Source organism: Nocardia sp. NPDC102475 (genome assembly GCF_055584605.1).
This window is the reverse complement of the sequence record NZ_JBVJLS010000031.1, coordinates 1-57,169: the sequence shown is the minus strand read 5'-3', so window position 1 is coordinate 57,169 and position 57,169 is coordinate 1. Positions and strand designations below refer to the sequence as shown.

Annotated in this window: 54 protein-coding genes and 3 pseudogenes (1 of these 57 cut by a window edge); 32 read left to right on the top strand and 25 right to left on the bottom strand. The window is 64.8% G+C overall.

Annotated elements, in window-relative coordinates; translation table 11 throughout:
• A protein-coding gene (locus ACZ60G_RS38080) for an NAD(P)H-dependent flavin oxidoreductase (RefSeq protein WP_465816677.1) crosses the window boundary here: on the bottom strand, positions 1-699 show its 5' portion. 273 nt of this gene lie to the left of the window's left edge; the window shows 699 of its 972 coding nt (coding positions 1-699); it begins with the start codon at positions 697-699; the stop codon falls past the left edge of the window.
• Between the two features lie 433 nt (positions 700-1,132).
• Between ACZ60G_RS38080 and ACZ60G_RS38075 the strand changes: the two genes are divergently transcribed.
• A complete protein-coding gene (locus ACZ60G_RS38075) occupies positions 1,133-2,134 on the top strand; it encodes an NADP-dependent oxidoreductase (protein WP_465816675.1) in 1,002 nt (333 codons plus the stop codon).
• A gap of 635 nt (positions 2,135-2,769) precedes the next feature.
• Positions 2,770-3,405: a TetR/AcrR family transcriptional regulator gene (locus ACZ60G_RS38070; protein WP_465816674.1), complete on the top strand. Its 636-nt coding sequence runs from the start codon at positions 2,770-2,772 to the stop codon at positions 3,403-3,405.
• Positions 3,406-3,555: 150 nt separating this feature from the next.
• Here the strand turns inward: ACZ60G_RS38070 and ACZ60G_RS38065 are convergent, their stop codons facing one another.
• From ACZ60G_RS38065 to ACZ60G_RS38040, 6 genes are all read right to left on the bottom strand, one after another.
• Positions 3,556-3,738: a hypothetical protein gene (locus ACZ60G_RS38065; protein WP_465816672.1), complete on the bottom strand. Its 183-nt coding sequence runs from the start codon at positions 3,736-3,738 to the stop codon at positions 3,556-3,558.
• A gap of 38 nt (positions 3,739-3,776) precedes the next feature.
• Positions 3,777-4,058 (bottom strand): hypothetical protein, encoded by a 282-nt coding sequence (locus ACZ60G_RS38060; RefSeq protein ID WP_465816671.1) that lies wholly within the window; start codon positions 4,056-4,058, stop codon positions 3,777-3,779.
• Between the two features lie 403 nt (positions 4,059-4,461).
• Positions 4,462-5,931: an amidase gene (locus tag ACZ60G_RS38055; protein WP_465816669.1), complete on the bottom strand. Its 1,470-nt coding sequence runs from the start codon at positions 5,929-5,931 to the stop codon at positions 4,462-4,464.
• A 267-nt stretch (positions 5,932-6,198) separates the two neighbouring features.
• A complete protein-coding gene (locus ACZ60G_RS38050) occupies positions 6,199-7,032 on the bottom strand; it encodes an alpha/beta fold hydrolase (RefSeq protein ID WP_465816667.1) in 834 nt (277 codons plus the stop codon).
• Positions 7,033-7,083: 51 nt separating this feature from the next.
• On the bottom strand, positions 7,084-7,944 hold the full coding sequence (locus ACZ60G_RS38045; RefSeq protein ID WP_465816666.1) for an SDR family NAD(P)-dependent oxidoreductase: 861 nt from the start codon (positions 7,942-7,944) through the stop codon (positions 7,084-7,086).
• A gap of 166 nt (positions 7,945-8,110) precedes the next feature.
• Entirely contained in the window at positions 8,111-9,355 is a 1,245-nt protein-coding gene (locus ACZ60G_RS38040; RefSeq protein ID WP_465816664.1) for an NADH:flavin oxidoreductase/NADH oxidase family protein, read from the bottom strand.
• Positions 9,356-9,639: 284 nt separating this feature from the next.
• On the opposite strand from ACZ60G_RS38040, the gene ACZ60G_RS38035 reads away from it, so the two are divergent.
• Complete coding sequence (locus ACZ60G_RS38035) at positions 9,640-10,224, top strand: TetR/AcrR family transcriptional regulator (protein WP_465816662.1); 585 nt, start codon at positions 9,640-9,642, stop codon at positions 10,222-10,224.
• Positions 10,225-10,282: 58 nt separating this feature from the next.
• On the opposite strand, the gene ACZ60G_RS38030 is transcribed toward ACZ60G_RS38035, so the two are convergent.
• From ACZ60G_RS38030 to ACZ60G_RS38020, 3 genes are read right to left on the bottom strand one after another with little or no spacing between them, the layout of a single operon-like run.
• Positions 10,283-11,806, bottom strand: coding sequence for a class I adenylate-forming enzyme family protein (locus ACZ60G_RS38030; protein ID WP_465816660.1), 1,524 nt, complete (start codon positions 11,804-11,806; stop codon positions 10,283-10,285).
• Positions 11,807-11,817: 11 nt separating this feature from the next.
• Positions 11,818-12,777, bottom strand: a complete 960-nt coding sequence (locus tag ACZ60G_RS38025; RefSeq protein ID WP_465816658.1) for an alpha/beta hydrolase — start codon at positions 12,775-12,777, stop codon at positions 11,818-11,820.
• Complete coding sequence (locus ACZ60G_RS38020) at positions 12,774-13,739, bottom strand: enoyl-CoA hydratase/isomerase family protein (RefSeq protein WP_465816656.1); 966 nt, start codon at positions 13,737-13,739, stop codon at positions 12,774-12,776. Before ACZ60G_RS38020 ends, ACZ60G_RS38025 begins: the two co-directional genes overlap by 4 nt.
• Positions 13,740-13,901: 162 nt before the next feature.
• On the opposite strand from ACZ60G_RS38020, the gene ACZ60G_RS38015 reads away from it, so the two are divergent.
• Positions 13,902-14,591: a TetR/AcrR family transcriptional regulator gene (locus tag ACZ60G_RS38015; RefSeq protein ID WP_465816654.1), complete on the top strand. Its 690-nt coding sequence runs from the start codon at positions 13,902-13,904 to the stop codon at positions 14,589-14,591.
• On the opposite strand, the gene ACZ60G_RS38010 is transcribed toward ACZ60G_RS38015, so the two are convergent.
• The 5 genes from ACZ60G_RS38010 to ACZ60G_RS37990 form a co-directional block, all read right to left on the bottom strand.
• Positions 14,578-14,733 (bottom strand): hypothetical protein, encoded by a 156-nt coding sequence (locus ACZ60G_RS38010; RefSeq protein WP_465816652.1) that lies wholly within the window; start codon positions 14,731-14,733, stop codon positions 14,578-14,580. The genes ACZ60G_RS38015 and ACZ60G_RS38010 overlap by 14 nt on opposite strands.
• Before the next feature lie 217 nt (positions 14,734-14,950).
• Positions 14,951-15,202, bottom strand: coding sequence for a hypothetical protein (locus ACZ60G_RS38005; protein ID WP_465816650.1), 252 nt, complete (start codon positions 15,200-15,202; stop codon positions 14,951-14,953).
• Between the two features lie 14 nt (positions 15,203-15,216).
• Entirely contained in the window at positions 15,217-16,167 is a 951-nt protein-coding gene (locus ACZ60G_RS38000; protein ID WP_465816648.1) for an NADP-dependent oxidoreductase, read from the bottom strand.
• Positions 16,168-16,242: 75 nt separating this feature from the next.
• Positions 16,243-17,145 (bottom strand): SDR family oxidoreductase, encoded by a 903-nt coding sequence (locus tag ACZ60G_RS37995; RefSeq protein WP_465816647.1) that lies wholly within the window; start codon positions 17,143-17,145, stop codon positions 16,243-16,245.
• A gap of 97 nt (positions 17,146-17,242) precedes the next feature.
• On the bottom strand, positions 17,243-17,944 hold the full coding sequence (locus ACZ60G_RS37990) for a TetR/AcrR family transcriptional regulator (protein ID WP_465816645.1): 702 nt from the start codon (positions 17,942-17,944) through the stop codon (positions 17,243-17,245).
• A gap of 243 nt (positions 17,945-18,187) precedes the next feature.
• Here ACZ60G_RS37990 and ACZ60G_RS37985 point away from each other — a divergent pair, with 243 nt between their 5' ends.
• From ACZ60G_RS37985 to ACZ60G_RS37875, 23 genes and pseudogenes are all read left to right on the top strand, one after another.
• Positions 18,188-19,162 carry an enoyl-CoA hydratase/isomerase family protein gene (locus tag ACZ60G_RS37985; protein ID WP_465816643.1) on the top strand — a complete coding sequence of 325 codons (975 nt, stop codon included), beginning with the start codon at positions 18,188-18,190 and terminating at the stop codon, positions 19,160-19,162.
• Positions 19,163-19,167: 5 nt separating this feature from the next.
• The gene (locus ACZ60G_RS37980; RefSeq protein ID WP_465816641.1) at positions 19,168-20,106 is read left to right on the top strand and encodes an alpha/beta hydrolase; all 939 of its coding nucleotides are present in this window, start codon (positions 19,168-19,170) and stop codon (positions 20,104-20,106) included.
• 3 nt (positions 20,107-20,109) lie between these two features.
• Positions 20,110-20,676 carry a hypothetical protein gene (locus ACZ60G_RS37975; RefSeq protein ID WP_465816639.1) on the top strand — a complete coding sequence of 189 codons (567 nt, stop codon included), beginning with the start codon at positions 20,110-20,112 and terminating at the stop codon, positions 20,674-20,676.
• 1 nt (position 20,677) lies between these two features.
• A complete protein-coding gene (locus ACZ60G_RS37970; RefSeq protein WP_465816637.1) occupies positions 20,678-22,258 on the top strand; it encodes a linalool dehydratase/isomerase domain-containing protein in 1,581 nt (526 codons plus the stop codon).
• Positions 22,259-22,284: 26 nt separating this feature from the next.
• Positions 22,285-22,962 carry a DUF169 domain-containing protein gene (locus ACZ60G_RS37965; protein WP_465816635.1) on the top strand — a complete coding sequence of 226 codons (678 nt, stop codon included), beginning with the start codon at positions 22,285-22,287 and terminating at the stop codon, positions 22,960-22,962.
• Between the two features lie 97 nt (positions 22,963-23,059).
• Positions 23,060-23,812, top strand: coding sequence for an MlaE family ABC transporter permease (locus tag ACZ60G_RS37960; RefSeq protein WP_465816752.1), 753 nt, complete (start codon positions 23,060-23,062; stop codon positions 23,810-23,812).
• Between the two features lie 8 nt (positions 23,813-23,820).
• The gene (locus ACZ60G_RS37955; protein ID WP_465816750.1) at positions 23,821-24,711 is read left to right on the top strand and encodes an MlaE family ABC transporter permease; all 891 of its coding nucleotides are present in this window, start codon (positions 23,821-23,823) and stop codon (positions 24,709-24,711) included.
• On the top strand, positions 24,708-25,874 hold the full coding sequence (locus tag ACZ60G_RS37950; protein ID WP_465816633.1) for an MCE family protein: 1,167 nt from the start codon (positions 24,708-24,710) through the stop codon (positions 25,872-25,874). Before ACZ60G_RS37955 ends, ACZ60G_RS37950 begins: the two co-directional genes overlap by 4 nt.
• Positions 25,871-26,500: an MlaD family protein gene (locus ACZ60G_RS37945; protein WP_465816632.1), complete on the top strand. Its 630-nt coding sequence runs from the start codon at positions 25,871-25,873 to the stop codon at positions 26,498-26,500. Before ACZ60G_RS37950 ends, ACZ60G_RS37945 begins: the two co-directional genes overlap by 4 nt.
• A 24-nt stretch (positions 26,501-26,524) precedes the next feature.
• Entirely contained in the window at positions 26,525-26,890 is a 366-nt protein-coding gene (locus tag ACZ60G_RS37940; RefSeq protein ID WP_465816630.1) for a hypothetical protein, read from the top strand.
• A gap of 7 nt (positions 26,891-26,897) precedes the next feature.
• On the top strand, positions 26,898-27,887 hold the full coding sequence (locus ACZ60G_RS37935) for an MCE family protein (RefSeq protein ID WP_465816628.1): 990 nt from the start codon (positions 26,898-26,900) through the stop codon (positions 27,885-27,887).
• The gene (locus ACZ60G_RS37930) at positions 27,887-29,077 is read left to right on the top strand and encodes an MCE family protein (RefSeq protein ID WP_465816627.1); all 1,191 of its coding nucleotides are present in this window, start codon (positions 27,887-27,889) and stop codon (positions 29,075-29,077) included. Before ACZ60G_RS37935 ends, ACZ60G_RS37930 begins: the two co-directional genes overlap by 1 nt.
• Positions 29,074-30,192 (top strand): MCE family protein, encoded by a 1,119-nt coding sequence (locus ACZ60G_RS37925; RefSeq protein ID WP_465816625.1) that lies wholly within the window; start codon positions 29,074-29,076, stop codon positions 30,190-30,192. The genes ACZ60G_RS37930 and ACZ60G_RS37925 overlap by 4 nt, the downstream gene beginning before the upstream one ends.
• Positions 30,189-31,658, top strand: coding sequence for an MCE family protein (locus ACZ60G_RS37920; RefSeq protein ID WP_465816623.1), 1,470 nt, complete (start codon positions 30,189-30,191; stop codon positions 31,656-31,658). The genes ACZ60G_RS37925 and ACZ60G_RS37920 overlap by 4 nt, the downstream gene beginning before the upstream one ends.
• Positions 31,634-32,209: a hypothetical protein gene (locus ACZ60G_RS37915; protein WP_465816621.1), complete on the top strand. Its 576-nt coding sequence runs from the start codon at positions 31,634-31,636 to the stop codon at positions 32,207-32,209. Before ACZ60G_RS37920 ends, ACZ60G_RS37915 begins: the two co-directional genes overlap by 25 nt.
• Positions 32,206-32,736: a hypothetical protein gene (locus tag ACZ60G_RS37910; protein WP_465816619.1), complete on the top strand. Its 531-nt coding sequence runs from the start codon at positions 32,206-32,208 to the stop codon at positions 32,734-32,736. Before ACZ60G_RS37915 ends, ACZ60G_RS37910 begins: the two co-directional genes overlap by 4 nt.
• Before the next feature lie 435 nt (positions 32,737-33,171).
• Entirely contained in the window at positions 33,172-34,683 is a 1,512-nt protein-coding gene (locus ACZ60G_RS37905; RefSeq protein ID WP_465816617.1) for a long-chain-fatty-acid--CoA ligase, read from the top strand.
• 50 nt (positions 34,684-34,733) lie between these two features.
• Positions 34,734-35,162 carry a tautomerase family protein gene (locus ACZ60G_RS37900; RefSeq protein ID WP_465816615.1) on the top strand — a complete coding sequence of 143 codons (429 nt, stop codon included), beginning with the start codon at positions 34,734-34,736 and terminating at the stop codon, positions 35,160-35,162.
• 223 nt (positions 35,163-35,385) lie between these two features.
• A complete protein-coding gene (locus ACZ60G_RS37895) occupies positions 35,386-35,718 on the top strand; it encodes a helix-turn-helix domain-containing protein (protein ID WP_465816613.1) in 333 nt (110 codons plus the stop codon).
• Positions 35,719-35,822: 104 nt separating this feature from the next.
• Positions 35,823-36,824, top strand: coding sequence for an NADP-dependent oxidoreductase (locus ACZ60G_RS37890; RefSeq protein WP_465816612.1), 1,002 nt, complete (start codon positions 35,823-35,825; stop codon positions 36,822-36,824).
• 211 nt (positions 36,825-37,035) lie between these two features.
• Complete coding sequence (locus ACZ60G_RS37885; protein WP_465816610.1) at positions 37,036-40,491, top strand: protein kinase domain-containing protein; 3,456 nt, start codon at positions 37,036-37,038, stop codon at positions 40,489-40,491.
• Positions 40,492-40,613: 122 nt separating this feature from the next.
• Positions 40,614-41,660 carry an adenylate/guanylate cyclase domain-containing protein gene (locus ACZ60G_RS37880; protein ID WP_465816608.1) on the top strand — a complete coding sequence of 349 codons (1,047 nt, stop codon included), beginning with the start codon at positions 40,614-40,616 and terminating at the stop codon, positions 41,658-41,660.
• Between the two features lie 17 nt (positions 41,661-41,677).
• Positions 41,678-41,997 (top strand): annotated as a pseudogene (locus ACZ60G_RS37875) (winged helix-turn-helix transcriptional regulator).
• 101 nt (positions 41,998-42,098) lie between these two features.
• On the opposite strand, the pseudogene ACZ60G_RS37870 reads toward ACZ60G_RS37875, so the two are convergent.
• From ACZ60G_RS37870 to ACZ60G_RS37860, 3 genes and pseudogenes are all read right to left on the bottom strand, one after another.
• Positions 42,099-42,557, bottom strand: a pseudogene (locus ACZ60G_RS37870) (SDR family oxidoreductase); the annotation flags it as partial.
• Positions 42,558-42,795: 238 nt separating this feature from the next.
• Positions 42,796-43,737, bottom strand: coding sequence for an alpha/beta hydrolase (locus ACZ60G_RS37865; protein WP_465816606.1), 942 nt, complete (start codon positions 43,735-43,737; stop codon positions 42,796-42,798).
• Between the two features lie 6 nt (positions 43,738-43,743).
• Complete coding sequence (locus ACZ60G_RS37860; protein ID WP_465816604.1) at positions 43,744-45,273, bottom strand: flavin-containing monooxygenase; 1,530 nt, start codon at positions 45,271-45,273, stop codon at positions 43,744-43,746.
• A gap of 139 nt (positions 45,274-45,412) precedes the next feature.
• On the opposite strand from ACZ60G_RS37860, the gene ACZ60G_RS37855 reads away from it, so the two are divergent.
• Complete coding sequence (locus tag ACZ60G_RS37855; protein WP_465816602.1) at positions 45,413-46,660, top strand: PucR family transcriptional regulator; 1,248 nt, start codon at positions 45,413-45,415, stop codon at positions 46,658-46,660.
• 25 nt (positions 46,661-46,685) lie between these two features.
• Here ACZ60G_RS37855 and ACZ60G_RS37850 read toward each other — a convergent pair whose 3' ends face one another.
• Together ACZ60G_RS37850 and ACZ60G_RS37845 are read right to left on the bottom strand one after the other, a co-directional pair.
• Positions 46,686-48,260, bottom strand: coding sequence for a GMC family oxidoreductase (locus ACZ60G_RS37850; protein WP_465816600.1), 1,575 nt, complete (start codon positions 48,258-48,260; stop codon positions 46,686-46,688).
• A 16-nt stretch (positions 48,261-48,276) separates the two neighbouring features.
• Positions 48,277-50,004 carry an aldehyde dehydrogenase family protein gene (locus ACZ60G_RS37845; protein ID WP_465816598.1) on the bottom strand — a complete coding sequence of 576 codons (1,728 nt, stop codon included), beginning with the start codon at positions 50,002-50,004 and terminating at the stop codon, positions 48,277-48,279.
• Positions 50,005-50,114: 110 nt separating this feature from the next.
• Here ACZ60G_RS37845 and ACZ60G_RS37840 point away from each other — a divergent pair, with 110 nt between their 5' ends.
• The gene (locus ACZ60G_RS37840; protein WP_465816596.1) at positions 50,115-51,296 is read left to right on the top strand and encodes a PucR family transcriptional regulator; all 1,182 of its coding nucleotides are present in this window, start codon (positions 50,115-50,117) and stop codon (positions 51,294-51,296) included.
• Between the two features lie 173 nt (positions 51,297-51,469).
• Here ACZ60G_RS37840 and ACZ60G_RS37835 read toward each other — a convergent pair whose 3' ends face one another.
• Entirely contained in the window at positions 51,470-51,754 is a 285-nt protein-coding gene (locus ACZ60G_RS37835; protein ID WP_465816594.1) for an oxidoreductase C-terminal domain-containing protein, read from the bottom strand.
• Positions 51,755-51,924: 170 nt separating this feature from the next.
• On the opposite strand from ACZ60G_RS37835, the gene ACZ60G_RS37830 reads away from it, so the two are divergent.
• Positions 51,925-52,782 carry an oxidoreductase gene (locus ACZ60G_RS37830; RefSeq protein ID WP_465816592.1) on the top strand — a complete coding sequence of 286 codons (858 nt, stop codon included), beginning with the start codon at positions 51,925-51,927 and terminating at the stop codon, positions 52,780-52,782.
• Here the strand turns inward: ACZ60G_RS37830 and ACZ60G_RS37825 are convergent.
• Positions 52,779-53,189, bottom strand: a complete 411-nt coding sequence (locus ACZ60G_RS37825; protein ID WP_465816591.1) for an alpha/beta fold hydrolase — start codon at positions 53,187-53,189, stop codon at positions 52,779-52,781. The genes ACZ60G_RS37830 and ACZ60G_RS37825 overlap by 4 nt on opposite strands.
• 269 nt (positions 53,190-53,458) lie before the next feature.
• On the opposite strand from ACZ60G_RS37825, the gene ACZ60G_RS37820 reads away from it, so the two are divergent.
• Positions 53,459-53,701, top strand: coding sequence for a hypothetical protein (locus tag ACZ60G_RS37820; RefSeq protein WP_465816589.1), 243 nt, complete (start codon positions 53,459-53,461; stop codon positions 53,699-53,701).
• Here ACZ60G_RS37820 and ACZ60G_RS37815 read toward each other — a convergent pair.
• Entirely contained in the window at positions 53,691-54,584 is an 894-nt protein-coding gene (locus ACZ60G_RS37815; RefSeq protein ID WP_465816587.1) for a TIGR03620 family F420-dependent LLM class oxidoreductase, read from the bottom strand. The two genes, ACZ60G_RS37820 and ACZ60G_RS37815, sit on opposite strands and share 11 nt — an antisense overlap.
• Positions 54,585-54,869: 285 nt before the next feature.
• Positions 54,870-55,388, bottom strand: a pseudogene (locus ACZ60G_RS37810) (flavin-containing monooxygenase); the annotation flags it as partial.
• 109 nt (positions 55,389-55,497) lie between these two features.
• On the opposite strand from ACZ60G_RS37810, the gene ACZ60G_RS37805 reads away from it, so the two are divergent.
• Positions 55,498-56,526: an AraC family transcriptional regulator gene (locus ACZ60G_RS37805; protein ID WP_465816585.1), complete on the top strand. Its 1,029-nt coding sequence runs from the start codon at positions 55,498-55,500 to the stop codon at positions 56,524-56,526.
• Between the two features lie 229 nt (positions 56,527-56,755).
• Here ACZ60G_RS37805 and ACZ60G_RS37800 read toward each other — a convergent pair whose 3' ends face one another.
• Complete coding sequence (locus tag ACZ60G_RS37800; RefSeq protein WP_465816749.1) at positions 56,756-57,160, bottom strand: DUF3237 domain-containing protein; 405 nt, start codon at positions 57,158-57,160, stop codon at positions 56,756-56,758.
• Between the last annotated feature and the right edge of the window lie 9 nt (positions 57,161-57,169).

Genomic DNA, 57,169 nt, shown 5'->3' with positions numbered 1-57,169 from the left:
GACGACGTCGGCGGCGCCGGAGTCGACGATCATCTGCTTGTAGCCGGGGGCAGCGTTGGCCTCGTCGGTGGCGATGAAGGCCGATCCGATATAGGCCAGGTCCGCACCCGCCGCCTGCGCGGCGAGGATATTGCGGCCGTGGGCGATCGCGCCCGAGAGCAGCAGCGGCCCGTCGAACCATTCGCGGATCTCTGACAGCAGGGCGAAGGGGGACTGGGCCCCTGCGTGGCCACCCGCGCCTGCGGCGACCGCGATCAGGCCGTCAGCGCCGCGCTCAACGGCCTTGTGCGCGAACACTCCATTGATGATGTCGTGTAGCACGATGCCGCCGTAGGAGTGCACCGCGTCGTTCACATCCGGCCGCGCACCCAGCGAGGTGATGACAATCGGCACCTGATGCTCGACGACCGTGGCCAGATCCTCCTCCAGCCGGTCATTGCTCTTGTGCACAATGAGATTCACCGCATACGGGGCAGATGGCTGCTCGGGATTGTCGGCGTCGTGCTTGGCCAGCTCCTCGTTGATCCGCGCCAGCCATTCCCGCAACTGTGACTGCGGCCGCGCGTTGAGCGACGGAAAGGAGCCCGCGATCCCCGCCCGCGATTGCGCGATCACCAGATCGGGTCCGGAGACGAGGAACATCGGGGACGCGACCGCGGGCAGGCGCAGGCGTTCGGACAGGATGGGCGGCAGGGTCATGGAACAGGTCCTTCGGTGAGCGGGGGAACTTCGCGCATGTCTCGCGAGCGGTAGAGATCGACTCCGCCGCACGAGCCGAGGATAACTTCGTTATAGAGTCGGTGGCAAGAGTGGCTTCCCGGCGCATTCCGGATCGGCCATCTGGTGGTTGCGGCCGACACCGGCAAGGTCACGCTGCTGTTGTTCCTCAATCGGGAAACCACCAGCACCAAATACCAGGGACCACGCGTGGACGGTAGCCGGGTGCGGGTCACCATGACGCATGCCGGTGGGCAATGCTCATCTCCGACATCACGCCCGTCTGACGGTTTCCGAGGTCATCGAGGGCCGGCAAACGCCCTGGCCCACGTGATGGAGGCCGCCTTGCGCATGGTCCAATAACGAAGTTACAGTTATTCGGGCCTGCAACCGAGTCTCCGAGGAAAGGGCAGACATGAAGGCATTCGTCGTCGCGAAGTACGGCAAAGACGGGCTCCGCGCCGCCGAGGTAGCCGAGCCGAAGGTTGGCAAGAACGACGTCCTGGTCCGGGTGCGGGCTGCCAGTATCAACCCGCTGGACAAGATGGTCCGCAACGGTGAGTTCAAACAGCTGCTGAAGTACAAGACCCCCTTCGTGCTCGGCCACGACGTCGCCGGTGTGGTGACCGAGGTCGGTGCGGGCGTCCGCGACTTCAAGGTCGGCGACGAGGTGTACGCACGCCCCCGCGACCTGCGCATCGGGACCTTTGCCGAGTACATCGCGATCGACGAGAGCGATGTCGCGCCCAAACCGGCCTCACTCAGTGTGCAAGAAGCCGCCGCCGTTCCCCTGGTCGCACTCGCCGCCTGGCAGATCCTGGTCGAAAAGGCTCAGGTCAAGCCCGGGCAGAAGGTCCTCATCCACGCGGGTGCCGGAGGCCTCGGATCCACCGTGATCCAACTCGCCAAGCACCTCGGGGCGTACGTGGCGACCACCGCCACCGGCGCCAGCGAGAAACTCGTCCGCGATCTTGGCGCCGACGTCGTCATCGACTTCACCAAGCAGGACTTCTCGCAGGTCCTCTCCGGCTACGATCTCGTGCTGGATTCGCTCGGCGGCGAGAACCTGTCGAAGTCGCTCACCGTGCTGAAGCCCGGCGGCCTGGCGATCGGAGTCGCGGGCCCTCCCGATTCCGGATTCGCCAAGCAGCTCGGCGCCCCCGCGCCCTTCAAGCTCGTGATGTCGTTCCTGAGCCGCAAGGTCCGTGGGGCCGCGAAGAAGCTCGGTGTGCGCTACTCGTTCTTTTTCATGCGGGCCAGTGGTGCGCAGCTCCGTGAGCTCGGCGCCCTCTATGACGCGGGTCATCTCCGTCCGGTCCTCGACTCGACCTTTGCGTTCGATAAGACCCTCGACGCGCTCGCCTATGTCGAGAGCGGCAAAGTCAAAGCCGGCAAGGTCGTCGTCACGCTCGACTGATGCTGGAGGGACCTTCACGACGTCAATCCTGAAAGGCCGCCTCGACCGGCCGGTACCGCCGGCGGTTGGGGCGGTTGTGCATGTGCTGGCCATCGCCCCCCAGGAGGCCCGGAGTCAACAGCCCCACTGTCGGCTGGCCTGATGGGGCCGACCTCACTGGCCATGCTCGCACTTTTCTTTGCTCTGAATGGCTACTCGATCGGCTGATTGATCGCGGCGTCGATCAGGCTGGCGAGAACATCATCGGTCGTGTACGTGCTGATCCACAGCCCGGGCGACTCGGTGCGGTTGAGCATAGCGATGCCATGTAATGCGACGGACAGTCCTGCGGCGATGACTCCGGATTGTGGAGTCGCGTCGCCGCCTCGGCAGCGAACGAGTCCCCGCGTAAGGACGTTCAGGGAGTGCGGCCTGCACCGATATGTGAAAAGCCATCGTGATTCCTCTCGAATCCCGACGGCATCCCCGCCGGTATCGTCCATTAAAGGAACGACAAAGTTCCTTTGCCAAGGGGTAGCTGATTTCGGAAAACGGGCATTATGGAAGGGTTCATTCCTGTGACATCGAAGAATCCAGCCGACCCGGCGCGGCCGCGGCCCCGCGGGGTGAGCCCTGGCCGCCCACCCAACTCGGCCGTGGCTGCGCGTCTTCGCCACATCCTCGGCGTGGCCGCCGCGGAGTTCGTCAACCGGGGGTACGCCGAAGCCAGTATGTCCCGCATAGCCGCCGACGCCGGTGTCTCCAAGAAGACGATCTACGCCCGATATCCGAACAAGGACGCGTTGCTCATGGCTGTCGCCGGTGATCTCGCGACACGGTCGTACGAAGGCGTCCTGACGGCGATCACCGATTCCGATGCAAAGCCGGAGCATGTGCTGACCGGTTTCGCAACGCAGGTGGCGAAGACCTGGGCTACTCCCGAGGCGATCGGGGTCTATCGGCTGATCGTCTCCGAGGCTGCCCGGTTTCCGCAGCTGGCTGCGATTTACCGGGACACCATGAATCGCTTTCGTAGCACCCTGGCCGACTATCTGCAGAAGCAGTGTGACGCCGGCACGCTGACGATCGCCGACGTCGACGCGGCCTCGCATCAGTTCGGCATGCTGGCCTACGGCGAGGTCCGCGAAAAAGGTCTGCTCGGCGAAACTGTGACCGACGACGACATCGCCGCAGTGGTGCGTCGCACGGTCGAGGTTTTCCTGCGGGGCTACGCAACGAGTGCTCGCGAATCGGACTCGAACTCGACTGGGCATCCGAACATATCTCGATAGCTCTGCGTGGATCGGGCCTCTTTCCCAACTGCGGTCACTGGATCCAGCAGGAGCATCCTGACGCGGCCAACAGTGAGCTATTGACCTCTCTGACGATCGACTATCTCATCGCCAACCGAGACCGCCGCGGCCGAGCTCGTGAGTCGGCCGTCAGGATTCGGCGATGCGATCGAGCCAGTCCCGCATCAGCGCCTTTTCGTGGGTGGTCAGGGCGGTGGTCTGTTCGAGAACTGCGTGCATGGTGATGGCGGCGGCGGCCGGGCCGGGGGCTGTGACGATGGGAGCTTCCGAGGTGACAACGGCGATAATGGCCTCGCGGGCCGCGTGTGACACCGCCCGGTCGCGACATTGCTCGGGCAGCTGGATCAGTGTCAGTGTCGTGCCGGTCGCGGCGGCGTAAACCAGTTGAGTGGCTCGATCTTCGCTGGCACGGAGCCGTCCCGTCGCGGCGATTCGGCGGATATGTCCGGCGAGAGCTTCGGTTGCGACGACGGTTGCGGATGGTGGAGTGCCGGGGCGTCGCTGTAGGCAAGCAGATAGAGCGCGGGCTCGGTGAGTCCGAAGTTGATGTGCTTATCCCAACTGGTGCGCAAATCCTCGAGCGGGTCGGCGCGGGATGTGTTGTCGCCGTTGCTGTTCAGATGTGTCGCCATCCCGTGTGCTGCCACCGCATCGAGGAGGCCATGCTTGTCGCCGAAGAGTCGGTAGATGGCCGGTGGTTGTACGCCCGCCGCAGCACTGATCGCTCGGGTCAGGACGGCTTCGCGACCGCCTGCGGTGAGCAGTTCCGCGACTGCGGAGACGATGCGGTCGCGGGGGTGCCGGTGACGGCGGAATGGTCCGCGTTCATGCGCTCATCGAATCATAACTTCGTTACAACCGGAACACTGTCAGTGCTCGCACGGTAACGACCCGGATAGGCGAGCGGGCTGCTCATGTCGACGGTACAGATCGGACCGAACGGCGAAATCCCCTGGTGCACTGCGGTATTGCCGAAGTTGGACGCGGTGTTGACCGCACTCGGCATGGCTGCCTTCGGGCGCACCTGCGGCGAGGCTAGACGAATGCGGGCGGCGGCAGGTAACCGTCCAGTTCCCGACCCAGCAGTGCGGCGAACTCGATCGTGGTCAGGTCGCCGCCACTGGGTCCCATCGCCTGAAGGCCGACGGGCAGTCCGCCCTTGCTCTTGCGCACCGGGATCGTCGTGGCCGGACCGCCGGCGATATTGGCGATTGCGCTCCATTTGACCTGATCCCAGTAGGGTCGATGCGCACCGTCGACGTCGATGTGTCTACCGAATCGGTCGATCGGCTTGTTGTGATGGACGGGTGCGGCCGTCGGGGCGACCGGCATCAGCACGACATCGAAGTCTCGATAGAACTCGAGCCAGCGTTGCCGGATCTCATGGCGTGCGGCATCGGCCTGCAGCCAGTGGTAGTGAGACTGGAAGGTTCCGTGGAGTGCATGGCCCGCTTCGCCGCGCGGATCCCGAGCCAGGCGCGCGAGCAGGGCGGCGTTGGAAGCGAAGGTGAGGCCGGAGCGATCGTAGGAGAACGCTCCGTACACCAGTGGCCGGAAAACACGGTGCGATTCCGTGATATCGACCGGGATCGTCGCGGGCTGCACCTCGACCCTGGCACCTGCGGCCCGCAGTACCGCGAGTGCGTCATCGACCGCGGCGGCGACGTCGTTGTCCACCGGGCAGGATGGATCCTCGCTCCACACGGCGACGCGGAAGTCGGCGAGCTTCCTCGCCCGTGGCGGCGCGAGGGTGTAGCTGAACCCGCCGTCGCGCTCCGGCGGCCCGACCGTCGCCCGCAGGATCGGGACGAGGTCACGCGCGTCGCGGACTTGCGCTCCGGCGCAGGCAAGATCCATATCCGCCCAGCGTCCGACGCCGGGGCCGCCGGGAACATGGCCGATCAGGGGGATGGAACGCCACGTCGCCTTGTGTCCGTACAAGCCGGTGAAGTGGGATGGAATCCTGGTCGACCCGCCGATTTCCGAGCCGAAGTCGAAGACCGACAGGCCGGCCGCGGTCGCGACCGCGCCGCCTCCTGCGGACCCTCCCGAGGTTCGGGTGGTATCCCACGGATTCGACGAAGGTCCGAAGACCGGGTTGTCCGCCTGGACGTCCTGATTCCCCGCAGGCATGTTCGTCTTCCCCATGATCACGGCACCGGCCGACCGCAACCGCTTGACCGCTTCGGCATCCCCATCCGGAACATGGCCTTCGAGGTCTCGACGCCCGCAGACCGTGCGCATGCCAGCGGTCTCGTAACTGTCTTTCAGCGTGATCGGCAAGCCGTGCAGCGGGCCTAGTTCCTTGCCTGCGTCCCGGGCGGCGTCGGCCGCTCTCGCCTCGCGCCGGGCACGCTCGGCGTCGAGTGTTACCACCGCATTCAGTTCTGCATTGTGGGTGGCGATTCGCGCTAGGTAGAGCTCTACGAGTTCCTGGGAAGTGATCTCACCCGAGGCCACCGCGTGCGCCTGGTTTACGGCTGCCTGGAACACAACATCATGCACTGCAAGCCTCGCATTCGGCCGCTGACGGCCTGATTGTCGCCATAGTGGGTGCCGCGTCCAGCTAGCTTCTGCGGTAATCGAGATCCGTCGAGTGCCGTCATATGCGGTGCCGCCGGGCGTGTGGTGCCGCGTTTCTGCGCTCGGCGAGCGAACCGGACCTGGCAACCTGCCTGGACGCGGCGCTAACCGCTGATCACGGCGGGCTCGGCGATCCGCTTTGCCGAATCGCAACGAAATCCTGTACTGCGCCTGTGCAGGCACCGGAATTCAAGATTCGAGGAAGTTCAGAACCTCGTCGACGAATTCCTTGTGATATTGGAAGATGCCGCCGTGTCCGGCGTCGGCATAGATTCTGAGTTTGGCGTTCGGTAGACGTTGGGCCAAGTCGAAGGAATTGCGGGTGGGTACCATCCGGTCGTCTTCGCCATTCACCACCAGCACAGGCTGCTGGATGCCCGCCAAGTTGGCGGGTTCCTGCGTCCCCCAGGCATGGATGGCCTTCAGTTGGGTGCGGAAGGCGCCGAGGGAAATCGCTTTATCGCGATCGTCGGTCCGTTCCTTCAATCGATTCACGAACTGTCGCGCCGCCGCCTTGCCGTTCGCTGTCCTGGTGAAGAACAGGTACTCCTTCGGATCTTTGAAGGTCAGCGTGGCTTTGATCATGTCGCGGATGGTGACAGCGGTGACTTTGTCAATGCCTTCCCCACCGGCCGGACCGGTGCCCGCGAGCACGATCTTTCGAACGAGCTGTGGATCTTCCTGCAGGATCGCCTGCGTGACGAAGCCGCCCAAAGAGAATCCGAGGATATCGACCTGATCGAAGCCCAGCGCCCGGATAAAGGTGATGGCGTCGTGCGCCATCGCGGCTACTGAATTCGGCGTCTTACCTTCTGATGCGCCGATACCTCGGTTGTCGAAGGTGATCACCGGATATTCGGCGGCTATGCCGTCGACAACCCTGGGGTCCCAATTGTCCAATACCGCGCCCAAATGGTTGAGAAAGATGACTGGCACGCCATTGTTCGCGCCCAGCTGTCGGTATGCGAAACGTGTTCCGCCGATATCGATAGTTCTGGTCGGTGCGTCTTTGTATGTGGTCATAGGTCACTCCTCACTGGTGGCCGTCGATGGCTACCTCTCGTGTGCTGCCGATCAGGTCGTCAAGCGATCCTGGCCGTGTCGGACATCCAGCTCCCGCACGATGCTCTGGGTGCCCGCATGTCGAGACATGTGCGCGTCCATGGCAGGGCCGAGCACGCCGCGCAGCGAGGAGAACGCCGCCCACCGGCGTGGGCGGACCACACGACCATTGCGGCGGGCAATACCTGCGACGATCGCCCTTGCGGCCTGCTCGGTGGTGATGCGTTTGTGCAGAACACGCGGCAAGGTGCCGAGCAGCGCCGTAGCCGCGGGGTCGGCATCGACGCTGCGCCGGATCATGTCCGTGTCGATCATCGCGAAATACGCCGTCGTCACGCTGACGTCATAGGCCGACAGTTCGACGCGCAGTCCGCGGCCCAACTGCTCGATCGCCGCCTTACTCATGGCGTAGGGAATCGTTCCGACGCCATTGAGGTAGGCGAAGACCGAGGACAGCAGCACAACGTGTCCGCTGTTGTCGATGACGCTGGGCAAACACGCGTGCACGGTATTGAGCGCGCCGCGGATATTGACGTCGAGCAGCCGGTCGACGACTCCGGGCGATGATGCGCGGAGGGTCGCTCCGCGCGCTGCGACGCCCGCGTTGGCGATGACGATGTCGATCCGGCCGAAGTGGTCGAGAACCTTGTCGGCGGCTTCGGTCATATCGGAAAGCCGCGTGACATCGCCGGACAGCGTGATCATGCGCGGCTCTTCCGATCGCGCCGCCCGGGCTTCCGGCAGATCGACGATGGCCACGGCTGCGCCACTATCGATCAGGCGCCGCGCGGTCGCGGCGCCCACGCCTTTCGCGCCGCCGGTGATGACGGCGACTTTCCCGACGAGTGACGACCTGCTCTGTCTACCGAGCACAGCAACTCCTTTGTCGCAGCGATGGTTTCGACTTCTTCGGTGCTGGTGTCAGCCTGCCGACTGCGGGTATTGCGTCGCGATGTCCCCGGCAAGCCCTGTCTGGAGATGACATCGGCCAGTACTTCGTCTGCTTCGGCATCGCTGTCGGCGAGTGCGAGCGCGCTGGCTAGAGGCCGCGCTTGCTTCCGAAAGACGCCCGGCCGTTCCGGCGCAGCAGCGCGAGAGCGGTGGCGATGCGTCCCCGATTCAGATCCGGCGCCAGACCGGCGCCCACACGATGCAACTGGTCGGTGTGCCAGCCGAGATCGAGGAATCCGTCGAGCCCCTTGAGATCGGTGATCTTGCCCAGGACGCCGCGCATGCCGGCTTGCACCCGATGCGCGGTGAGGGCTGGTGCTCGCCCCGCGAGGATTACGTCGGCGGCGTCGGTCGTCGTCGCGGTCGGTCGGCCGATGCCGACCACATCGCACTCTCCGGAGTGGACCGCATCGTCCATCGCGGCGCGGGACCGGAAACCGCCTGTGACAGCCAGCGGGATGTCGCCGACGAGGGCACGGACCGTGCGGGCGTACTCCAGGAAGTAGGCCTCCCGAGCCCGGGTACTGGCCGCGGCCGTGCCCATCATGGCCGGTTCCTCGTAGCTTCCGCCGCTGACCTCGATCAGATCGAGGCCCTCGCGTGCCAATGCCGCTATGACGTCGCGGGACTCTTCCTCGATGAACCCGCCGCGCTGGAAGTCGGCCGAGTTGAGCTTGATGCCCACAGCGAAACCCGGTGACACCCGCGCGCGGATGCGGCGGACGACCTCGAGTGCGAAGCGCATGCGTCGTTCGGGGTCACCGCCCCAGTCATCGTCGCGTTGGTTCGACAACGGCGAAAGGAACTGTGCTACAAGGTATCCGTGCGCGCCGTGCACCTGCACGCCGTCGAAACCCGCGGTCTCGCACACAACTGCCGCGGCCGCGAAACGCTCGATGATGTCCTCGATCTCCGCGGGCGTCAGCTCGCGGGGTGTGGTTGCGCCGGGCATGTTGAGGGGAATCGGGCTGGGGGCGACGGGGGTGTGCCCGAGCGCGAGCGGGTTCGACTGCCGTCCCGGGTGGTTGAGCTGCACCCAGATCGGGACGCCCGCATCCTTCGTCGACTTGGCCCAGCGGGTCAGTGCGTCGAGATCGCGCTCATCCTCGATGACGACGTTGCCGGGCTCGCCGAGTTGCGTGCGATCGACCATGACATTGCCGGTGATGAGCAAGCCGTACCCACCTTGGCTCCAGGTCGCGTAGAGCTGTTCCAGGCGGCCGTCGGGCGAGTTCTTCTTGTTGCCCAGCGCTTCGCTCAACGCGGCCTTCATGATCCGATTGGGCAGCACCTGGCCACAGGGCAGTGTCAGCGGGTCGTGTAGGGAGTTCATAGCGGTATTCCTTTCGGCTGGTCGGCCTCGAGCCGGATTCTTTTGCGCGGATAGAGGCGCGGCCCAGCTGATGGCTTTTGCGGGGTTCGGGTCGAACCTGCGGTTCGGCTGGACAAAGGGTTGCGCGGTGTCAGGTGGTCGACCACCTCATCTGCTTGCGGATGAGCGCTGCTGGCTTGCTCTCGCCGATCGACGCCTATCCGCGTTGGATTACGATCATAATATAATCTAGTGAGAGCGACCAGGGGCAAAATGGTTGTCCTGGCGTCGAAGGAGTGTGTGGGATGCGCCACGGGAGTGAGCACAAGGAAGCGACGAGGCGTCGGATCATCGAGGCGGCCGGTCGTCGGTTCAAGCGCAGTGGCATCGATGGCTCGGGGGTCGCCACTCTGATGAAAGATGCGGGGCTTACCAACGGCGCCTTTTATGCGCACTTCGCGTCTAAAGAGGATCTGGTCGCGAACGCGGTCGCCGATCAGCTACGTGAGCAGAGGGCGAGCATCGGTGCGCAGGTGCGAGACCGTGCCGGACTGGAGCAGTTCGTGCGTTGGTATCTTTCGCCGGAGCACCGCGACAGCCGTGAGGACGGTTGTCCCTCGGCCGCGTTGCTCGATGAGATCGGGCGTTGCTCGGATGCGACGCGGCGGGTCTACACCGACGGTGTGCTGGTTGTCATCGATGACATCGCGGCCTTGCTGTCGCCGACGGATCCGGGATCGGCACGCGTGCAGGTGCTCGGTGTTTTCGCCATGATGGCCGGGACACTGCAGCTTTCCCGCGCCGTCGACGATCGTCGGCTCGCCGATGACCTGCTGGACCAGGGCATCCGGAATGCCCTGGCGCTGTTGGGCGCTGCGCAAAAAGAGTGACCCGCCGCAGGAGATCCCGCAGCGGGTCATCGTCGAAGTAGCCTGTGAGAACGAAAGGCTACGCCCCGGCTGCGGCGTGGGTTGTCCGTAGCGAGACCTTGTCGATCTTGCCGACCGCGTTCTTCGGGATGGCGTCCACCACGACGAACGTGGTAGGACGCTTGTAGGGCGTGAGCTGCTCGGCGCACAGTGCTTTCAGCGCGGCGGGATCGATCGTCGAGTCCGGTCGTGGCTGCACGTAGGCGACGACGATCTCTCCCCATTTTTCGTCGGGTACGCCGATCACGGCGGCCTCGAGGACCGACGAGTCGCCGACCAGGACGTCCTCGATCTCCTTGGGGTAGATGTTCTCGCCACCGCGGATGATCATGTCCTTCGATCGCCCGACGAGTGTCAGATAACCGTCCGTGTCGACATGGCCGACGTCACCGGTATGCAACCAGCCGTCGACAATGACACGGGCGGTTTCGTCCGGACGGCCGAGGTAACCCCGCATGACATTGGGACCTCGGACCACCAGCTCACCGTCCATGCCTGGCGCCACCTCGGTGCCGGAGTCGTCGACGATGCGAATCTCCTGTCCCGGGAAGGGGATTCCCACTGTCCCGGCTCGTCGAGGGCCCGCGAGCGGGTTGATGGTGGTGCCGCATGTTCCCTCGGACAGGCCGTAGCCCTCGATGAGGGGGAACCCGTACCGAGCCTCGAACCGGGTCAGCAACTCGGCCGAAGCCGGTGCCGCGCCGCAGATTCCGAAACGCAACGACGACGTGTCCGGTCGGACACTGTCCGGGAGCGCGGCGAGAATGCTGTAGATCGTCGGCACGCCGCTGAAGAAGGTGGGACGCTCGGATTCGACGAGGTCGAAGAAGGTTCGGGGATCGAACCGGCCCGCGATGACGACACTCGCACCGGCGAGCAGCGGCGTGAGGATGCTGACCACGATCCCGTTGACGTGGAACAGCGGCAGGATCAGCAGGCACCGGTCGGTCGGTCCGACGCTCAGTGACTCGACGCCCATGGCCGCCATGGCGTCGATATTGGCGTGGTCGAGCATTACGCCCTTCGGAACGCCCGTCGTGCCGCTGGTGTAGATGAGCAGAGCAAGCGTGGACGAGTCCACCTGCGGCTGTTGAATCCACTCCACCGCGGTTTGATACAGCAGGTCCAACGCGGACGAATGCTCTGATGCGAGACCCGAGCTCGCGGCGCCGGTGTACAGATCGCCCACGGTGAGCGTGGTGATGCCGCCCGCCGGTGTGATGTCGTCCTCGACCACGAGCAGGCGGGCGCCCGAGTCGTCGAGCTGCCGAACCACCTCGTTGTCGGTCAGGCTCGGATTGACGGGCGTGATGGTGGCGCCCAGCCGCCAGGCCCCGATCAACAGCAGTACGAACTCGATTCGGTTCTTCAACTGGAGAGCCACGACATCGCCGGGTCCGATCCCGAGCGATCGAAGGTGCTCAGATGCGGCTCGGACGCGGTCCAGCAGCTCGGCATTGGTGAGCGACTGCGAGCCGTCGGAGAGCGCGGGTCCATGCGGATCCAGTTCGGCGCGGCGGTCGGGCAGTGAAGCAAAATTCATCGCGAGCGTACCTACCTTGATGTGGCGCGATCCGGTACCGGAATCGAAATGACGGGTGCCGAGGCGAGGTGGCGGGTAAGGAACTCGATCTGATCCGTGACCAACGCCTCGAAAGCATCGCCGAGGTAGAAGTCGAAGTGTCCGGCGTCGTAGGTCTTGATCTCCCCTCGGGGCGCGGTGCGCGCGTATCGGAGGGTCTGCGCGGGCGGGGTGACGGTGTCGGTGTTGCTGACGCAGAACAGAATTGGGATAATAATGTCTTTCGCCGCCCGCCCGGGCCGGTATGCGGCGATGGTCGGAATGACCCGCGCCGCCGCCTCGTTCACGAAGGTCGTCCCCGGGGGAATCAGTGCCTGGTAGCCGGGAAGTGCGTCGGGGGCGTTCATCAGAGCGAGCGAACCGGGGGACGCGGCGAGGGGGATTGTCACTGGCGGGCGGCCGAGGGCCATGGCCGTCAGGTCCTGGGCGAGTACCGGAGCGAGCTTGAGTGACGCGATCGGGCCAAGGGCGAGCGCGGAGGCCAAACCGTCGGTGAACGGGCACTGGGCCACGGCCGCGCGCAGTTCGGGATGGCGGGAAGCGACGGTGATGGCGTGGCCACCACCGAAGGAGCTGCCCCACACCGCAATTCGTGCGCCGTCGACGTCTCGGCGGGCCCGCACGTAGTCGATGGCGGCATCCCAGTCTTCCAACTGCTTCTTGATCGACAGCAGCTGGCGAGGTTGGCCGCCGCTGTCGCCGAAGTGCCGATAGGTGAAGGCCAAGCAGGCGATTCCGGCCTTGGCGAAATGTTCGGCGAAGGCGTCCATGCGCATTTCGCGGGTCGCGCCGAGACCGTGCCCGAGGACGACCACCGGTGGCGAGCTGACACCGGTGGGGAGGTAGAGCCACGCCGAGCAGGTGCTGGTGCCGGAGGAGAAATAGACGTCTTGACGGGTGAAGGGCTTCTTGGCGGCCATGGCTGGTGTCATCGTCCGTTCGTCGAGCGACGCCCGGGCACCGTTCCCCGTTCGAGCGCTTGCTTGTAGATGTCCGGGTTGTAGAGGGGGAGTTCACCGTTGGATTCGGTGCTCTCCATGTAGTCGAGCATCAGTTGCTGACCCTCTTTCGACAGCGCGGTGGCTAGGAATTCGGTGCGCTCGACGTGCAGGCCGTCCGTCAACGACATCGAGCCGCCGAAATACACCGCCCGCTTGATGGCCTCGACCGATCCCTTCGTCCGCGAGCCGAAATGTTTTGCGAGTTCGACCGCCCGCGTGACAACTTCGTCCTGCGGGACCACGTCGTCGACGGCTCCGTTGGTCAGGGCCTGCGCGGGCGTGAACGGCTTACCCTCGAGGATCGCGACCAAGGACTTGTGGGTGCCGATCAGGCGAGGCAGCCGCTGGCTGCCACCACCGCCCGGCATGATGCCGAGGAGGACCTCCGGTTGGCCGATGAAGAAGTCACCGTCGGCCATCACCCGAAGATCGTTCGCCCAGGCGAACTCCGCCCCGAGGCCGAGAGCCGAACCGTTGAGAGCGGCGATGAAGATGACGCCGCTGCGGTTCATCCGCAGGAATGTCGCGTGCAGGCGCTCGAGCTCGACCGCGGGCCCCATCGGGGTGCGGTTCACCAGGGGACCCAGGCGGGCCCGGTCCACATTCTTGGCGGTACGTGCGAGGACGGAGGCGCCGAGTCGGTTGACCGGGGGCACCGTGGCGCCGCCCTCCTGCAGCCAGCGGACATCGGCATGGCTGACGAACCGCTGGGGATGCGCCCCGGTGAAGACGACCGCGTGCACACTCGGGTCGCGGTCGGCCCGGTCCACCAACGCTTCTAGTTGGTTGGAGATCTCCAGACCGAACAACCCGTGCGGCCCGCCGTCGACGCGCACGATCAAAACGGAGCCGCGATCCTCGATATCGAGGTGCCCCTTGCTGTGATGTCTCATCGACTCTGCCTCCGTGGTGAGTTGATCGGGATCGGCGAGCGGATGCCTGGCCACGCTGCCAATAACGAAGTTACACGTCTAGGATAACGAAGTTACAGCATGTGTGGCAAGAGCCATCCGACCGGGCTCGAGGCCCGGGTGGGTGTGGAGTCAGGTGGAAATATGAGGAATGTGTCAGAGGAATCGACGATCGAAAGCGTGCCGGAGCGCCTCGTCAAAGCGACAATCGGTCTGCTGGCCGAGCAGGGGCCCTCGGCCATCAAAGCGCGCGCGGTGGCGTCGGCGACCGGGCTCTCGACGATGGTGGTCTACAGTCACTTCGGCGGGATCCCGGAGCTCGTCCGAGCCGTCGTCGATCGGGGATTCGAGGAACTCGACAGGGCGTTCTCCCAAATGCCGGTGACGGCGGATCCGATCGCAGATCTCTTCACGATGGCGTTGACATGTCGGCGGGTCGCCCGCGAGAACCCGCACCTCTACGACCTGATGTTCGGTCTGTCCACGCGCGCGACATACCGGCCGATGGGGGATTCCGATATTCGTTTCAGCGGGCGGTCTCCTGCCTTCCGAAACGCCTACGCGCACATAGTCGAAGCGTGCCAACGGCTTGTGGACTCGGGCCGGGTCGAGCAGCAGGAACCCGGGGTGGTCGCCGCTCAGTTGTGGAGTTATGTGCACGGCTACATCACCCTCGAATTGGCCGAGCACTTCGCCGACTTCAGCGACGCGGTTGTGCAGGTGATGCTGCCGATGGGTGTCAACTTTTCGGTCGGCCTCGGAGACGAGCGGGGTCGGGCTCAGGTCTCGCACGAGGCGGCTTTGCGCCGCTACGACTCGATCAATCCTCGGTAACTCCGTCGGTGGGACTGCCCTCGGTGAGTAGGACGCTCGCCGCGGCCTCGATCGCGTAATCCCGTAGCCGGGCGGCGATGGCATCCGCGCCGCCGGCGGCTCGCGATGCCATCTCGGGATCGGTGATGGTCTGCACCGTCACCGGTACGGTCAGGCCGAGCCGCGCACTCGCGACGACTACCGCCGCTTCGTACGCCGCAGTGTAACGCTGGTATCGCTGCGGTGTCTTCGAGAGCGGACCGTCGGATTCTCCAATTCCGTTGTTGCCGAAAATATCCCAGATATCGAGTGGTGCGATGACGGGCTCCGTTCGACCCGGCGCGAGCCATTCGAGGGTGGCCGATTCGCCACCGGCGAGGCTATGGATGCAGGCTGCCTCGTTGCTGTTCGAATCGTCCCGCGACGAGCCGCGCGACGCTGCCGACGTTGGCGGCCACGGTTTCCAGAACGCTGGCCAGGAATTCGCCGAAGTCGATCGGTTCGCCGCCGGGCTCGTGCCGCACCGCCTCGGTCAGAGCGCTTACTGCGGCGGCATGCAGCTCGGCCCAGCGATCTCTGATCGGAGTCGCGATTGCTGATGGCGGGGTTGTCGGACAGTTCGGGTCGGTCATCTCGAGTGAAAGCGTCAGGCCAGGGTGAGTACGGTCTTGCCGGGTCCGCTCTTGCCGGGTCCGCTCTTGGTGGCGTGGGCGGCAGCGGCCTGTTCGAGGGGGAAGGTCGCGGCGACAGCGGGGATGAGTTCGCCGGTGGCGGCGAACTCGGCCAGGGCGGTCATGCCGAGCCGGTCGGCCTCGACGAATAGCCCGGCCACCCGGATGCCGCGCGCGACCGCATCCTTTTCCCGCGCAGCGACCGTGGGAGGCAAAGTCGAAACCAGGATGCCGCCGGGTTTGAGAACTTCCAAGGCCTTGGCGGGGTAGTCGCCGCCGATGACCTCGAGGACGGCGTCGACTTCCTTGACGGCTTGGGTGAAATCGGTCGTGGTGTAGTCGATCACCTCGTCGGCGCCCACTGCGGCGACGAAGTCGGCGTTCTGTGCCGAAGCCAATGCGATGACATGTGCGCCACGGGTTTTCGCGATCTGCACTGCGAGATGTCCGACACCGCCGGCCGCACCGTTGATCAATACGCGACTGTCTTGGTCGATGCGAGCCGTATCAACGAGGGCCTGCCAAGCGGTGAGACCGGCCAAGGGGAGGGCGGCGGCTTGGATGTGATCGAGACGCTGCGGTTTCGGAACGAGCACGCGGGCCGGAGCGACGGCGTACTCGGCGTAGGCGCCGTGGCCGTGCGGGAATGGCAGCATGCCGAACACCTCGTCGCCGGGCTGATGCACGGTCACACCCGGGCCCACGGCCACCACGTGGCCCGAGATATCCCAGCCGAGCACGAACGGCAGCTCGTTGACGAACAGGCCACTCTGACGAGCCAACGCGTCGACCGGGTTGACGCCGGCGGCGTGTACTCGGACGACGACCTCGCCGATGCCAGGCGCCGGGATCGGCAGGGTGACGCGCTGGAGCACGTCGGGTCCGCCGAGCTCGTTCTGGCTGATGGCCTGCATCGTGTCGTTCATGTCTGCCTCCTGATGGTCACGGGAGTCGTGCCGGATGGTGTCGTCGCCGAACCGACGCATCGGCCGGGTATGCCGTCATTTGGTGTGTCGGACCTCGGCAATGGGCTTGTTGTCGATGCCCGGCGTGAGCTGGTCATGTCGCCCCAGTGCCTCGACCTCACGCTCCAGGGTCGGAACCAGTTGAGCGGCGAAGCGCCTGGCCCAACGCCAGGTCAGCGGTGAGTTCACGGCACCCTTCGCCCAGTTGGCCACGCCGACCGCGCGCGGTACGTACACGCGGGCACGACGGCGCGCCAGTCCGTCGACGATCGCACCGGCCGCCTCGTCGACGCTCGTGGTGACATTGCCCGGATAGGGCAGCTTTTCGCGTATGCCCTGGAACGAGGGCAGGTCCGCGTCGGCGCCTCGGACAAGGTCTGTGTCGATCCATGAGGGGTGGACCACGCCGACCGTGACACCGAGGTGCGCCACCTCTTGGCGGTAGGCCAGGGTGAGCATTTCGACTCCGGCCTTGCTCGCACCGTAGGAGGCCAATCCGGCCAGGGGCATGAACGACAGCGCGGACGCGATGACCAGCACGTGACCTCGGGTGCGCTCTAGATGCGGCGTTGTGTGCTTGAGGGTTCGAAAGACGCCGTTCAGGTTGATGTCCAGTACGCGATCGAACGATGCCTCATCCATCTGCCGCACGGTTCCGTAGGCCGCCACCCCAGCGTTGGCGACAAGGAAGTCGATGCCGCCCATGATTTCGGCGCAGTCATCGATCGCCGACCGCAGTGCGGTGCCGTCGCGCACGTCGGCCTCCCGCCAGCAGGCGGTGGGCCCCAGGTCGGCGGCCAGTGCGCGCAATTTGTCGGGCTCGAGTCCGATCAAGGCCACGCGTGCGCCGCGGGCGGCGGCAAGGCGTGCCACCTTTTCCCCGATGCCGCGTGCGGCTCCGGTAACTACCAGTCGTCGACCTGCCAAGCTTCGTTGCATCAGCCGAGGATAACTTCGTTATAGTCAGAAGGCAAGAGCGAGCAGCGGTGATCGAGCGGCGTCTTTCGATGTTGTGCCGGGTTGTGGTCGTGCGCGCCTACGCGGGGTCGGTGCTCATCGAGCGGGCTGCCGCGGTTTCGGAGGCATTCGCCGACTCGGCGCTGTCGCCGAAACCGACCAGCAGATTCACTGTCATCGGTTGCAAGACCTGGCGCGCTGGGTCCGAGAATTGGGTGAAGTAATCGCCCAATTCCAGCGTGATGAATCCGTGCACGCAGCTCCAGAGTTGGGTGGCGATGACGTCGGGATCCGCGTTGCCACGCAGGCGGCCGCTGTGCGCGAGCCGGGCGCATGCCTGGACCAGATGTGCGTAGGCGGCCTGGAATTCGTCGGATCGTCCGCTTGCGCGGGAGTTCGAGGCTTTTGGTGGTCGATAGCTTCCGCGGGTCGAGAGTCCGAACATCAAGTCGTACAGGTGTGGATTGTCCTGTGCGAAACCGCGATAGGCCAGCGCCATCGTGAAGAGGTCCGCGACCGGATCATCGCTCGGCGGCGCGGCGACGAGAGCCCGGCCGAGATCCCGGAATCCTTTATCGACGACGGCTTGGAGTAGTTCGGGCACTCCGCCGAGGTGGTAGTACACCGCCATTGTCGATACCTGCGCGGCCTCGGCCACCGACCGTGCCTTGATCTGCGAAGGCCCCTTCTCGGCGAGCAGTCGCGTGGCCGCCTCGACCAGCCGTTCGGCGATCTGATCGGCGGTCAATCGAGTGGCGGCTTCTTTGCTTGGCTTCGGCATCGGAGCCGCTCACCTCCAGGTTCGGACAGCTTTGGGTTGGTGAAACGAGGCTACCGGGCATCCGCCCAGTTCGACTCGGCGAAGAACGACGAAGAATGAGTCGGCGATCACGAGTCTTGCTCAATGTGACCTAGTGCACTATTCTCCCATAACGAAGTTCATAACGAAGTTCCAAACTTCGTTCTCGCACCTGTCTTCGGTGCGGTTTCCCCACATCCGGATAGGTAAGGAGGGGTCGGCGCCATGTCGCAGCCACGTCCCGGGGTGCAACGCATCCAGACCGAGAAACTCGACGGTGGGGTGATCGTCGCGCGTTTCGCCGGCAATGAGTTGGGCCTGTTCGGCCGCGAGGATGCTCCCGAACTGTTCGATCTCGTCGAGCGCGCCGACCGCGATCCCGACGTTCGCGTGGTGGTGTTCACCGGGTCGCACCCCGGGCGATTCATCAGCCACGCCGATCTGCGATGGTTGCAGGAAGACGGTTCGGTCATACCCCCGGTCGGCCGCGGTATCACCAATGTGGTCGCGCGGATCGCCCATCAATTCGGCCGGAACAAGTTCACGCGATGGATTGCCCGGAAGACGCCGCTGACCGGCGCGGTCCAGCTCGACCTCATGCACGAGACATTGCTGCGGATGAGCACGAGCTCCACGATCTTCGTCGCGGCGCTCAACGGGTCGGTGCTCGGTGTGGGCGCGGAGATCTCGTGGGCCTGTGACCTGCGATTGATGGCCGAAGGCGACTATTTCATCGGGCATCCTGAGGTGCTGCTCGGCTTCGCGCCCGGCGCCGGCGGCACCCAGCGCCTGCCTCGACTCATCGGATCACACCGCGCGCTGGTCGCGATCTTGGAAGGCAAGCCCTTCCCGGCCGAGGAAGCACTGGCGATCGGGGCGATCGATGAGATCGTCCCCGCCGATCGGCTCATGGGTCGCGCGATCGAACGCGGCATGCATCTCGCGGCACGGCCGACCGAGGCGATCGCCGCCATCAAGCGGTCGGTGAATGTGGGGGGATCGCTGTCGATGGCCGAGGGCCTACACCTCGAGCGCACCGAATTCCTGGCATCGCTGCCGCAGCGGCAGGCACAGGAGATCATGCTGCGCTACCTGCGTGAGACCGCCGAGAGCGGTGAGCTGCCGCTGTATCGGCCCGGCGGCTATGACGAGGCGCTGCGGCACGGCAGTGCCGCGCTCGGCACCACATCCAGGAAGTGAAAGAAATGTCTCGCAAAGCACCTCACGCATTCGGCCGCCGAACCGTGGATTTTCCCTCCGGCGACTCCTTCTGCTCGGCTTGGTTGTACCTGCCCGATATTGCCGTCGATAAGCCGGTGCCCGTGGTTGTGATGGGGCACGGTTTGGGTGCCACTCGGGAGATGGGGCTGGCGCCCTACGCCGAGCGATTCGCCGCGGCCGGGCTGGCGGTGTTGGTCTTCACCTACCGCCATCTCGGTGACAGCGGCGGCGCACCACGCCAGGTGTTGTCGATGAGCAAGCAGCTCGCCGACTGGGACGCCGCGCTCGAGTACGCGGTCAGCTTGCCGGAAGTCGATCGTGCTCGGGTCGCGGTATGGGGGAGTTCCCTCGGTGGCGGACATGCCATTTCGGTCGCCGCCCGGCATCCGGAACTTCGTGCCGCGGTCGCCCAGTGCCCATTCACCGACGGACTCGCATCGGCGGCCGGTCTGGGGCTGGGGGAGACGCTGGCGCTGTTGCGCGTTGTGGCCCGCGACCTGGTGGCGGCGGCGCGGGATGAGGAGCCGATCTGCGTTCCGGTCGCCGCGGCACCGGGCGAGATGGCCCTCATGAACGCACCCGATGCGCTGCCCGGGATGCACGCGCTGCTGCCTCCCGGCTTCCAGTGGGTCAACCGTGCCGCGGCCCGCAGTGTCACGAGCCTGATCCGGTATCGGCCCGGTCGATCGGCCAAGCGCATCGTCGCGCCGGTCCTGATCTGCATCAGCACAACCGATTCGGTCGCCCCGCCCAAGCAGACCGAACGCTACGCCCGCCAGGCACCGCGCGGCGATGTTCGGCTGTATGACGCAGGACATTTCGATTTTTACCTCGGGGAGGCATTCGAGCAGTTGGTGACCGATCAAACCGCGTTCTTGGTCCGCCACTTGCAGCCCGCGGCGGTCATAGGGACGGTGCGGTAACCGATGTCGAACGCGGCCATGCGCCTGCTGCTGTGGTTTCTCGGGCAGTGCATCGCCCGGGGATCCCGGTTCATGCCGTCTGTGCGGTCGCAGATAACCCGCTCGCTGACCTTCGAGATGTCCGCTGGTGACCGGGTCGCCCGGCACTGGATCTTCGACACGCAATTGCGCCGGGCGACATCACGTTCCGGCCATGCCGCCGCGGCGGACTGCGCGGTGCACATCGGCTCGAGTCGGCAAGCGCTGCGCATTCTCAGTTCCCCGAGGGCGGTCGACAAGCTGGTCGAAGCAAATCACCAGGGCACCGTCGAGATTCACGGCAGTGCCTTCGTACTGCTGTGGTTCTTCGGCCTGACCAGGAAGTTCATCAAGATCGGGCGGGTGAGTGGACCCCGCCACCGGATCCCCGATGCGTACATCGCCCACAACCCCGCTGCGAGCGGGGACGAGACCATCCTCATCGAGCCTGCGGTCGTGCGCCTGGATCCCGAGTGGAAGGCCGCCTGGAAAGCCAGGTCCACGTTGTGGATGGTCCGCGCCACCACCGACGAACCTATGCCGGAGCCATGAGATGACACAGCTGGCATCAACGCCGATGACCACGACACCCGCAACCCATGCGATGACGACGACAACCGCCGCGGCGGGACTCAACGACCGTTCGCTGGGCTGGCTGAGGTTCATGTGGGACAAGGCCACGACCGACGACGACTGGTCCGATCAGGGTGAGCCACATCCGTGGTGGGATCGCTACAGCGAGCCGCCGATGTGCGCGTTCCCGCGCTTCGACCTCGCCGAGATGGGCTACGTGCTGCCCATGATGGTGGAAGCGACCCCGGCTTGGCGCGAGGGCTATACCCGCATCCTCGACGAGCTGGCGCGTCGCTACGTCACCTTCTGGGGCGGTATCGACTGGAACACCCTCATCGGGCCCGATCCGAATGTCGACAAGTATCCCCCTGAATGGTTGATGGTCGTACCCGAGCACCTGCGTGGCCGGTATGCCCTGCCTGGCTGGACCGGCAATGGCGTCGAGCCATGGGGACTGCAGCCCGACCCGGTCGGCTGCGACGGAAACCTCTTCTATCGTGGGTGGCTCAATCTGCTACTCGGCATGCGCCACTACGTATCGGGCCAGCCGACACACGCCACTCCGTTCGAGGTTTCCGGATACCAGAACCGCAGATTCACCTGGACACACCAGCGGATGGCGAAGTTCATCTCCGATCAGATGGCGGCGCGACCCCAAGGACCGCACTGCGAGAACACCAAGATCTGGCCGTTCTGTGTGACTGCGGCTGGTCTGGGCCTCAAAATGTACGACTCGGTGTTGCGCACTTCGCTCAACGAACCGTTCCTGGATTGGATCGAGTTCGCTAAGAAGCACTACATGGGACGTGACCGGCAAGGTCGCATCGATTGGGTGGCGTTTTTCTACGACCCGATAGAGAACGCGACGATGACGTTCCCCGGGCCGGTGAACGGCTACAGCGCGCTCACTCTCGTGCACTACATCTATCCGCAGGATCCCGAACTCGGGATCGAGCTGTACGAATCGGCGATGCGCCAGCTGGGCTGGAACAACCCCAAGGTGCCGGTCGTCCAGTTGGCTGATGACCCGCAGATGCTGTCCATCGGTCTGTGGATGGCCCGCGAAATCGGTGACACCACCACCTGGGAACGCTTGCGTGCGGCGTCCGAAAGTCAGTTCGAGCCACGGTATTTCGGCGAGGACGACAGCCGCTTCGCGTTCTGGTGCGGCTTGGGCGAGCAATGGCCGCGGGGCCAGATCAACGCCACCATGATGATGATCGAATGCGCGGAACCCGGCGCCTGGTCGCGGGTTTTCAACTCCCCGAACACCACCATGTACGACGAGCCGACGGTCTCCGGCCTGGACTACCCGCTCATCGGTATCCGACGCACCCACAACGACATTCGGCGCCGCGTGCTCGAGATCGACACCTTCGCCGCGACCCCGTCGCGACGGGGAGCGCCGACTTCATTCACCGTCGACAACCTGCCGCACGACGCGGCGGTCTCGCTCGAGGTCGACGATCGCCCCAGCGACACCTGGCGCCGATCACAACCCGGTGCGGTGGCCATCGACCTCGACATCGATACCCACCGGATTCGCCTCACCTACGCATGACAAACCCTTCCCGAAAGGCCCGAATCATGACCACCTACGCCGTATCGGCCCGCCGATTGTCCGAGCTTCTCGGCCTCACCGAAACACCTGTCGCGGTGAGTTTCGACGCGACTACGGATGCACCCGGTCCGGTCCCGGCGCAACCGGCCGGATGCTGTTTCTGGACACCGGCGCAGCAGCAACGTCTCGATACTGTCGCCGCCGATCACGCCCACTGCAGCGTCGGCAGCTACACCCATGGGCTGATCCCGCTCGAACAGGCCGCCGCGGGCGCTGATACCGCAGAACTGGTGGGCAGCGGCTGGGTCGGCGAGGCCGACCTGATGGCCGCCGCGGCGTTGCCGTTCCGTCCGTCCTCGATCACCTATCAACCGCTGGCCGAGGCGGAAAACCCGGACGTGGTCCTGATCAAGCTGTCGCCGACCGCGTTGATGACCCTGCTCGGGGCGGTCCCGGATCTCACCTTGGCCCGCAAGCCGCAGTGTGTGATCGTCCCACTCGCCCAGGCCGGGCAGGTTGCGGTGAGCCCCGGCTGCGCGGTCAGCCGGACCCGAACCAACCTTCCCGAGGATGAGCTGACCTGCGCGCTTCCGGCGGGCGAGCTGGCATCGATCATCGAACGGCTGGAGGCCTCGACTGCCGCCGACCGAGCCGTCAGCGAGTTCGCGGCCGCCGATATGGCGAGCAACTTCAGCCCGGCGTGAGCGCCGGTCATCCCGGTCAGTGATTTTCGAATAATCGGAAGGTTCGACGATAGTGGACACCGGCAGCGAGATTTCCTCGCGCGGGCGATGGGACGCGATGGTGTCCGCGACGGCGGTCGCCCCGCGTGCGGTGGGGGAGTTCTTCGCGACCGTGCTGGATACCGCTCGGATGCTGCCGCGACGCCCGTTCCAATTTCGGGAGTTCGTGCACCAGGCCTGGTTCATCGCCAGCGTGTCGATCGTGCCGACCTTGCTGATCGCGATCCCGTTCTGCGTCATGGTGATCTTCCAGATCAACGTGCTGCTCAACGAGATCGGTGCCATCGACCTGTCCGGCGCCGGTGCCGGTATCGCGGTGATCCGCGAGATCGGTCCGGTCGCAACGGTTTTGGTGGTCGCAGGCGCCGGTGCGACGGCGATCTGTGCGGACCTCGGTGCCCGCACGATCCGCGAGGAGATCGACGCGATGCGGGTGCTGGGCATCGACCCGATTCAACGGCTGGTCGTGCCGCGGATACTCGCCTCCACGACGGTCGCACTATTTCTCAATGGCCTGGTCACGGCGGTAGGTTTGACCGGCGGCTACCTCTACGCGGTCTATCTGCAAGGCGCGACTCCGGGACAGTTCATCACCGCGATTCCACTGCTCACCGGGATACCGGATCTACTGGTCAGTGAGCTCAAGGCCGGGATATTCGGGCTGTTGGCCGCGCTGGTCGCCTGCCATCTGGGTCTGCATGCCAAGGGTGGGCCGAAGGGCGTCGGTGACGCCGTCAATCAGACCGTCGTTTTCAGCTTCGTCTTGCTGTTCCTGGCCAACTCGCTCATCACCACGCTGTGGCTGCAATGAACGGATCGATATTGACCACCACCAGCAAAGAACCGGGGGCCATCGAGCTGATCCGGCAGAAGGCATGGGGACGTCGCCTCACCACGACCGCGGCCCGCCCCGTCGACGCCGTCGGCGGCCTCGGCCACCAACTGTCGTTTCATCTGCACGGAATCGGCTGGATTCCGCGCACCCTGCGCCGCTACCGCGGCGAGGTAGTCCGCCTCATCGCCGAGGTGAGCCTCGGGACCGGTGCCCTGGCGGTGATCGGCGGAACCGTCGTCATCGTCGGATTCCTCACCGCCGCAGCCGGTTACGAGGTCGGCCAGCAGGGCAGCAACTCCCTCGGGCGGGTCGGGGTCGAGGCGATGTCGGGATTCATCTCCGCTTTCTTCAATACGCGCGAGGCCATTCCGGTGGTCGCCGGGGTCGCGCTGACCGCGACGGTCGGCGCCGGATTCACCGCGCAACTCGGTGCGATGCGGGTGAGCGAAGAGATCGACGCCTTGGAGGTTATGTCGATTCCCTCCGTCCCATATCTGGTGACGACCCGCATCCTGGCCGGGCTGATCGCGATCATGCCGCTGTACGGTATCGCGCTGTTCATGGGCTATGCCTCGACTCAATTCGTGAGCATCGTCCTGTCCGGGCAGTCGCCGGGCACCTATGAGCACTACTTCAACGTCTTCCTCGTGCCGAGCGATGTGCTGTGGTCGCTGGTGAAAGTCATTGTGTTCTCGGTGATCATCATGTCGGTGCACTGCTACCACGGCTACCACGCCGCCGGTGGTCCCGCCGGTGTCGGGGTGGCGGTCGGCCGAGCGGTGCGCACCTCGCTGATCGCGATCATGATCGTCGACCTGATCATCGGCGTCGCGGTCTACGGCGGTGTCCACTCGACCGTGCGGGTGTCCGGATGAAGGTCGAAGTCTCCCGCCGCCGCGCCTTGCTGCTGGGCATCAGCGCTCTGGTCGCGTTCGTCCTCGCCTGGACAGGTGCCATCGCTTCCTGCAGCGGCGAATTCGTCGCGAGCACCCGCGTCTACCTGGTCGCGGATCGGGCGGGGCTGCTGATGGGGCCCGGATCCGATGTCAAGGTGCACGGTGTGGTCGTCGGGCGGGTGAGCGCCGTCGATTTCGACAACGACCGTGCGAAGCTGACCTTGGACCTGAATCCTGGTCAGGCGCACCGGATTCCGGACAACGTCGGTGCCGATATAGCACCGACCACGCTGTTCGGACGCAAGTTCGTCACGCTGGTCTGGCCGGAGCAACCGTCGGCGACGACATTGACCGCCGGGTCGGTGATCGACGGTTCGAAGGCGCCCGTCGAGGTGAACGACGTATTCGAGGCGTTGCTGGCCGTCCTGAAAATGGTTGAGCCGCAAAAGGTCAACGCGACTCTTACCGCCCTCGGGACCGCTCTGGGCGGGCACGGCACGCGATTCGGCGACCTCATGGTGTCCACGGATCGCTACCTCGGGCAGTTCAACGAGGCCATTCCGACATTGCGCCGCGACGTCCCGCTGCTCGCCGACAATCTCGACACCCTGGCTGGCGCGACACCGGATTTCATGACCACACTGCAAAACCTGTCGACCACCGGCGACACCATTGTCGAGAAACAGGCGAGCCTGAGTGCCTTCCTGCTGTCGTTCACCGAATTCGGCAATACCGGTAGGGCATTCACGGATGCTTCGGCCACACCGCTGATCGGCGCTGCCGAAGCATTGGAACCGAGCGTTCGGGTGCTCGCCGAGCAGTCGCCGTCGTTCCCGTGTCTGTTCTCGGCTCTGAACAAGGACCGCAAGATCCTCGAACGTGCGCTCGGCGGCGGACGGCCGGGCCTGAACATCCTGAGCACCCTGCTGATGGGCGACGCGCCCTACCGCTACGACAAGGATCTGCCCGTGAACGGTGCCGATAACGCACCCTCCTGCCATGGATACCCGTACACGCCGGACGGCCCCGCCCCCGGTCACACCGACTTCAACACCGGCACAACGGTTTACGGCCCGATTCGTGGCCCGGAGGATTTGCTGGGCAACCCGTTCGCGGCACTGATCTACGGGCTGACCCGATGATCGCCCGCCACGCCGGTATCAAGTTGGTGATCTTCCTGGTGATCACCTCGATCATTTCGGCCATGCTGGTCGTGCTCGTCGGCGAGTTGCGTTTCGTGCCGACCCGCACCTACCGTGCGCTGTTCACGTCGGTCTCGGGGATGAAGTCCGGGAATGACGTGAAGATCGCCGGTGTCCCGGTGGGCAAGGTGAAGTCGGTGGATTTCGCACACGACCACCTCGTCGAGGTCGTCTTCACCGTCGACCGTGATATCGATGTGCTGGCCAGTTCCACCGCCGCGGTCCGATACAAGAATCTGGTCGGCGACCGGTATCTCGAGGTGGCCGTCGAACCCGACCACTCCGGATTGCGCTCCGAGGACGATCCGATTCCGGTCACCCAAACCGCACCGGCACTCGATATCGACAGCTTGGTCAATGGATTCAAGCCGCTGCTGCAGGGCTTGGATCCGGACCAGACGAACAGGCTGTCGGCATCGTTGATCGCGGTTCTCAACGGCCAGGAACAGAACATCGCCACCCTGGTGGAGCAGATCGGTGAGCTCGGCAACACGTTGGCCGATCGTGACCAGGTCATCGGTGAGACGATCGACAGCCTCGCCGCCGCCCTCGGCGTAATCCAGTAGCGCGGCACGCAATTCGACCAGTTGGTGGTCGACCTGCAGCAGATCGTCAGCGGTCTCGATGCGGACCGGACCACACTGACCACCGGTCTGGAGCGCATCGACGCGGGCACCGCCGAGGTCGCACAGCTCCTACAGGACAACCGGCCCGCCGTCGGCGCCGACATCGTCGAGTTGCAGCGCTTGGCGCGCAACCTCAACACCGATTCCGACACCATCTTGTTGCTGCTTGCGAAGCTGCCGACCACTTACAACCTGGCCGGGCGCGCCAGTAGTTACGGAAGTTTCGCCAACTTCTTCGTCTGCGGTCTCGCCATCCGGTATCCGGCGATCGGCGGCGCCGGCTATCAGGACACACCGATGTTCACCGCGCCCGCCGAAAGGTGCAGGTGATGTCGCCATGAAGTCGTTCTCCGAACGTGACCCCCTGCGCGTGGGGCTGGTGGGCATCGGCATCGTCGTCGCCCTGCTCGTTGGTGTGTTCAATTACGAGCGCATCCCCGGATGGCCGGGGCACAAGACGGTGGTGGCCGAATTCGCCGACGCGAGCGGACTGAACACCGGTGACGCCGTGCAGATTTCGGGCATCGAGGTGGGCAAGGTCGACAGCATCGCCCTCAGCGGCGATCACGTCGACATCGCTCTGCGGGTCGACACCCATGGACAACATCTCGGCATGCGCACCACCGCGGCGATCAAGGTCGAAACGGCTCTCGGGCGTCGATATGTCGAGCTGCGGCCTGACGGTGACGGCGCCATCGGTGACCGAATTCCATTGGACCACACCACCTCCGGCTTCGACATCACCGAATCGCTGAACCAACTGACGACCCGCTTGGCCGGCACCGACAAAAAGCAACTGACCGACGCGGTCGACAGTGTGTCGAAGGTACTGACTTCGCTGACCGAGAATCTGCGCCCTTCGCTCGACGGTGTGTCGCGACTGTCGGAGACCATCGCCTCCCGTGACGGTGCCGTGCGGGATCTGCTCGATCGCACCCAATCGGTGACCGGCATTCTCGCGCAACGTAATCAGAATCTGACCGCGCTGCTGACCGACGGTGGTTCGCTGTTCGCCGCACTCAACGACCGGGCCGCCACGATTCGCACGCTGCTGGTCAATGTTCGGGCCGTCAGTGCCGAACTGCACGGATTGGCCCAGGACAACAAGCAGACACTCGCGCCGATGCTGGCCGAACTCGACCGGGTCGTGGGCCTGCTCAACACCAACTACGACAACATCAACGCCGCGATCACCGGCTTGAAGCCGTTCGTGACCCAACTCGGTGAGGTCGTGGGCAGTGGGCCGTTCTTCGGTGTGCTGCTGCACAACATCGCCCCGGCCAACCTCAACGGGCAGCAGCCCGGCAGCCCCGGAGGAGGACGCTGATGGCGTCGCCACGCGCGGGCCGGTCCCGCATCCCGGTACCCGGACGAATTCTCGTCGTCCTGGTCGTCGCCGCGATCATCGCCACCGGTGCGGTCTGGTGGATGACGCGAGACGCGACCGTTCGGGTCACCGCCTATTTCACCAATTCGGTCGGTCTGTATCGCGGCGACCGCGTCACACTGCGCGGAGTCCCCATCGGCGACGTCGACGACGTCACGCCGATAGGCGATCGCGTCCGCGTCACCATGCATTTCGATTCGTCGCATCCGGTGAGCGCCGACACCCACGCCGTGATCGTGGCCCCCACGCTGGTGTCGGGCCGCTACATCCAGCTCATCCCGAAAAAGGGGTCCGAGCCGGAATTGCGCGATGGCGCGATCATTCCGCTCGCGCGCACCGCTGTCCCAGTCGAGTACGACCAGATCAAACAACAGGTCACCGACCTCGCCACCCAGCTCGCGCCCAAACCCGGCGACCCGACCGGGACCTTGGCCCGATTCACCGACGCCACTGCGAAAGCGCTCGGGGGTAACGGTAAAACGCTCAACGACACACTGGTCGACCTGTCCAAGGCGATGCAGACTCTGGCCGAGGGCGGACCCGATCTGTTCGCCACCGTGCGGAATCTGCAGACGGTGATTTCCGCGCTCGCCGCCAATGACACTCAGGTCCGGAACTTCGTCGGCCAACTGGCCGGTGTGTCGAATCTGTTGAACGACAACCGGACTCAGCTCGATGCGGCGCTCCAGGCGGTCCAGGCGATGCTGCCCGAGATCCGCAGCCTGGTCGCCGACAACCGTGACGCGCTGAAATCCGATGTCACGTCGCTGATTCGGATCACCTCGCTGCTGGTGGAGCGGGAGGACGACCTCGCGCAGATTCTGCATACCGCGCCGACCGCGCTGGACGATCTCTACAACATCATCGATCCGTCCTCGAAGTCGGTGACCGCGAATCTGATCATCCCGGATCTACCTGATCCGATGTCGCTGATCTGTGCGCTGCTCACCACCGTGGACGCGCCGCAAGCCGAATGTTCACGCGCCAGTACACAATTCGGCGACCTGTTCGCTGCCGCAGCGCGCGCAGCGATGGGCGCGGGCGCGGCGCCGCAGGCCGCCGTGGATCTACCCGGGTTACCGGCGATCCCCGGACTGACCGACCTTCTCATTCCCGGAGCCCGACGATGACACCATCGATACGACGCCAGGCCGGTTGCGTGCTGCTATTGGGCGTTTTGCTCAGCGCCGGTTGCCGATTCGACGGAGCCAATTCGATCCCATTGCCCGGCAACACGATTCACCACGGCTCCTACACGGTGCGGGTGCAGTTGCGTGACACTCAGAACCTGATCGCCAATTCGCTGGTCAAGGCCGACAACGTGACAGTCGGTTCGATCACCGCGATCACCGTCCGCGATTACATCGCGGACATCACCCTCGAAATCGACAACAACGTCCGGCTGCCCGTGAACAGCACCGCCCGACTCGCACAGACCAGCGTGCTCGGCGTGCAATACCTGGAACTGAGCAGCCCCAACCGCGGTAAGTCGGACCGTCCGCTGCGTGACGGCGACGTGATCCCGCTCTCGGCTACAACGGAGTATCCCGCGACCGAGGATGTGCTCGCCGCGTTGTCGTTGGTTCTCAACGGCAGTGGGCTGGAACAGATCCGGACCATCATGACCGAACTGAACGACGCGTTCGGCGGCCGTGAGGACGCGATCAATCGATCCTTCGCCCGACTGGTCACCTTCGTCGACGGCCTCGACACCCAACGCGACAACATCGTGCGTGCCATCGACAGTCTCGACGCGTTCTCGAAAGAGCTTGCCGCGCAGAAGGACACGCTCGGTGCGGGGATCGAACAGATTCAGCCCGCCCTGGCGGTGCTCGACGAGCAGAAGACCCAATTGACAACCATGCTCGACCGCGTCGGCGCTTTCGGTGCGCAAGCCGCGCAGGTACTGCACAGCAGTCGCGATGACCTCACCGCCGACCTGCACAACCTGCAGCCCACGCTCACTCAACTCGCGGCAGCGGGTTCCGATCTCGCCGGGTCACTGCTCGTTGCCCTGAGCTTCCCGTTCCCAGTCACCGTCGCCGACAAAGCCATCAAGGGCGACTACATCAACTTGTTCCTCACCCTCGACCTCACCGTCGAAGGCATCCAGAACAAGGTCATCGGCAGCATCCCGTTCAACCGACTGGTCCCGATGTCCAACCGCGCCGTGAACCCGCTCATCGCACCGACGCAACCCGGGCCGGGCGACCTGCCCGCCGATCCGAACGGGGGACCCCGATGAAAACCCGTCTGGTCAAAGGTCAGCTCATCGTCTTCGCGATCCTGGCCGTGGTGAGCCTGGTCTACGGCGTGGTCCACTACATCGGCATCCAGCGCCTCACCGGGCTTGGAACCTACACGGTCACAGCCGATTTCACCGATTCGGGTGGCCTGTACGAAGCCGCGTCGGTCACCTACCGCGGCGTGGAGATCGGTCGCGTCACCGGCATCGACCTCAACGCCGAGACCGTCCGAGTCCACATGCAGTTGCGCGACGACCACAACGTCCCGGCCTCGGCCACGGCCGCGGTCAAGAGCATGTCCGCCATCGGCGAACAGTACGTGGACCTGATCCCTTCCGATGACACCGCGCCGTATCTGCGCGACGGCAGCTCGATCCCACTGTCGAAGACGACCGTGCCGATTCCGACCGCCGACGTGCTGGACAAAACGCAGACCCTGCTGAAGAGCGTGTCCACCGACTCGCTGCGAACCGCGATCGACGAGACCTTCAACACCGTCAACGGCGCCGGGCCCGCCCTGGCTACCCTCATCGAATCCTCGGCGAAGCTGCTCGACCTTGCCCAAGCCGATATCGGGCCCACCCTCACCCTGCTCGACGATGCCGAACCGCTACTGCGCGCCGGAATTTCGGTCCGGACCGAAATTCATTCCGCGACAAACGATCTGGCGTCGTTCACCACACAGCTCGCCCTGAACGACGCGCAACTGCGCGATGTGCTGGATCAGGGCCCCGCCACCGCCGACACCATTTCCGGCACACTCGCCGACCTGACGACGCCGCTGCCGGTATTGCTGGCCGATCTGCAGAGCGTGGGACAGGTGCTGCGGGTCAATGTAGCGGGACTGCGCCAGATCCTGGTCGTGTATCCGGCGCTGGCGACCGGCTTGAATTACACCGATGCCGCCGCGCGCCTGCAGACCACCGCTGACACCAGGGGGCCGCAGCTGCCGCTTGATGTCAAATTCGGCAATACCGAGAACCCGCCACCCTGCACGGAGGGATATCAGAGCACCCAGCGCCGCGACCCATCCGATACGGGTCCCGCTCCGGTTTCGTCGACGGGCAACTACTGCCGGGTCGCCCCGGACAACCCGAAAGTCGTCCGCGGCGCCCGCAATATCCCCTGCGCCACCGATCCCTCGGTCCGCACCGTCGACCTCGCGAACTGCCCGGGCGGACTGCCCTCGACCTGGCCGGACATGCTCGCACACCCCGGTGATCCCGATCCAGCGGCCGCCGCGCAGGCTCCGGAGCCCGACCCGGCCGCGCCGACCGGACGCGCACCCACCACCGACCCCGCGGTGTCCGCCCCGGTCGCACCCGCAGCCATGACCGCACCGTACGCGCAGCGCGACGGGTCCTTCCGGGGCCCGGACGGTCTCACCTATGTCGTCGGGCAGCTGGCCCAATCGGCCGCCCAAGCAAAGGAGTACCAGGGATGGCAATCGCTACTGATCAAATAGACGCCGACGAGGCCATATCCGAGTCCGCCACTGCTTCCGAGTCGGTGGACGCGCCGCGCCGCCCAGGTTCACCGTGGCGGGTCTGGGCGATCACGATTGCCACCGCAGCAGTGGTGACGTTCGTCGCGGTGAGTTCGCAGCTCTGGCTTACTGTCCACCACAACCACCAGGACGACAGCCGCGATCGTGCCGTGCTCGACACCGCGCGCCGTATCGCCGTGCAGTTGGTCACACTCAGTCATGATTCGGCCAAACAGAATCTCGACGCGATCGCCGCCGATTCGACCGGATCCTTCCGTGACCAGTGGGACAAGATCTCCGGCAACTTCGTCGCGGTACTGCAGAACGGCAAGGTCGAATCCACCGGCGAGGTCAAGGAAGCCGGGATCGCCGCAGTCGACGATGCGCACGCCACCGTGCTGACCGCGGTCACTTCCACGGTCAAGAACACCGAAGCCCCCGAGGGGCAGCAGCGGGTCTACCGCATGAAGATGACCCTCGACCACTCCGACGGGCGTTGGCTCGTCTCGAACGTGGAGTTCGTCGCATGAAACTCCTTCCACGCCAATGGTTCCAGCGTTTGTCCGCGATCGGCAGGCGGGCCACCATCGTCACACTCGTTGTGCTCGCGCTCACGCTGGGTACGGCGATCACCACGACGGTCCTGTTCGGACGCAGCGCCTCGGACCACAGCGCGACAGCGACCGCCGCACGGGCGGCCCGGAATTCGGCGCAATCGCGAATTCCCGCCGTGCTGTCCTACGACTTCAACACTATCGATAACGAATTCCCCAAGGTCACCGACAATCTGACCGGAACCTTCCGCGACGATTTCGCCAAGCTGAGCTCGAGCGTGATCATCCCTGCGGCACATCGCGATTCGATCATCACCACTGCGAAGGTCGTCGAATCCTCGGTCGTCACCGCAGCCGTCGACAAAGTCACGGTGCTGGTGTTCCTCGATCAGGAGACCACGAGCAGCAAGTATCAGGGACCGCGCCTGGACGGCAGCCGCATACGAGTCACCATGACTCCGGCCGACGACCGATGGCTCATTTCCGACATCACACCCGTCTGACATCGTTACCTGCGGAAGCGAGAGCCATGTCCGCCAAAAATGGTTCGCACCCGAAGGTGATGTGCACCTGCGGATCTGGCTGTCCGGCTTGGTCTTCGACTATGCGGTAACACGGGGCGGCGGTGCGCAATTTTGTCCACGATTGGAGGAGAAAGCCTTGGTGCACAATCGAATTGATCAGCTACACCGTCGATAGCTTGCTGCCACGCCTGCCGTGCGAGCGATTGTTTGTGGGCCGTGCCGGCGGCGCCGGGATATCAGCAGGTCAGGTTGATCGGCGAGTCGCGATCGAGCTTGTAATGTCCGACGATCGGCTATTGTCTATAACAAAGTTTTAAACGAAGTTCTACAATCTCTTGGAGTTCACTTTGCCCCCGGGGGCGACGTGCCGACGTACCGAAGCCGGACCTTCGGCACCCGACGAAAGCAACTGAAATGAATCTCGCCGAAAATCTTGTGATCTCTGCCCGCAACCGTCCCCACCATGTGGCGATTCGGCTCGACGAGACAGTCGTTTCCTACGCGCAATTGGACGCGCTCAGTCGACGCGTCGCCGGTCTGCTCGCCGAATACGCTGTGGCACCGGGTGATCGGGTCGCGATCATGCTCCCGAATGTCCCGCATTTCGCCGCTCTCTACTACGCCATCCTGCGGGTGGGCGCGGTCGTGGTGCCGATGAACCCCTTGCTCAAGGAACGTGAAGTCGCCTACTACCTGCGCGATTCCGGCGCCAAGCTGATATTCGTCTGGCCGGATTTCGCCGTCGAAGCCGCCGCGGGTGCCACGCAGGTGGGCAGTACCGCGATACCGGTTGTTCCTGCCGAATTCCTCGACCAAATGATGGCGATCGAGCCGCGAGAGGAGGTGATCGATCGCCGCCCCGATGACACCGCGGTAATCCTGTACACCTCCGGCACCACCGGCTTGCCGAAGGGCGCCGAGCTGACCCACGCCAACCTCGGCAGCAACGTCGACGTCTGTACACAGACCCTGCTCGAGCTCAGCGCCGAGGACGTGATCTTCGGCGGGCTACCACTGTTCCATGTGTTCGGGCAGACATGCGCTCTGAACGCCGCCGTGCGGGTCGGCGCGACGCTGACACTACTGCCGCGCTTCGACCCCGCCAAGGCATTGGAGCTGTTGGTCCGGGACCAGGTGACGATCTTCGAGGGGGTGCCGACGATGTACTCGGCGCTGCTGAACCATCCAGGTGCCACCGACATCGACCTCGGCACGCTGCGGATCTGCGTCAGCGGTGGCTCCGCGCTGCCAGTGGAGGTGCTGCATGCATTCGAGAAGCAGTTCGGATGCGTGGTGCTCGAAGGGTACGGGCTATCGGAGACCTCGCCCGCCGCCTGCTTCAATCACCCCGATCGACCCCGCGTACCCGGCTCGATCGGTACCCCGGTCCGTGGTGTGGAACTGCGGGTGGTCGACGACGAAGGCAGCGTGGTGGCCGACGGCACGGTCGGTGAGATCGTCATTCGCGGTGACAACATCATGAAGGGCTATTGGAACAAGCCCGAGGAGACCGCCGAAGCGATCACCGATGGCTGGTTTCACACTGGCGATCTGGGCCGGATCGATGCGAACGGCAACTACTTCATCGTCGACCGCAAGAAGGACATGATCATTCGCGGCGGCTACAACGTCTACCCCCGCGAGGTCGAGGAGGTGCTCTACGAGCACCCCGATGTCGTCGAGGCCGCGGTCGTCGGTGTCGCGCACGCCGAGCTCGGTGAGGAGGTCGGTGCCGCTGTCGCCCTCAAGCCCGGCGCATCGATCGGTGCCGACGAACTGCGCGACTTCGTCAAGGAACGCGTCGCCGCCTACAAATACCCACGCCACGTCCACATCGTCGACGCCTTGCCGAAGGGGCCGACCGGAAAGATCCTCAAGCGCGAGATCACTCTGCACGCCGACCACAGCGGATCGACCATTCGCTGACCGCCTCGCGGAATTACGCACTGCCGCTGATCAATTCGAAAGGAAAGCACATGCCGCTGTATCAAGTTCTGGTTCCCACGGGGTCGCTGACTGCGAACCACCGTGCCGACCTGGCCGAAGCAATCACCGCCATTCACACCTCGGTCACCGGCGCGCCCCGTGGATTCGTCAACGTTGTATTCGTCGAATACGAGCCGTCGGCGTTTTTCACCGCCGGTAAGCCCAACTCGGTATCGGTGATCAGCGGAAATATCCGGGCTGGTCGGGATCGCGCATCGCGGGCCGAACTGCTCACCCGGCTGTCGGCGGCATGGACCGCCATTACCGGCCAGGACGCCCGAAGTCTGCTGCTCGGACTCAACGAGATGGATCCCACGTCCATCATGGAGGCGGGGCTGATCATGCCCGCTCCCGGCGAGGAAGCCGCGTGGATCGAACAGCACAGGCAGGAACTCGGCGATGTGCTGTCGACCCAATAGCTGATTGCGCATTTGGGGTACCCGGGATCGACTGACCTCGCCACACAGGTCGCCGCCTGTGTGGCAGAGGTCGGCGCGGCGCTGAGCCACGACCGCGCCGCCCTGATTTGCGAGCTCTACCACGGGGGAGCCCGGTAACGGCATCGAGGGATTCCGACGCAGCCATCACCAGGCGAGCCAGGCGCACAAGGCCATGCTCGCCGCGACGGATAGCGCACCGACCGTGGCTACATTCGGTGAGATCGGTGCCGTTGCCCTGCTCTGTGATGATCTTCCCGCGACAAAGGCATGGGTGGCCGATACCCTCGGTCGACTCGCGCTCGATGATGAATCACACGCCCGTCTTCGCGAAACGTTGCGCGTGTTTCTGCGGACCGGGGGCAGTTATACCGCCACCGCACAGCAACTCGCCCTGCACCGCAACTCGGTGCTCTATCGGATACGCCGAGCCGAAGACGAACTGTGTCGCCCGGTCGAGCCACATCGACTGGATATCGAGGTCGCTCTGCGGGCCTGCCAATGGCTCGGCAGTACGGTGCTCACCGAGCTCGACTGACAACGACCGCTTTGGCCCATCAGCCCTGGGCCGACAGCATTCCGGCTTACGACCATCTTCGCCGCCCGGCGCTCGGCGCGGCATGACAACAGTAAGGAGAACCAATGACGAAGACCCAGCAGGTACTGCTCGCGAAGCGGCCATCCGGGTTGCCCGATGCGGACACCTGGCGTGTGGCGACCGAGGAACTTCCCGCCATCTCCGCCGGGCAGATCCTGGTGAAGGTTGATCTGATATCCATCGACCCGGCGATGCGCGGGTGGCTGAACGATGTCCGGTCGTACCTACCGCCGGTCGGCATCGATGAGGTCATGCGCTCGCTGGACATCGCCACCGTCGTCGAGTCGGCGCATCCCGACTTCGCGGTCGGTGACACCGTCAGTGGCACCTTCGGCGTGACCGAATACGCGATCAGCGACGGCAACGGCGTACAGCGGATCGATCTCGGTATCGCACCGGGGGCGACCTGGCTCGGCGCCCTCGGAATGCCCGGTATGACTGCCTATTTCGGTCTGCTCGAGGTCGGCAAACTACGGGCCGGTGAGACCGTCGTGATCTCGGCCGCGGCCGGAGGCGTGGGTGGGGTCGCCGGTCAGATCGCGAAAGCCTTCGGCGCGCGGGTCATCGGGATTGCGGGCGGTGCGGAGAAGTGCCGCGTGCTGACCGAGGAACTCGGCTTCGACGCCGCGATCGATTATCGCGGCGAGGATGTGCTGCACCGGCTGCGCGAGCTGGCGCCGGACGGCATCGACGTGTTCTTCGACAATGTTGGCGGCGATATTCTCGATGCCGCGCTGGCGAACCTGGCGCGGGGTGCGAGGGTGGTCATCTGCGGTGCGATTTCGTCGTACAACGACGACAAACCGGCTCCCGGCCCCGCGCGCTATATGTCGCTGCTGATCTTCCGGGCCTCGATGACCGGATTCGTGGTGTTCGACTACCGCGATCGCTACGGCGAGGCCGTCGCGAAGATCTCGCAATGGTTGGCCGACGGCAAGATCAAGGCGCGAGAGCACGTTGTCGAGGGTGGTGTCGCCCGGTTCGGTGAAACCTTGAACATGCTGTTCGCGGGTGCGAACACCGGAAAGCTCGTGCTCGCGATCTGAGTCCGCACGAATAGGGCCCCGCTCCGCCGCCTGTTCGGAATCGCCGGTTCTCGCTCGTCGGAAGACTATCCTCGAATTGTCGGGGCGCTTTTCCCAGATCGAGAGGTGGCGCGGATGAGTGGCTGCGGCGGGGTCTTTTGGGGCGGGTCGACTGGACAGTGGTGTGTCGCGGTGGGGGTTTGGCGCGTCCGTTGGTGTGGATGAGCAGTCGGTGTCGCACGACGACCTGGAGGGGACGCAACGCGACCTGCGGTTTGGTATCGCGGCGGAATTGGCTGCGGCCGGGTTCGATGATGCGCAGGAGATCGGCCGGGGTGGTTTCGGTGTCGTGTACCGGTGCGTGGAGGGTTCGCTCGATCGTCAGGTAGCGGTGAAGGTGTTGACGTCGGAGGTTTCCGGCGACGAGCGCGCCCGCTTCCTGCGCGAGCAGCAGGCGCTGGGCCGGTTTTCCGGACACCCGCACATCGTCCAGGTCCTGCGAGCAGACGTCACCGCGACCGGGCAGCCCTTCATCGTGATGCCGCTGCATGCGCAGGGGTCGCTGATGAGTCGGGTGCGCGAGCGGGGACCGGTACCGTGGCAGGAGGTGTTGTCGATTGGGGTGAAACTGTCCGGTGCCCTGGCCGCGGCCCATGCGTTCGGGGTCCTGCACCGCGATGTGAATCCCGCCAACATCCTGCTCAGCGATTACGGTGAACCCCAGCTCGCGGATTTCGGTATCGCCCGGATCGGTGGCGGCTTCGAAACCGCGGCCGGTCTGGTGGCGGGGACACCAGCGTTCACCGCACCCGAGGTCCTCAAAGGTGAGGACCCTTCGGCGACCTCGGATGTGTATGGTCTCGGCGCGAGCTTGTTCTGCCTGTTGACCGGCCATGCCGCGTTCGAACGCCGGACTGGTGAATCGCTGGTCACTCAGTTTCTGCGGATCAGCTCGGAGCCGATTCCGGATCTGCGCAAAGCCGGCGTGCCCGCGATGCTGTGCACGGTGATCGAGTCGGCACTGGATGCCGATCCGGCCGAGCGGCCCGGCGGCGCACGCGAATTCGGTGAGTTGTTGCGGAACGTGCAGTTCTCCAGTGGTGTCCGGGTCGACACGATGGCGCTGCCGCCTGGCACCGGGACGGAGAGCGGGATCGAGCGAGCCGCAGAGGCCCGGTCGGTGCCGGTGGCCGAAACGTCGGTGCCCGACGTTCCATTGCCTACTCCGGCGACCCGGTATCGGCCGCCGAGCACGCTACGTCGGCCGGTCGAGCGGCCCCGGTTGCTGGCTGTCTTGCGTGAGGCGCGGGCGCGACGGCTGGTCTTGATTCACGGGCCAGCGGGTTTCGGAAAGAGCACCCTGGCCGCGCAGTGGGGTGACGTGCTCGAGGCCGAAGGTGTCCGCGTCGCCTGGTTGAGCGTGGATGCCGATGACAACAATGTGGTGTGGTTGCTGGCTCATATCGTGCACGCGATCCGGGCCAGCCGTCCTGAGCTCGCGACGGGACTGACGGAACTGCTCGAGCAGCGTTCCACCGATGCCGGACGCCATGTGATGACGACGTTGATCGATCAGATCCACGACAGCGGTGAAACCGTCGCGCTGGTGATCGACGACTGGCATCGGGTGACCAGCCGATCCTCGATCGCTGCCATGGAATTCCTGCTCGAGCGCGGCTGCCATCATCTGCGGTTGATCGTGACCAGTCGCAACCGCAAAGGGTTGCCGCTGAGTCGGCTGCGCGTCAGCGATGAACTGCTCGAAATCGACGAGGCCGCACTGCGATTCGACAGCGCCGAGACGACGGCGTTCCTCAGCGGGATGAACGGACTGTCGCTGGTGGCCACCGATATGGAGAGGCTGCGCCACTCGACCGAGGGCTGGGTCGCGGCGCTGCAACTGGCGTCGTTATCGCTGCGCGGGAAGGCGGACCCGGGCACCTACATCAGCCAGATATCCGGACGTCACTACGCGATCGGCGAATATCTGCTGGAAAATGTCGTCGACTCGCTCGAACCGGACATACTCGAGTTCTTGATGCGCACCTCGGTCACCGAACGCATCTGCGGTGAGCTCGCCGAAGTGCTGACCGAGCGGAAACCGGGCCAGGAATTGCTCGAGGACGTCCGCCAGCGTGATCTGTTCCTGCGCAACATCGATGACGATCTGGAGTGGTTCCGCTACCACGGACTGTTCGCAGAATTCCTGCGCCGCCGACTCGTCCAACAACACCCCGGACTGCTCGAGCAATTGCACATGAGGGCATCATCGTGGTTCGCCGACCACGACATGCCGACCGAGGCGGTCGACCACGCCCTCGCCGCCGATGCCCCGGACCGGGCCATGCGGCTGGTGCAAGAGCGCGCCGAGCAACTGCTCGAGGGGTCGCGGATGGCGACCTTCCTCGGCTTGGTCGCGAAGCTGCCCGGTTCACTGACAGCGCTGAACCCGGTCCTGCAAGTACGGATAGCCTGGGCGAATATCGCCCTGCAGCGACGCTCGCCCGCCATCGCCGCACTCGATCGCGCCGACACCGCGCTGGCTGCAGGCACGGTCGATGATGAACAGGCCGACGAGATCCGGCTCGAGGCGTCTCTGGCCAGGGTCTGCAATGATCTGGTGACCGATCGGCCCGCCGAGGTACCAGCGCCGGTGTTGGCGCGCGTGCAGACTTCGGCTCGGCCATTCCTTTCCATCACGGCGGCGGCCGCCGCGGCCGCGTCCGCGCTCTATCGATTCGATTTCGAACAGGTCCAGCACTGGCATCGTTGGATGGCGCCGTATAGAGACCGCGCTTCGGGGCCTTTCGGGGTGATGTACTGCGATTGCATCGCCGGTATGGCCGCCGCCGAACAACTCGATATCGCCGCGGCGGAGTCCTGTTACCGGATGGCCTTGCAGCTGGCGTTGCGGACCGGTAAGCAGTCACACGCCACCCGGCTGGCCAGCGCCTTGCTCGGCGAATTGCTGTATGAGAAAGGACAATTCATCGAGGCGGAGGAACTCCTGAATATCGGGCTCGGCCCGGAGGGAGGGGCAGTGGAGTTCTTGATGGCCACGTACGGGACCGGTGCGCGCCTTGCCGCCGTGCGCGGTGATTTCGACCGCGCCCAGCAACGTCTGGCGGCGGGGGCGAAGATCGCCACGGACCTGTCGCTGCCACGTCTGGCGGCACGGATCGTGAACGAACGTGTCCGGCTCGGCCTGCCCATCACCGACAGCGAACGACAGACCCTCGACAATCTCGCGCCCTATACCGCGCAGCCAACCGCAACCTTGGCCATAGCAACCGAACTCGAACACGATTCCGCGATCCGGCTACTGCTCGCCGAATCGTCACCCGCTGCGGCACAGCAGGCATGCGATAGAGCCGAACACCTCGTGCGCGAGATCAGCCGCCAAACACGACCGAGGGCCCTACTCTTGGCTGAACTCCTGCGCGGATGCTGCCTGTCGGCAACCGGGCAGACAGTGCGGGCCGCCGAACTACTGACCCCGGCACTGTCGCATTGCGCGAGCCTGGGACTGGCGCGCCTCGTCGCCGACAGCGGCCGCCATCTGCAGCCGGTCCTGGAAACACTCGCCGGTGCACCGTCGGTGGCCGGGCTACCGCGCTCGTTCCTGCTGCAGGTGCTAGCCCAATTCGAACCGGCGCTACCGAACCGCAGCCGTCGATCCGACGACTGAGCACCTGATTCTCGGCATCGGTGAAACAGTTCGACGATTATGATCACTGTTCGGCTACCGGCACATAATGGTGTCGCCCATCAGTCACACTGGAGAGCCCACCATTGGAAGTTGCGAAACCGATGACCACGAATAGGCCGCCATTGCCCGGAGACATCCGCGACAATTTGCAGAAGATCGGCGATACGGTCGATGCAATGATCCTGGGCGGTCCGCGGCAGTACACCGCCGACGAGGTGCTGAGCCGTTCCGGTATCGACCGTGAACGTGCCGAGCGTATATGGCGGGCAATGGGATTCGCGACGCCGCCGGACGAGGAACGGGCATTCACCGACGATGACGTCGAGGCGTTGCGTCGGGCCGGGAAATGGCGTGATATCGCCGGTGTCGACGATGCGGCGATCATCGCGATAACTCGCGCGATTACGCAGTCGGTCTCCCCGTTGGCAACCTGGGAGGCCCAGTTGGCCGTCGACAACTTCCTCGACGAGGTGACCACATCCACCTCGGCTTCGGCGTTGCTGACATTCTCCGAGCAGATATTGCCTTTGCTCGAACAAACCCACGCCTACATGTGGCGCAGGCAGGTCGCAGCGTATATCGCTCGGCGGATCGCGGTCGCGCAGGAGGACAGCTCGCGTCCGGTCGGCACGGCGGTCGGATTCGCGGATATTTCGGGGTATACGGCCCTGACTCGCGGCGCGGGCGAATACGAGATGCGTCGTTTGCTCGACGCGTTCGAGTCCGCGACCACGAATGCCGTCGGCGAGAACAGCGGTCGTATCGTGAAAATGATCGGTGACGCGGCACTGTTCACCGCCGACCGGCCGACGACCGCCGCGGACATCGCACTCGATCTGCTTGCGGCATGGCCGGATTCCGAGCCGCCACTGCGCATCGGGGTCGCCTCGGGTCCGGTTGTGGATCGACTCGGCGATGTCTTCGGCGCAACGGTGAACATTGCGAGCAGGCTGACCTCGGTCGGCACGCCCGGCGAGGCCCTGATCGACGAGAACATGGCACACGCACTGCGCGAGCACGATGGCTATCGACTCGAACAACGACCCCCGGTCACCGTGCGTGGCTATGACCGTTTGCATTCCTGGCGACTGCATCGGACGAACTTCCGGAATGATCAGTATCTCATCACAGAGCCATCGCGAGACTGAGCGGATATTTTGTATTCGTGAAGTCGACATTCTCGGACTCGGCATGCTCGGTTGCTCGCACAGTGGAGCTGTTCGGAGATTCATGGACACCGTTGATCATGCGCGACGCGATCATGGGCACCCGTCGCTTCGACGAATTCCAGAAATCCCTCGGCATCGCACGAAACGTACTGTCGACTCGACTCGCCCGACTCGTGGAGCGGGGCGTGATGACCAAACGGCTGTACCAGGAAACCCGCCACGTAGGGAGTACGTCCTCACCGATAAAGGACGCGACTTCTTCTCGGTTCTCATCGCGATGCGTGAGTGGGAAGACCGTTGGCTGGACAACGGGTAGCGCGGCGCACAACAGGCTGTTCGAATTTCATATTGCGCGCACATTCTTCGGCGATACCGTAGTGGCTTCCACCTCGCCATGCCGGACATGACAGCCATGCTCGAATTTTTGCAGATAATGCTGCCATTGTTTCTTTTCATCTTGTTTCCGATCCTCGTGCCGACCGCGGTCGAGGGAGTCGGGAGAATCCGCGACCGCGTCGACAGGCGTCGCGCGCACGCGGATCCCGTGCGAGCCCGCTGACCGAAGCAGCGGGAACCGGCCAGATCGAGCCCGGCATTGGCGACGACGACGTCGACACGACCGAAATGATCTGCGATACCGCCCATTACGTCGTCGAGCCGACCGAGATCGGTGATGTCGGCGCACCAGCCGCGCGCCGATTCCAGGCCGGAAAGACCAGCGGCCTGGGCCTTCGCCGCTTCTGGTCGGCGCGCGATGAGTGCGACTCGTGCTCCGCGAGTGACCAATTCATGCGCGAGGGCTGTTCCGAAGCCTCCCGTCGAGCCGGTGATGACGACCACCTGATCTGTGAGGTCACGGGTCCTGTTCAGGAGCATAGGGCTATTCCTGTCATCGACTGGTGACGACTTCATCGTCGAAGCCGGGGAAATCGACCACAGGCGGGCCGCGACGGAACAGCGTTGCCGCGCATTGTGATTCAGTCCCTCATCGGACAAGACCCCACCTGTGAGGACCGCAACTCTAGGGCGTGGGTGCGGGTTGGTAAACGTTTCGCCCGCCCGAAGAACTCAGCCTTATTCGTGCCCACAGCACCAAACGCGGGTGCCGACAGCGTCAGCCGGGGTCGACTGCCATCACCGCATCATGAGCGCGCCGTAGCTCGCGCGTGATGAAGTCGACCTGGTCGGCGAGCAGGCGCACTTGCCATGCGCCGTCGTACACGTCGAAGTGATCCACCGGGTAGCGGCGAACTTCGGCGCCGCCACCCGCCCGCGCCGCCGCCTTCAGCGCTGCCGAAACGGGGACCACCGTGTCGTTCTCGCCCACCTGCACCAGCAGAGGAGCCCGCACGCGGCCCACGGACCCGCCTGGTCGATTCAGCGCGAGCTCGAGTGCCACCCGGGCACAGACCTCGTTGCGCCAACTCGGCCCGGCGACACTGGCCATCGCCTCTTGTGCACCGTCTTTGGCCAGCACCGCGCCCGAGCCGGATGGTCCGATGGCAGGCACCAGCCGCGGCGGCCGTCCGGTGGCGGCGGCCAACACATCGCGAACTCCATTGGCAGCGAGCCGAAATATGGGTGCCGGCCCACCGTTTCGGGCGAGATGTGCCACTGTGGCCGGCCCGTCGACAGCTGGTGTCATCGCCACGATCGCTGCGATATCAGGGTCGTCGGCCGCGACCTTCACGACATGTCCACCGGAGTACGACGTTCCCCACAGGATGATCCGACCTGGATCAACACCCTCGATACTGCGTGCGGCGCGAACCGCCGCACGGTAGTCGGCGCGTTGGCGTCGATAGGACACGAGCTGGCGCGGATTTCCCGCCGAGGCCCCGAAGCCGCGGTAGTCGAAGAGCACCACGTCGAGGCCTGCCGCCGCGAAGCCTTCCGCGAACCCGAGTAGACCGGTGTCGCGGGTGCCGCTGAAGCCGTGGGCCATCACGACGCACGGTCGTCCGGTTTTCTCCAGAAATGTGTCATCGGCCGTGCGCAGATGCCATGCCGCACACGTCGTTCCGGCGCTGGGGAAGGTGATCTCCTGCCTGCTCACTATCGTTCAGCCCACCCGCACCGCGACATCGGAATCGGCCGGGATACGGGAGATCCGCAATCCCGGATCCGTCACGGGGCCCTGGACGAGCCGGTCACGGTCCGCCCGGTAGCTCATCTCCATCGACCAAGGGCCATGTGAGCCTTGCCGCGGAAGGGTGTCGGCCGCTCGTCGAACGTAACCGGCGTGGAAGTCCACCATAGGTGTGAGTCGAAGCGTGGGGTCGTTGGCGACCGGGACCGCGATGTGCTCGCCGTGGCTGTCCAGGTGTGCGATGAGGCGGCACAGATGCTCGCAGACGAGGTCGACCTTCAAGGTCCACGCCGCATTGGTGTAACCGAAGGCGAATGCGAAGTTCGGTACTCCCGAGAGCATCATGCCCTTGTAGACCACGGTGTCGGCGACGTCGACCGGCACGCCGTCGAGGCTGAGAGTCATCGCGCGCAGCGGAATCATCCGCAGGCCGGTGGCGGTCACGACGATGTCGGCGTCGAGACTGTTCCCGGTGGCGAGTTCGATTCCGCGCTCGGTGAACCGGGCGATCCGGTCGGTGACCACGGAAGCCTTGCCGGTGCTGATCGCCGTGAACAAGTCGCCGTCGCGGGCGAAGCACATGCGCTCGTGCCACGGGTCGTAGCTGGGCTTGAAGTGCTGATCGACCGGATAGCCTTTCGGCAACGCCTTCTTGTTTACCCAGCGGACGAGCCGACGGGTAAACCGGGGATAGCGGCGACTTACCGCGTAGATGACGGCGAGCCGAGTTCTGTTGATGGTCCTGCTCATCCGGTATGCCATGCGCTCGGGCAGCAGCCTGCGCAGTCCGTCGGTGACCGGGTCCCGGCTCGGGATCGGGAGAATGTAGGTGGGTGAGCGCTGCAGTAGGGTGACGTGAGCGGCGGTCTCCGCCATGGCGGGGACCAGTGTGATCGCGGTGGCGCCGCTGCCGATGACCACCACCTTCCGACCGCGGTAGTCCAGATCCTGCGGCCAATGCTGGGGATGGACGATCTCACCGGTGAAGCGCTCTTCGTCATCGAAGTGCGGCCGGTAACCCCGGTCGTAGTCGTAGTACCCGGTCGCTCCGAACAGCCACCGGCATTCCACCGTCGCGCTCCGGCCGGTGCCGACTTTGGACAGTTGGACTGTCCACAGTCCCCGTTCAGAGGACCAGTCGGCCGAGGCGACTTTCCAGCCGAGTCGCAGATGGGACGACAGGGTGTACTCGGCCACCGTCTCATGGAGGTAGCTCAGTATCTCCGCGCCGTCGGCGATCGCGTTGTCGTGCTTCCACGGCTTGAACTCGTAGGAGAACGTCTGCGCGTCCGTGTCGGCGCGAATCCCGGGGTAGCGGAACAGATCCCAGGTGCCACCGATGTTCTCACGGGCATCCACGATCAGGAACGTCTTGTCCGGCAGCTTGCTCTTCAGATGGCTGCCCGCGCCGATTCCCGAGATCCCCGCGCCCACGATCAGGACGTCGACGTATCCGGTCATCTCATCCCGAGTCTCGTGGTCGACCTTGCGCTTCGTCGCCATGGCCTGGTCCTCTCGCCGTTGTCACTGTGTCGTGCGTTACAAGTGTCAGATGGAGTGACCTGCATCTCAAGAGCGTTCTGCCTAAGAAATGAATGCAAAATGGGCGTTCTGCCTATCGTCTCGGAGTTATATTCGACCGGTGACTCGAGCTGGAACCCCGTTGCCGGGCGCCGACGGCGTCGTCCAAAGCGTCTGCGAAATGCTGCTCGCCGAACCCGCCGACGTCATGGCCGACCTGCACGATGCTGTCTTCGCGGCGGCGATCGAACCCTTTCGCACCGAACCGTCGCTGGTCGCCGAGGTCACGGCCAGTTCTCGCGCCAACCTGCTGCACTGGGCCGCCTCCTTGCTGAGTGCTCCGCGGGAACCGGTCACGGCAAACCTGAGCGCGGAAGTGGTCGGCATAGCCCGTGACGCATTCCGTCGAGGGGTCGAACAGATTCTGGTCACGGCATATCACGCGGGACACAATGCGCTCTGGAGGCATTGGATGCGGCTGGCATTCACCGCCTCATCCGATCCCGTCGTACTTCAGGAAGCCCTCGACGTGGCCGCTCGCTCCCTGGCCGGCTTCGTCGATGTCACGCTCGCCGCGCTGGCCGCTCAACTTGAATCCGAACGCGCCGAACTCACCCGGGACACTCACGCACAGCGTTTCGAACTGGTGAGTCTCGTCCTCGAAGGGGCGCCGTTGGCCAATGATCGCGCCAGCGACCGCCTCGGCTATCGATTCGAGCGCCGCCACACCGCGGCTGTGTTGTGGACCGACCCCGGGGCACCTGATCGGCGCGGCTTGCAGCGCGCAGCGGAGGCGCTGGGGGCGGCCACCCAGGCGCAGCAGACGTTGGAGGTCATCGCCAGCTCCACCTCGGTGTGGACCTGGTTGGCCAATGCGACGGCCGTCGATGCGCAAACCCTCGCGGCGGCGACGTCGCATATCGAAGGCGTGCGCATCGCCATGGGACCGGCCGACACGGGGGTGGAGGGCTTTCGACGCAGCCACCTGGATGCGGTCGAGACGCAACGATTGATGCAACGATTGCCGGACTTGCGTTTCGCCAGCTCCGCCGACGTCCAGCTCGTGACGCTCGCAACCTACAACGAGCAGCGCGCCAACGAGTTCGTCGCCCGGACGTTGGGGACGGTGGCGACGGCGGATGCCGAGCTCCGTGAGACATTGCGGATCTATATCCGTGAGCAATTCAGCGCGTCCCGGGCCGCACGAACACTTTTCGCGCATCGCAATACTGTCCTCAACCGCATTCAGCGCGCGGCGGAGATGCTGCCGGTCTCACTCGATACCAACGGTCTCGAGATCGGAGTCGCCCTGGAGATCGCACACTGGCTGGGGCATCAGCCGACCAACGCGGACAATCCTCGGACCTGAGGTGGCGTGGATAGGGCTCTCCTGATCAGCCGCGGATCAGGTCGGCTGCCTTCTCACCGATCAGCACGCTCGGGGCGTGGGTGTGTCCGCGGATGATGCTCGGCATCACCGATGCGTCCGCGATCCGCAGCCCTTCAACGCCTCGAACCAGCAAAGCCGGTGTGACGACGCTGGTTTCGTCGCTGCCCATCCGGCAGGTGCCCACCGGGTGATACAGGGTGTGCGAACAGGTGGTGAGGGCCTTTTCGAGTGTGTCAGCACCGGTGTCCGGCGCGCCCACGGGACGAGCGACCTTGCCGAGCAGTTTTTTCAACGCGGGTGCTTCGGCGATCTGCGCGCACATGCGTAGACCTGCCAGGATTGCCGCGCGGTCGACGCCGCCGCTGTCGGACAGGTAGCGGGGATCGATGATCGGCTTCGCCAGTGGGTCGGCCGAGCGCAACGAGATGCGGCCTCTGCTCTCCGGTTTGAGCAGGATAGATCCCATTACCACCGCGTGGCCGTACGGTTCTCCGATTCCCTCATCGAAGAATGGTGCGGGTCCGAAGATCAGCTCGAGGTCGGGCAGGTCCAGGTCCGGTCGGCTACGCACGAATCCGTAGGCCTCACCGACATTGGAGGTGAGCATTCCGCGGTGTCTGGCAAGGTAATTGATGAGTTCCAGCGGCTTTTCCGCGGCGAACAAGCTGTCGCCTTCGACGTCGAAGCCGAGCATCGCGACCAGATGGTCCATCAGGTTCTCGCCGACCTCCGGTGCGTGGTGGACGGTGGCGATACCGTGCTCGGCGAGGTGTTCGCGATCGCCGATGCCGGAGAGCATCAGTAGTTGTGGACTGTTGATCGCGCCACCGCACAGCACCACTTCGCGGCGGGCATGCACAACCTCGCGCTTGCCGCCGGACTCGAATTCGACTGCCACAGCGCGCGTTCCATCGAAGATGATGCGTGTCGCTACGGCTTCGGTGCGCAGGGTCAGGTTGTTCCTGCCGAGTGCGGGCCGAAGGTAGGCGTCGGCCGTGCTCCAGCGTGCGCCGCCCTTCTGCGTCACGACGGTTTCGGAGAAGCCTTTCGGCTCTGGCAGATTCGGGCGCTCCACGGTGTGCCCGGACTCCGCCGCGGCCGCCAGCCAGGCCGCGGTGGACGCGCGCGGGCTGCGCTGCCGCGACACATGCAGCGGACCGTCGACGCCCTCGTCGGGTTCGCGTGCGCCCTCGAGTGCTTCGATCTTGCGGAAGTACCGCACGACCTCGGCGTAGGACCAGTCGCTTCCAGCTCGTTCGGCCCAGTCGTCGTAGTCCGCGGCGAATCCGCGCACCCACATCATCGCGTTGAGCGACGAGGAGCCGCCCAGCGTTTTTCCTCTGGGCCAATAGATTTCACGTCCGCCGAGGGAAGGCTGCGGTTCGGTGCGGTAATCCCAATCCACGGCGCTGCGGAACAGCTTGGCGAATGCGGCGGGGATATGGACGAATTTGTCTTTGTCCTGCGGGCCGGCCTCCAGCACGATGACGCTGGTCCCGGGGTCGGTACTGAGTCGGTTGGCGACGACCGCGCCCGCCGATCCGGTACCGATGACGACGTAATCGGCGTTGGTATCCACGTGTGCTCCTGCTCGGTCAGCCGCGCAACGCGGAGGCGAAGATTGCGGGCAATTTTCCCCATCCGGGTGCTCCGGCGAACGCGGCGAGTCGCCGTCCGGTCGTCGCCGCGGTCGTGTTGTTCACAAACCACGGTGGCTTCGGCGTGAGCGACCACTCGCCGTGCAGCACCGAGCGTGGCGCGGGACGGAATGGGCCGCGCACAACCGTCCGCTCGGGCCGGTCGATCAGGAATGCGTTGTGCACCACACCGATTCCGCTTTGCACATCTTCGATCGTGTGGCCTGGGTATGCGCCCCAGGTGGCCGCGGCGGTGAGGAACCCGGCGCCGGTCCACGCATTGATCGCGATCGTGCCATAGTGCAGCTGCTCGATCAGGTCGTCGAATGCCGCGCCCATCGCGCGGATGGTCGCCGGGTGCGCGATGACATTCACCCCGAGCGTGCCGACGAACTCATCGTTCGCCACAGCCGCTGCCGCACGGGCGAAATCGGGTCCGAGGCCGGACAAGTTGACAACCCCGAGGACCGGTGCGAAGTATTCGGTCTGCAGCAGTGTCTCGCTTCGGTCGCCGCGCAGGCCCGAAACCAGGACTCGGCCGCCGAAGTGCTCGGCGCTCGGATAGGTCGACTCGGCTGCTGCGACCCGATCGTCGCTGCCCGGGTAATACGCGGCCCGACTCGGTGCGGCGTCGTACGCGGCGCTCAGCTCACGAAGGAAATCGTCCTTCTGATCCCAGTCGGCGGAAATCACGACGGCCTGTGCCGCGACACAGTTGTACCCGCCGTTGTGCAGGCGCTGGGTGACAATGTGGTCGGCCTGGAACCGCAGATCGGCCTTGCTCCACCGGCCCGGTAGCACGATGGTCGGGGAGACGCCGCCGAGTTCGCTGGTGATCGGCTTGTCGAGTCGAGGCCGACCGGCGGCCTTGCGCGTCGCGGCGTCCTCGCCGTGCCCCCAGACGATCGCGTCGTGTGTCGCGGCGCTGCCGGTCATATGCACGTGTGCGACGTCTGGATGCTGCACCAGATATTCGCCGACATCGGCTGCGCCGGTGAGGATCCGGACGGCCCCGATCGCAATGAACGGCTCCAGGACATCGGTCAGCGGCTCCAGCATCGGGTCCGTGATCGGATTCAGCTTCAAAGCGACGACGCGGTTGTGCGCGATCAGTTCGTACAGCACGTCCAACGGGGCGATCGAGGTGATATTGCCCGCGCCGAGCACCACGCCGATGCCGTTGGTGTGAATCGGGTCGAGCTGTGCCAGTCCCGCGGCTCGGATCGCTTCGGCCCGGCCGATTCCCGGCTGCAGCCACACCTCGGCGCTGAATCCGCTCAGCAGCAAAGTGTCGAAGACCGACGTGGGCAGCACGCGGACCGTGGTGCGTCCACCGGCGGTGCCGAACTGCGCCTTCTCGAGTGGGCTGCGCCCGGCGGCGAGTGCGCGCAGGCTCTGCTCCAGTGCTCCGGCGCCGGCCGCCATCGCATAGGGGCCGGAAATCCATTCCTCGCCGACCAGCGCCGTGCCTGGATCCAGCCGCTTATAGCTGACCGCCGCATCGACCCACTCTCGGGCATATTGCGCGGTGCGTTCGCGGACGCGCCCGAGCAGCTCGGCTCGTGCGGCCAAGGGGGTTGCGGCCCAGGCCTTTTCGCCCTCGGCGAGGTCCGACAGTGCGGCGTCGACGGCGCCCCGCAGGTCCGTCGGCGAGTCGTTGATGGTCATAGTCGGAATTGTCCGCATCAGTGCCGTCGCACACCATGGGCGGCGGTCGCGGGAGTAGGTCATCGACTTTGTGCGGTCGCACAATTACGGTGTGGTGTGGCCCACACTCCCGCTGATAGGCTGCCGTGGTGGCCAAACCGTTGCACTCGATCGCTGCCACCGAACTCGCGCGGCAGTTGCTGGACTCGGTGGACGCGATGGCCGACGAGCTCGCCGACCGGATCGTGGCATCCGAGCGTGCGTACCTGGACTCCCAACTGCTGACCCGTGAGCAACTGCGCGGAGCCTGCCTGGACAACTTGAGCGCAATGCTCGGCTACCTCGCGGGCCGCGATCCGGTCCGGCTCGAATCTGCGCGTGCGGCGGGCAGAATGAAGGCCGAACAGGGGTTGCCGATAGCGGCGATGCTGCACGCGTACCGGCTCGGTGGTCGGCTGATCTGGGAAGAGTTGATGGTCCGTGCCGGTGGCGTCGCCCACGGTGAGCTGCTGAAGATTCCTGGCGAATTGTGGGCCATCGTCGACCGGTACTCCGATGCCGCGGCCGAGGCGTACCGCGAGACCGAAACTCTGCTTGCCCTGGCCGATATCGAGTCGCGGGCCCGGGTGATCCGGACGTTGTTCGACGACCATGCGGAGAATCCCGCTGTGGTTCTGGACGCGGCGCGGACTCTCGGCCTACCGGAGACCGGGGTGTTCGTAGTACTTGCCGCCGAGGCTGGTTCGGATCAGAACACGATGGCGGCCGCGATCGCCAAGCTGAAGGACCGCGGCATTGTTTCGATCTGGGATTTCTACGCCGATACCCGGACTGGTCTGATCTGCGCACCCACGTCCGCCGAAATCGACAGTGCCATCGACTTGCTCGGCGCGGCGGTCGAAGCTCGTGCGGGTGTCAGTCGCATCTTCAGTGGTCCACAAGGCATTGCCGCCGCACGCGATGAAGCCCGGCTCGCACTCAAGTGCACACCGAGCGGCGCGGTTGCGATGACTCGCTACGAATCGGAGCCGGTCGCACTACTGGTGGTGCGGTTACCCGATGCGGCGCGCAGTGCGGCCGCACAAATCCTCGGCCCGCTCATGCAGCTGCCGGAGGCGGAGCGAACGGCCTTGCTGCACACCCTCGAAGTGTGGTTCGAGTGCAAAGGTTCGACCGTGGCCGCCGCGCAGCAGATGCACTACCACCGCAACACCGTGCTCTACCGGCTGCGCAAGATTCGCGACCTCACCGGCCGCGACTGCGATCACCCGGCACAGGCGGCCGAGCTCTACATCGCGCTGCTGACGACCCGGCTGCTGCGCCCGCTGTAGATTGCTCAACATCCTTGTAAGGCAGCGTATTCGGACGCCAATCGGGGTAGGCGCGAGCAGCGACTATCGCTGCGCCTCGGCGAGGGTTCTTCGGTGCGCCGCGTCCCGACGCGCCGTGGCGAACGCGAGAGCGTCATCCCAGTTCGACTGTTTCAGGATGAGCCCGCGGTATTTCATGATCTCGGTCGGCGGTTCAGTGTGAGGGCTCCGATCAGGCGCCGCCCGCGGCGATACAGCGCGACCCACCGGCCGTCGACCGCAGGGTCGCCGTCGACGACGTGGACTTCCTCGCAATCCGGGGATCCGACGAACTGGATCCTCGAGTCGTACCAATCGGACCAGAAGTGGGGACCGTTTCGTACCCGGCGCGTCAGCGAAGTCCATGTGCTGGCGTGGCATGAAATGGTGCACGTGTTGGGGCCTTCCCTCTGATGCGGAAGCCCGCTAGATCTACTCAAAGACGTTGGACTCGAACTCCTTACGCGTGTCCGGCCTCGATCGCGCGTCGTTCACCACGTTCATGCACGGCGGCCACGACTAGCGGCATACCGAACGGTTTACATTTATCCGCTCAAAGTGTAGCCTCATTCGATAGGTAAAACGATCGGTATACCAGTGGGAGTAAATTATGGTTCAGAGACAACCAGCAGTGCTCGTCACCGGAGCCTCCTCCGGGATTGGATCGGCTGCGGCCGTGGCTTTCGCTGCCCGGGGCTACAAGGTATTCGGTACCAGCCGCAACATCGGGCGGGTCCAGCCGACAGCAGGTGTGGAGTACGTACAGCTCGACGTCACCGACGGGGAGTCGGTAGAGAAGGCGGTTCAGACGGTCATCGATCGTGCAGGCCGGATCGATGTGCTAGTCAACAACGCCGGCGCCCTCTTGGTCGGTGGCGCTGAAGAGAGTTCAGCTGCGCAGGCCCAAGAATTGTTCGATACCAACTTCTTTGGCGTCGTCCGCATGACGAATGCCACCCTGCCACACATGCGCGCACAGGGCAGCGGACGCATCGTCAACGTGAGTTCGATTGTCGGCTTCGTGCCCACGCCGTACAGCGTCTTCTACTCGTCGTCGAAGTATGCTCTCGAGAGCTATTCCCAAGGACTCGATCACGAAGTGCGGGAGTTCGGCATCCGGGTCACACTGGTCGAACCCGGTTACACCAATACTGCGATCGACTCGACCCTGTGGATGGGTGATACGCCAATCCCCGCGTATGCGGCTCGTCGGGCGCAGGCTCGCCAACAGATGATCGACAGCATCGCCGGCGCAGACGCGCCCGCTAGCGTCGCGGCGGTGATCGTCAAAGCGGCCTCGGCGAATGCGCCCAAGCAGCGATACCCAGCTGGTCGGTTCGCGCGCCTGATGACGCGCGTTGTTCGGTATGCCCCTGCAAGCTTCTTGGACAAAGCGATTCGCGGCGCCGCCAAGCTGAACAAGGCCCCCGCCGCTGCGAGTGCCACCACGACAAGTGTTGCTCGCTAGGCACGGAAGAACTTCAGCGCAGCTCCTTGCGACGGCTCGACGTCGGCGATGATGATCTGATCTCTGAACCGTCGATGCGCGACCTGGGCACCGCGGTCGTGGCCGACAACCGCGAAGCGCGAGTGTCCCAAGGCTTTCATCAGCTCGGCCTGATCGGCGGCGATCGCCCGTTTGCCGTAAGACGAATGATCGGTTTTCGATGCCGGCTTACCTGAGTCGCCGTACCCGCGTAGATCTGCAGCCACGACGGTGTGCGACTGGGCCAGTCCCTCTGCAACAGGGCCCCACATGAAATGGGTCTGGGGGTAACCGTGCAACAGAAGCACTGGCCGCCCCTCGCCACCGACACGTGCATGGATGCGCACGCCGGCGACATCGACTTCGTGGGTGGCGAATCCGCTGAACATTCGGTTCTCCTAGAGGAAGGCGAAGACATGCCAGAAGTCCGAGGCATCGTGCACGCGCTTGCTCAACTACATCAACAGGCTGGTAAGCCGCAAGACAGCCGGCGCGGAGAACTCTGACGTGGTGCGCGAGCGGTCGGCCACTTGATCCTGGTCCGTCATCAGACCCGTTCATTTTCGAAGTCTTCGCGACGCCGGCAACGGAGTCAAAGCGACTTGGAGGTCAAGCGTGTCGGCGCCGACGGCGCGACCAATGACGCCACCCTGCGCGCGTGGCGGGCCTCGATGTGGGTACGGCGGAAACCGTTGAGCCGTGGCCGGGCTCGCCCACCGCGATGCTGACCCCACATATGTTCACCGGAATCGGCCATGCGCCGCAGATCGAATGCGCCGACGAGTTCGCCGCGCGCACACTCGCATTCGTCGCCGATGCAGCGGCGTACGTTTCCCAACCCAGTGAGCCAGCTGAGCGAATGCGCGACCGCCGGAGCCGATTCGGGCGTGTCAGGCGCTGACGCCCTGCGGAAGTAGCGCTTGGCCGAGCATCCGCCAGTACGGCATCGCGGATTCGCCCGGATTGATGCCGATGACCTGTACGCCGACGTGGTCGGCGCCCGCATCGACATGACACTGGAGCTTGGTGACGATCGTGTCGAGGTCGCCCCAATAGACGAGGTCGTCGACGAGGCGATCGCTGCCACCGTTCGCGATGTCGTCCTCGGAGTACCCGAGGCGGCGGAACTTTGCGACGTTGTAGGTGGTGTTCAGATAGAGATGCAGGTGCGCGCGCGCGATCTCACGAGCCTTGTCGGGGTCCGACTCGAAGACCACGGCGTGCTCGACAGCGAGAAATGCGTCCGGCCCAAGGATCTCCCTTGCGTGCTGGGTGTGTGCCACGTTGACCTTGTACGTGTGGGCGCCAGACGAGCGGTCGCGAGCCAGCTCGAGCATCTTGGGCCCGTATGCGGCAAGGATGCGGTGCATCGGTGTCTGCGGTGCGGGGTTCGGTGTTGCCAGTGCGTCGAGCTCGTCGAGGTACTTGGTCATCGCCGCCAGCGGCTTGGTCCCAGAAGGCTGGGCACCGCTGACGCCGAGCCCGAGCACATGGCGGTTTGGGTACGCGTCCGCGAGCAGCAGGCTGCCGCCGTAGGTCCAGCGCGCATCGCGGGACCAGATCTGTGCGATGCCGTTGATCACGGTCATCTGTTCGGTGCACGAGAGTAAGTACCCTGCGTGCGTTAGCGCCTCGCGCCCGAATAGTTCCGGAATCCAGAACGCTCGCCAGCCCTGAGCCTCGAGCTGCTGAACCGATGACCGGATCTGCGCGGCCGGCTGGAACTCGAAGTCAAAGCTCCACAGTCCGAACGTTCCGAGATTGAGACCGTCAATACTGCCCATCGAGCATCTCCTCTCGAGATCCGTTGGCTGCTTTTGCCAAACCGTCCATGGTGGTGATCTTCCGTCGCGGGAGCCGTTGCCTGCCCCCGGCGAACGACGCCCGTCTGCTCATGCGGCTGTTCCCGCGGGTGACGTCGCGGTCGCTACGGCGTCGGTGAACCTCAGCGCGGGATCCTCAATCGGTGCCTTGGCGAGCCGGAAGCGGTCGGTCGCATAGTTCTGGTCATCCTTCCAGGGGCCGTGCGAGCCCTGCTGCGGATACATGTGCATGGATCGACTAACCCAGCGTTGGAGCATGGTGACGTGGCCAGCGGTGTCAGCCATCGCCGGCAGCAATGTCACGGCAGTGGCCCCACTGCCGATGACGACGACCTTCTTGCCGGCGTAGTCGAGGTTCTCCGGCCATAGCTGCGGGTGCACGATCTGCCCGCGGAACTCTTCTCGTCCCTCGAAGTGCGGGGTGTAGCCCTGGTCGTAGTCGTGATAACCGGCACCCGACACCAACACGGCGCAGGTGACGTCGAACTGCTCGCCGTTACGCTCGAGCGTGACGGTCCAGCGGGCTCGTGCCCGCGAGAAATCCGCGCGAAGCACCTTGTGTCCCAGATGGATGTGTCGGGCAAGGTCGTTCTCGTCGATCGTCTCGTGAAGGTAGTCGAGAATCTCGGCGTCGGCGATCGCGAACGTCCGGCCAGGTTGCTTGGTGGCCAGGTAGTAGCCAAGACCGATGCCGGAGAGTCCGGCGCCGACGACCAGCACGTCGACATGCTCGAGTTTCGTTGTCGGCGCCTCGATTCCGCTCATGTCACTTCGCTCCCGTCTGCAACCACGTGGCTGCGGTTCCACGATCCTGACAGGTCGACCTCGGGATAACTTGACTTGATGCGACGAATACTTGACAATTCACGTCACGATGACAAGTCTGATCAGGGGTTCGGCGCTGTTCAAATTCACCGACCTGGTGTCGAGCCTGGGCGGCGATGGCCGGGCGTTGATGCTCGCGCACGGTGTCGATCCGGAGGCGGCCGGCGATTACCAGCGGTTCCTCAGCTACCACGCAGTCTGTGCGGTAATGGGTGCGGCGGCTCAGGAGCTGGACTGCCCCGACTTCGGCATGCGATTGGCGCAAAGACAGGGGACCGAGATCTTGGGCCCGGTCTCGGTCATCATCCGGCACTCGGAAACCGTCGCCGACGCGATCGATGGGGTCACGCGGTACCTGTACAACTGCGCCCCTTCCGATGTGACCGAACTGCGGCGCGGGCCGAGCGCGGCGGTTTTCACCTTTGCCATCCATGTGCGACAGCTGGCGAATCGGGATCTGATGGTGGAGAAGAGCCTGGGCACCGCGATGGCCGCGTTGCGGCTCATGCTCGGCGAGGACTTCGTCCCGCTTCGAGTCACCATGCGGCACAACCAGATTGCACCCGTCGAGAAGTACCGCGGCCTGTTCGGGTGCCCCGTCGAGTTCGGGTCCGAGCTGAACTCCATCCATCTGCCCAGCCAGGTACTCTCCCGCCCGATCCGCGGACGCGACGCCGCTGCGCTGACGTTGGCCGAAAACTACCTCGCTCACGTCAGACCCGACCGTGAGTTCGCCGATCACGTCCGGGAGATGACCGAGCGCCTGATAGGGCTCAACCAAGCCAGCCTGGTTGTGGTTGCGCGGGAGATGTCCCTGCATCCGCGTGTAGTTCAGCGCAGACTCGCCGAGTCGAGCACATCCTTCGAGAAGATCCTCGACGACGTGCGGCGCTCGCTGGCGTGGCAGCTCTCCGCAACCGGCATGCAGGCCTCTCAGATCGCGACGATGCTCGGCTATTCCGAGCAGAGCAGCTATGCCCGGGCCTGCCGGCGCTGGTACGGCGAGTCACCAAGGCAATTGGCGGCACGCCGACTGGCCACCGCGCCGTCCTCGGGTATGGCGGCGCGCTTAGGCTAGCTCCTCGCCGCTGTACAAGACGATCTTGCCGATCGTGGCACGATCGGCGACCAGTCAGTACGCGGTTCGCCCGCTCCGGTTCCGCACGCAGGACCGCGAGACGGGCGTTGCGCAGGTCGTCGTCGATGGCGTTGCGTCGTTCTACGCGGTTCAGAGTGACCACGAGAGCGCTGCCGCACCCTTCGCGATCCAAGGACGACACCTGCTCACCTCTGGACATGGCCGCGACTCAGGTCACGCGGTAGATGCGTGCGGATACGCCTAAGTCGGGGGCGAACCGGCCCCGATAGATGAACAGGCTGTGGTTGACCCAGGCGTATCGCGGGTCGCCGGTCTCCAGCTGAACCGCGGCGCGCATGTAGTGGTCCTCGTACTTGGTGCCCCCGCCGTTTCCCATCGCATTCTGAACGACATCGTTCATCTCGACGAGCCCGGTGTACGACGCGTAAATGACTGCACCGTCGGACGTCTCGAACTGGGCGCGAGCGTCCAGCCGACCCCATCCGTCATGACCGAGCAGGAACCAGTCCCCACCTCCGCTCAGCACTTTTCCTGACACGCGCTCGCCGACCAAATCGCCGTCGATGGTTTCGAAATACATCCTCATTCCGTGCGGACCGGGCCCGATCGCCACCGGCGGTTT

Excerpts from the sequence above, each read along its gene's own strand:
- ACZ60G_RS38075 (WP_465816675.1), top strand. The coding sequence starts at position 1,133 with ATGAAGGCATTCGTCGTCGCGAAGTACGGCAAAGACGGGCTCCGCGCC.
- ACZ60G_RS38060 (WP_465816671.1), bottom strand. The coding sequence starts at position 4,058 with ATGGCGACACATCTGAACAGCAACGGCGACAACACATCCCGCGCCGAC.
- ACZ60G_RS38050 (WP_465816667.1), bottom strand. The coding sequence starts at position 7,032 with ATGACCACATACAAAGACGCACCGACCAGAACTATCGATATCGGCGGA.
- ACZ60G_RS38040 (WP_465816664.1), bottom strand. The coding sequence starts at position 9,355 with ATGAACTCCCTACACGACCCGCTGACACTGCCCTGTGGCCAGGTGCTG.
- ACZ60G_RS38035 (WP_465816662.1), top strand. The coding sequence starts at position 9,640 with ATGCGCCACGGGAGTGAGCACAAGGAAGCGACGAGGCGTCGGATCATC.
- ACZ60G_RS38030 (WP_465816660.1), bottom strand. The coding sequence starts at position 11,806 with ATGAATTTTGCTTCACTGCCCGACCGCCGCGCCGAACTGGATCCGCAT.
- ACZ60G_RS38025 (WP_465816658.1), bottom strand. The coding sequence starts at position 12,777 with ATGACACCAGCCATGGCCGCCAAGAAGCCCTTCACCCGTCAAGACGTC.
- ACZ60G_RS38020 (WP_465816656.1), bottom strand. The coding sequence starts at position 13,739 with ATGAGACATCACAGCAAGGGGCACCTCGATATCGAGGATCGCGGCTCC.
- ACZ60G_RS38015 (WP_465816654.1), top strand. The coding sequence starts at position 13,902 with ATGAGGAATGTGTCAGAGGAATCGACGATCGAAAGCGTGCCGGAGCGC.
- ACZ60G_RS38005 (WP_465816650.1), bottom strand. The coding sequence starts at position 15,202 with ATGACCGACCCGAACTGTCCGACAACCCCGCCATCAGCAATCGCGACT.
- ACZ60G_RS38000 (WP_465816648.1), bottom strand. The coding sequence starts at position 16,167 with ATGAACGACACGATGCAGGCCATCAGCCAGAACGAGCTCGGCGGACCC.
- ACZ60G_RS37995 (WP_465816647.1), bottom strand. The coding sequence starts at position 17,145 with ATGCAACGAAGCTTGGCAGGTCGACGACTGGTAGTTACCGGAGCCGCA.
- ACZ60G_RS37990 (WP_465816645.1), bottom strand. The coding sequence starts at position 17,944 with ATGCCGAAGCCAAGCAAAGAAGCCGCCACTCGATTGACCGCCGATCAG.
- ACZ60G_RS37985 (WP_465816643.1), top strand. The coding sequence starts at position 18,188 with ATGTCGCAGCCACGTCCCGGGGTGCAACGCATCCAGACCGAGAAACTC.
- ACZ60G_RS37980 (WP_465816641.1), top strand. The coding sequence starts at position 19,168 with ATGTCTCGCAAAGCACCTCACGCATTCGGCCGCCGAACCGTGGATTTT.
- ACZ60G_RS37975 (WP_465816639.1), top strand. The coding sequence starts at position 20,110 with ATGTCGAACGCGGCCATGCGCCTGCTGCTGTGGTTTCTCGGGCAGTGC.
- ACZ60G_RS37970 (WP_465816637.1), top strand. The coding sequence starts at position 20,678 with ATGACACAGCTGGCATCAACGCCGATGACCACGACACCCGCAACCCAT.
- ACZ60G_RS37965 (WP_465816635.1), top strand. The coding sequence starts at position 22,285 with ATGACCACCTACGCCGTATCGGCCCGCCGATTGTCCGAGCTTCTCGGC.
- ACZ60G_RS37960 (WP_465816752.1), top strand. The coding sequence starts at position 23,060 with ATGGTGTCCGCGACGGCGGTCGCCCCGCGTGCGGTGGGGGAGTTCTTC.
- ACZ60G_RS37950 (WP_465816633.1), top strand. The coding sequence starts at position 24,708 with ATGAAGGTCGAAGTCTCCCGCCGCCGCGCCTTGCTGCTGGGCATCAGC.
- ACZ60G_RS37945 (WP_465816632.1), top strand. The coding sequence starts at position 25,871 with ATGATCGCCCGCCACGCCGGTATCAAGTTGGTGATCTTCCTGGTGATC.
- ACZ60G_RS37935 (WP_465816628.1), top strand. The coding sequence starts at position 26,898 with ATGAAGTCGTTCTCCGAACGTGACCCCCTGCGCGTGGGGCTGGTGGGC.
- ACZ60G_RS37930 (WP_465816627.1), top strand. The coding sequence starts at position 27,887 with ATGGCGTCGCCACGCGCGGGCCGGTCCCGCATCCCGGTACCCGGACGA.
- ACZ60G_RS37925 (WP_465816625.1), top strand. The coding sequence starts at position 29,074 with ATGACACCATCGATACGACGCCAGGCCGGTTGCGTGCTGCTATTGGGC.
- ACZ60G_RS37920 (WP_465816623.1), top strand. The coding sequence starts at position 30,189 with ATGAAAACCCGTCTGGTCAAAGGTCAGCTCATCGTCTTCGCGATCCTG.
- ACZ60G_RS37915 (WP_465816621.1), top strand. The coding sequence starts at position 31,634 with ATGGCAATCGCTACTGATCAAATAGACGCCGACGAGGCCATATCCGAG.
- ACZ60G_RS37910 (WP_465816619.1), top strand. The coding sequence starts at position 32,206 with ATGAAACTCCTTCCACGCCAATGGTTCCAGCGTTTGTCCGCGATCGGC.
- ACZ60G_RS37905 (WP_465816617.1), top strand. The coding sequence starts at position 33,172 with ATGAATCTCGCCGAAAATCTTGTGATCTCTGCCCGCAACCGTCCCCAC.
- ACZ60G_RS37900 (WP_465816615.1), top strand. The coding sequence starts at position 34,734 with ATGCCGCTGTATCAAGTTCTGGTTCCCACGGGGTCGCTGACTGCGAAC.
- ACZ60G_RS37890 (WP_465816612.1), top strand. The coding sequence starts at position 35,823 with ATGACGAAGACCCAGCAGGTACTGCTCGCGAAGCGGCCATCCGGGTTG.
- ACZ60G_RS37880 (WP_465816608.1), top strand. The coding sequence starts at position 40,614 with ATGACCACGAATAGGCCGCCATTGCCCGGAGACATCCGCGACAATTTG.
- ACZ60G_RS37860 (WP_465816604.1), bottom strand. The coding sequence starts at position 45,273 with ATGGCGACGAAGCGCAAGGTCGACCACGAGACTCGGGATGAGATGACC.
- ACZ60G_RS37845 (WP_465816598.1), bottom strand. The coding sequence starts at position 50,004 with ATGCGGACAATTCCGACTATGACCATCAACGACTCGCCGACGGACCTG.
- ACZ60G_RS37830 (WP_465816592.1), top strand. The coding sequence starts at position 51,925 with ATGGTTCAGAGACAACCAGCAGTGCTCGTCACCGGAGCCTCCTCCGGG.
- ACZ60G_RS37825 (WP_465816591.1), bottom strand. The coding sequence starts at position 53,189 with ATGTTCAGCGGATTCGCCACCCACGAAGTCGATGTCGCCGGCGTGCGC.
- ACZ60G_RS37815 (WP_465816587.1), bottom strand. The coding sequence starts at position 54,584 with ATGGGCAGTATTGACGGTCTCAATCTCGGAACGTTCGGACTGTGGAGC.
- ACZ60G_RS37805 (WP_465816585.1), top strand. The coding sequence starts at position 55,498 with ATGACAAGTCTGATCAGGGGTTCGGCGCTGTTCAAATTCACCGACCTG.